General features: G+C 46.9%; 43 protein-coding genes. 27 read left to right on the plus strand and 16 right to left on the minus strand.

What is annotated here, in order from left to right; all coding sequences use genetic code 11:
* The first annotated feature begins 426 nt into the window (after nucleotides 1-426).
* On the plus strand, nucleotides 427-1,662 hold the full coding sequence (locus tag HMPREF3034_RS09280) for a site-specific integrase (RefSeq protein ID WP_023058482.1): 1,236 nt from the start codon (nucleotides 427-429) through the stop codon (nucleotides 1,660-1,662).
* Nucleotides 1,663-1,680: 18 nt separating this feature from the next.
* On the plus strand, nucleotides 1,681-2,043 hold the full coding sequence (locus HMPREF3034_RS09285) for a hypothetical protein (protein ID WP_036873657.1): 363 nt from the start codon (nucleotides 1,681-1,683) through the stop codon (nucleotides 2,041-2,043).
* Nucleotides 2,044-2,300: 257 nt separating this feature from the next.
* Here the strand turns inward: HMPREF3034_RS09285 and HMPREF3034_RS09290 are convergent, their stop codons facing one another.
* Nucleotides 2,301-2,600: a helix-turn-helix domain-containing protein gene (locus HMPREF3034_RS09290; RefSeq protein ID WP_023058498.1), complete on the minus strand. Its 300-nt coding sequence runs from the start codon at nucleotides 2,598-2,600 to the stop codon at nucleotides 2,301-2,303.
* 38 nt (nucleotides 2,601-2,638) lie between these two features.
* Nucleotides 2,639-2,917 carry a helix-turn-helix domain-containing protein gene (locus tag HMPREF3034_RS09295; RefSeq protein ID WP_036873535.1) on the minus strand — a complete coding sequence of 93 codons (279 nt, stop codon included), beginning with the start codon at nucleotides 2,915-2,917 and terminating at the stop codon, nucleotides 2,639-2,641.
* A 222-nt stretch (nucleotides 2,918-3,139) separates the two neighbouring features.
* Between HMPREF3034_RS09295 and HMPREF3034_RS09300 the strand changes: the two genes are divergently transcribed.
* Both HMPREF3034_RS09300 and HMPREF3034_RS09305 read left to right on the plus strand, forming a co-directional pair.
* Nucleotides 3,140-3,478 (plus strand): helix-turn-helix domain-containing protein, encoded by a 339-nt coding sequence (locus HMPREF3034_RS09300; RefSeq protein WP_023058439.1) that lies wholly within the window; start codon nucleotides 3,140-3,142, stop codon nucleotides 3,476-3,478.
* 3 nt (nucleotides 3,479-3,481) lie between these two features.
* Nucleotides 3,482-3,799 carry a helix-turn-helix domain-containing protein gene (locus HMPREF3034_RS09305; RefSeq protein ID WP_036873533.1) on the plus strand — a complete coding sequence of 106 codons (318 nt, stop codon included), beginning with the start codon at nucleotides 3,482-3,484 and terminating at the stop codon, nucleotides 3,797-3,799.
* 86 nt (nucleotides 3,800-3,885) lie between these two features.
* Here HMPREF3034_RS09305 and HMPREF3034_RS09310 read toward each other — a convergent pair whose 3' ends face one another.
* From HMPREF3034_RS09310 to HMPREF3034_RS09340, 6 genes are all read right to left on the minus strand, one after another.
* On the minus strand, nucleotides 3,886-9,351 hold the full coding sequence (locus HMPREF3034_RS09310) for a helicase-related protein (protein WP_023058389.1): 5,466 nt from the start codon (nucleotides 9,349-9,351) through the stop codon (nucleotides 3,886-3,888).
* Nucleotides 9,338-9,769: a DUF1896 family protein gene (locus HMPREF3034_RS09315; protein WP_023058468.1), complete on the minus strand. Its 432-nt coding sequence runs from the start codon at nucleotides 9,767-9,769 to the stop codon at nucleotides 9,338-9,340. Before HMPREF3034_RS09315 ends, HMPREF3034_RS09310 begins: the two co-directional genes overlap by 14 nt.
* 319 nt (nucleotides 9,770-10,088) lie before the next feature.
* Complete coding sequence (locus HMPREF3034_RS09325) at nucleotides 10,089-12,218, minus strand: type IA DNA topoisomerase (protein ID WP_023058387.1); 2,130 nt, start codon at nucleotides 12,216-12,218, stop codon at nucleotides 10,089-10,091.
* A gap of 33 nt (nucleotides 12,219-12,251) precedes the next feature.
* Complete coding sequence (locus HMPREF3034_RS09330) at nucleotides 12,252-13,652, minus strand: DUF3945 domain-containing protein (RefSeq protein WP_023058451.1); 1,401 nt, start codon at nucleotides 13,650-13,652, stop codon at nucleotides 12,252-12,254.
* A 172-nt stretch (nucleotides 13,653-13,824) separates the two neighbouring features.
* A complete protein-coding gene (locus HMPREF3034_RS09335; protein ID WP_023058494.1) occupies nucleotides 13,825-15,522 on the minus strand; it encodes an ABC transporter ATP-binding protein in 1,698 nt (565 codons plus the stop codon).
* A gap of 2 nt (nucleotides 15,523-15,524) precedes the next feature.
* The gene (locus tag HMPREF3034_RS09340) at nucleotides 15,525-17,270 is read right to left on the minus strand and encodes an ABC transporter ATP-binding protein (protein WP_062435090.1); all 1,746 of its coding nucleotides are present in this window, start codon (nucleotides 17,268-17,270) and stop codon (nucleotides 15,525-15,527) included.
* Nucleotides 17,271-17,468: 198 nt separating this feature from the next.
* Between HMPREF3034_RS09340 and HMPREF3034_RS09345 the strand changes: the two genes are divergently transcribed.
* From HMPREF3034_RS09345 to HMPREF3034_RS09360, 4 genes are all read left to right on the plus strand, one after another.
* Entirely contained in the window at nucleotides 17,469-19,844 is a 2,376-nt protein-coding gene (locus tag HMPREF3034_RS09345) for a TonB-dependent receptor (protein WP_036873531.1), read from the plus strand.
* A gap of 17 nt (nucleotides 19,845-19,861) precedes the next feature.
* Nucleotides 19,862-21,070, plus strand: a complete 1,209-nt coding sequence (locus HMPREF3034_RS09350) for an NHL repeat-containing protein (protein WP_023058479.1) — start codon at nucleotides 19,862-19,864, stop codon at nucleotides 21,068-21,070.
* Between the two features lie 124 nt (nucleotides 21,071-21,194).
* Nucleotides 21,195-22,175, plus strand: coding sequence for a helix-turn-helix domain-containing protein (locus tag HMPREF3034_RS09355; protein ID WP_023058437.1), 981 nt, complete (start codon nucleotides 21,195-21,197; stop codon nucleotides 22,173-22,175).
* A 472-nt stretch (nucleotides 22,176-22,647) separates the two neighbouring features.
* Complete coding sequence (locus HMPREF3034_RS09360; RefSeq protein ID WP_023058485.1) at nucleotides 22,648-22,971, plus strand: RteC domain-containing protein; 324 nt, start codon at nucleotides 22,648-22,650, stop codon at nucleotides 22,969-22,971.
* Nucleotides 22,972-23,013: 42 nt separating this feature from the next.
* On the opposite strand, the gene HMPREF3034_RS09365 is transcribed toward HMPREF3034_RS09360, so the two are convergent.
* From HMPREF3034_RS09365 to mobA, 5 genes are all read right to left on the minus strand, one after another.
* Nucleotides 23,014-24,051 (minus strand): PDDEXK nuclease domain-containing protein, encoded by a 1,038-nt coding sequence (locus tag HMPREF3034_RS09365; RefSeq protein WP_023058422.1) that lies wholly within the window; start codon nucleotides 24,049-24,051, stop codon nucleotides 23,014-23,016.
* Nucleotides 24,052-24,083: 32 nt separating this feature from the next.
* Nucleotides 24,084-24,287, minus strand: coding sequence for a permease of the drug/metabolite transporter (locus HMPREF3034_RS13170; RefSeq protein WP_196491339.1), 204 nt, complete (start codon nucleotides 24,285-24,287; stop codon nucleotides 24,084-24,086).
* Nucleotides 24,288-24,598: 311 nt separating this feature from the next.
* Nucleotides 24,599-26,614 (minus strand): conjugal transfer protein MobC, encoded by a 2,016-nt coding sequence (gene mobC, locus HMPREF3034_RS09375; protein ID WP_023058402.1) that lies wholly within the window; start codon nucleotides 26,612-26,614, stop codon nucleotides 24,599-24,601.
* 12 nt (nucleotides 26,615-26,626) lie between these two features.
* Nucleotides 26,627-27,856 (minus strand): conjugal transfer protein MobB, encoded by a 1,230-nt coding sequence (gene mobB, locus HMPREF3034_RS09380; RefSeq protein WP_023058425.1) that lies wholly within the window; start codon nucleotides 27,854-27,856, stop codon nucleotides 26,627-26,629.
* The gene (gene mobA / locus HMPREF3034_RS09385; protein WP_036873522.1) at nucleotides 27,841-28,254 is read right to left on the minus strand and encodes a conjugal transfer protein MobA; all 414 of its coding nucleotides are present in this window, start codon (nucleotides 28,252-28,254) and stop codon (nucleotides 27,841-27,843) included. The genes mobB and mobA overlap by 16 nt, the downstream gene beginning before the upstream one ends.
* A 788-nt stretch (nucleotides 28,255-29,042) precedes the next feature.
* On the opposite strand from mobA, the gene HMPREF3034_RS09395 reads away from it, so the two are divergent.
* From HMPREF3034_RS09395 to HMPREF3034_RS09485, 19 genes are all read left to right on the plus strand, one after another.
* Entirely contained in the window at nucleotides 29,043-29,825 is a 783-nt protein-coding gene (locus tag HMPREF3034_RS09395) for a ParA family protein (protein WP_023058466.1), read from the plus strand.
* Entirely contained in the window at nucleotides 29,809-30,237 is a 429-nt protein-coding gene (locus tag HMPREF3034_RS09400; protein WP_004365107.1) for a DUF3408 domain-containing protein, read from the plus strand. The genes HMPREF3034_RS09395 and HMPREF3034_RS09400 overlap by 17 nt, the downstream gene beginning before the upstream one ends.
* A gap of 1 nt (nucleotide 30,238) precedes the next feature.
* Nucleotides 30,239-30,826 carry a hypothetical protein gene (locus HMPREF3034_RS09405; protein ID WP_023058486.1) on the plus strand — a complete coding sequence of 196 codons (588 nt, stop codon included), beginning with the start codon at nucleotides 30,239-30,241 and terminating at the stop codon, nucleotides 30,824-30,826.
* 24 nt (nucleotides 30,827-30,850) lie between these two features.
* Entirely contained in the window at nucleotides 30,851-31,609 is a 759-nt protein-coding gene (locus tag HMPREF3034_RS09410; RefSeq protein ID WP_023058465.1) for a ParA family protein, read from the plus strand.
* Nucleotides 31,597-32,208, plus strand: a complete 612-nt coding sequence (locus HMPREF3034_RS09415) for a hypothetical protein (RefSeq protein WP_036878918.1) — start codon at nucleotides 31,597-31,599, stop codon at nucleotides 32,206-32,208. The genes HMPREF3034_RS09410 and HMPREF3034_RS09415 overlap by 13 nt, the downstream gene beginning before the upstream one ends.
* 147 nt (nucleotides 32,209-32,355) lie before the next feature.
* On the plus strand, nucleotides 32,356-32,655 hold the full coding sequence (locus HMPREF3034_RS09420; RefSeq protein WP_062435084.1) for a DUF4134 domain-containing protein: 300 nt from the start codon (nucleotides 32,356-32,358) through the stop codon (nucleotides 32,653-32,655).
* A gap of 4 nt (nucleotides 32,656-32,659) precedes the next feature.
* Nucleotides 32,660-33,037: a DUF4133 domain-containing protein gene (locus HMPREF3034_RS09425; RefSeq protein ID WP_023058419.1), complete on the plus strand. Its 378-nt coding sequence runs from the start codon at nucleotides 32,660-32,662 to the stop codon at nucleotides 33,035-33,037.
* Entirely contained in the window at nucleotides 33,034-35,520 is a 2,487-nt protein-coding gene (locus tag HMPREF3034_RS09430; protein WP_023058394.1) for a TraG family conjugative transposon ATPase, read from the plus strand. The genes HMPREF3034_RS09425 and HMPREF3034_RS09430 overlap by 4 nt, the downstream gene beginning before the upstream one ends.
* Nucleotides 35,521-35,553: 33 nt before the next feature.
* Nucleotides 35,554-36,183, plus strand: a complete 630-nt coding sequence (locus HMPREF3034_RS09435) for a DUF4141 domain-containing protein (RefSeq protein ID WP_023058438.1) — start codon at nucleotides 35,554-35,556, stop codon at nucleotides 36,181-36,183.
* A 2-nt stretch (nucleotides 36,184-36,185) separates the two neighbouring features.
* The gene (gene traJ / locus HMPREF3034_RS09440; protein ID WP_036883445.1) at nucleotides 36,186-37,277 is read left to right on the plus strand and encodes a conjugative transposon protein TraJ; all 1,092 of its coding nucleotides are present in this window, start codon (nucleotides 36,186-36,188) and stop codon (nucleotides 37,275-37,277) included.
* A gap of 6 nt (nucleotides 37,278-37,283) precedes the next feature.
* Nucleotides 37,284-37,907, plus strand: a complete 624-nt coding sequence (traK, locus tag HMPREF3034_RS09445; protein ID WP_023058480.1) for a conjugative transposon protein TraK — start codon at nucleotides 37,284-37,286, stop codon at nucleotides 37,905-37,907.
* Entirely contained in the window at nucleotides 37,904-38,236 is a 333-nt protein-coding gene (locus tag HMPREF3034_RS09450; protein WP_023058404.1) for a TraL conjugative transposon family protein, read from the plus strand. The genes traK and HMPREF3034_RS09450 overlap by 4 nt, the downstream gene beginning before the upstream one ends.
* The gene (traM, locus tag HMPREF3034_RS09455; RefSeq protein ID WP_023058449.1) at nucleotides 38,187-39,548 is read left to right on the plus strand and encodes a conjugative transposon protein TraM; all 1,362 of its coding nucleotides are present in this window, start codon (nucleotides 38,187-38,189) and stop codon (nucleotides 39,546-39,548) included. The genes HMPREF3034_RS09450 and traM overlap by 50 nt, the downstream gene beginning before the upstream one ends.
* A 37-nt stretch (nucleotides 39,549-39,585) precedes the next feature.
* Nucleotides 39,586-40,506 carry a conjugative transposon protein TraN gene (traN, locus tag HMPREF3034_RS09460; protein ID WP_023058477.1) on the plus strand — a complete coding sequence of 307 codons (921 nt, stop codon included), beginning with the start codon at nucleotides 39,586-39,588 and terminating at the stop codon, nucleotides 40,504-40,506.
* Nucleotide 40,507: 1 nt separating this feature from the next.
* Complete coding sequence (locus HMPREF3034_RS09465; protein ID WP_023058442.1) at nucleotides 40,508-41,092, plus strand: conjugal transfer protein TraO; 585 nt, start codon at nucleotides 40,508-40,510, stop codon at nucleotides 41,090-41,092.
* Nucleotides 41,092-41,937, plus strand: coding sequence for a toprim domain-containing protein (locus HMPREF3034_RS09470; RefSeq protein WP_023058448.1), 846 nt, complete (start codon nucleotides 41,092-41,094; stop codon nucleotides 41,935-41,937). Before HMPREF3034_RS09465 ends, HMPREF3034_RS09470 begins: the two co-directional genes overlap by 1 nt.
* A 26-nt stretch (nucleotides 41,938-41,963) precedes the next feature.
* A complete protein-coding gene (locus HMPREF3034_RS09475; RefSeq protein ID WP_023058421.1) occupies nucleotides 41,964-42,425 on the plus strand; it encodes a DUF3872 domain-containing protein in 462 nt (153 codons plus the stop codon).
* Nucleotides 42,409-42,918: a lysozyme gene (locus HMPREF3034_RS09480; protein ID WP_036873509.1), complete on the plus strand. Its 510-nt coding sequence runs from the start codon at nucleotides 42,409-42,411 to the stop codon at nucleotides 42,916-42,918. Before HMPREF3034_RS09475 ends, HMPREF3034_RS09480 begins: the two co-directional genes overlap by 17 nt.
* A gap of 122 nt (nucleotides 42,919-43,040) precedes the next feature.
* Entirely contained in the window at nucleotides 43,041-45,788 is a 2,748-nt protein-coding gene (locus HMPREF3034_RS09485) for a TrlF family AAA-like ATPase (protein WP_023058433.1), read from the plus strand.
* Nucleotides 45,789-45,940: 152 nt separating this feature from the next.
* On the opposite strand, the gene HMPREF3034_RS09490 is transcribed toward HMPREF3034_RS09485, so the two are convergent.
* From HMPREF3034_RS09490 to HMPREF3034_RS09500, 3 genes are all read right to left on the minus strand, one after another.
* Nucleotides 45,941-46,171 carry a hypothetical protein gene (locus tag HMPREF3034_RS09490; protein WP_023058463.1) on the minus strand — a complete coding sequence of 77 codons (231 nt, stop codon included), beginning with the start codon at nucleotides 46,169-46,171 and terminating at the stop codon, nucleotides 45,941-45,943.
* 4 nt (nucleotides 46,172-46,175) lie between these two features.
* Complete coding sequence (locus HMPREF3034_RS09495; RefSeq protein ID WP_023058484.1) at nucleotides 46,176-46,430, minus strand: hypothetical protein; 255 nt, start codon at nucleotides 46,428-46,430, stop codon at nucleotides 46,176-46,178.
* A gap of 26 nt (nucleotides 46,431-46,456) precedes the next feature.
* Nucleotides 46,457-47,594 (minus strand): PcfJ domain-containing protein (locus HMPREF3034_RS09500; RefSeq protein ID WP_062435093.1); only part of this gene is annotated, 1,138 nt, incomplete at its 5' end.

Genomic DNA, 47,594 nt, shown 5'->3' on the forward strand with positions numbered 1-47,594 from the left:
CCAGCATCAATTCTTTGTCCTAAATGCGTGCTTCAAGTCACAATATGTATTATCTTTTGAGCAAAAATCTATCCTTAATGGTCAAAAAATGAGCGGACATAGCAAATGATTTGTGAGTCAGTCAGTTCTGATTATTTGACCATTCGGGGGAAAAACCGCCAAAAGACGGACTTTTGCCAACTTTGGACAGAGCAGCGTTACTAAAACATTACCCTATATCCAAGTAGAAAGGAATGGCAAAAACGGTAACGAACGGGCTAATCCCCAACTGAAATCTTCCGCAAAGATAGCCCAATAAAGGGAGAATGGGAAGAAAAAAGGCAAAAAAATGAATGCTTGGAATCTTTCCCATCAAAGTACAATGAATTGCGTATCAGCGGATAACCTGACAATAAATAGTTTTGTAACTTATAAAAGGTCAGAGTTATGCGAAGTACGTTTAAGGTTCTGTTCTACCTCAAAAAGAACGCCCCGAAGAAAGACGGTTCCGTTCCCGTGATGTGCCGTATCACTATCGACGGAACCATTGCACAGTTCAGTTGCAAATGCGACATTCTCCCCAATCTATGGGATGTCAAGAGCAACCGGGCTTCGGGAAAAAGTTCCGTCGCATTGGAAACCAACCGCTTCTTGGACAAGATTCGGGTGGGTATCAATGCCAAATACAAGGAGATTGCCGAAAGGGACAACTATGTCACGGCGGAGAAAGTAAAGAACGCTTTCTTGGGTTTGGAGATGCGGTACGAGACACTGCTGACGGTCTATGCCCAGCACAATGAGGATTTTGCCAAGCAGGTATCTGCCGGTCTGCGTCGCGATTCCACATACCATAAGTATTGTACCGTTTACAAGCACTTGGAAGAATTTATCAAGACACGCTATCGTCTGAGCGACATTGCCCTGCGAGAGCTTACACCTGCATTCATCACGGACTTTGAGATTTTCCTCCGCACGGAAAAGCAGTGCTGCAATAATACCGTATGGATCTACATGATGCCTTTGCGCCGAATGATTACCATTGCCCAGAATCACGGCTGGATTGTTCGAGACCCTTTCGTGGATTACAGCATCTCCGCCGAGAGTACGGAAAGGGATTATTTGACCAAGGACGAGATACGTCAAATGATGGATTTGAAGTTTCGCCGCAAGTCCATGGAGTTGGTGCGTGACCTGTATGTTTTCTGCTGCTTTACCGGCTTGTCGTTTACCGATATGAAGAACCTGACCAAAGACAATGTGCAAACTTCATTCGACGGCAAATTGTGGATTATGACCAAGCGACAGAAGACGGGCGTGGAATCCAACATCATGCTGATGGACATTCCATTGAGGATTATCGAAAAGTATGATGGCATGGCAAAGGAAAATTATCTCCTGCCCGTTCCTCAGTACATTACCGCCTGCAAGAACCTTAAAACAATCATCGGACTTTGCGGTATAGAAAAGAACATAACGTGGCATACCAGTCGCCATACCATGGCAACGGAAATTTGTCTGACCAACGGAGTTCCCATCGAAACGCTCTCCAAGATGCTCGGACACACGAATATCCGCACGACACAAATCTACGCCAAAATTACCCACGAGAAGGAAAGCCGGGATATGAATTCCCTTTCCGACAAGTTAAGCCGGATAGAACAGTTTAGCGGTATTACCATATAATAATAAGGAAGAATGTCTATGAAAAGAGAAATCATAACCATTGGCGGTAACGGAGAAATACATATCCCAGCTACTCGCGTTTGGATGTCTGCTTGTGAGATTGCCGACCTGCTCGGGGCATTCTCCGGCAAGGTGAGCGCACAAATCAAAGCGATATTCAAAGAAGTTCTCCTGATGGAGACGGAAGCGATGAGAACAATCCACTCCGAACAAGGATTTATTGATTTATACAGTATCGAAATGATAACGATGCTGTCGTTTCGTATTGCCACACCACAGGCAAAGACTTTGCGAAGGTGGATAATCGGCAGGCTTTCGGAGAAGAAAGTTTCCTCTCCACCCATGATTGTCTGTTACACCGTTGGCAGACAACATAATTAAAGAAAAGCAGGCAGTAAGAAGATAATTCCTACTGTCTGCTTTTTGCTTACTGCACATTCCGTTGTAACTTGATTTGGGCGTATGATGAGCCAATGAAGAGAAGTGGTCGAAGAAGCCATCAAATCTTACGTAAGAATCTCGGAAAACTTACGTAAGTTTTCTGAAATCTTACGTCACTTTTTTGAGAGCTTGTTTTATCGTGGTCAAAACAAATCGACAATACGACAAAAATCAAGGCAACAGCGACAAACATTTCATCATTCCTCAAATCGTGGGTGGTAGTTCTCTTGCAGCAACTTTTCTACCTCCTCCTCTTTATAGAGGACTTTCCCTCCTAATTTGACAAATGGAATACGCCCCATATCACGATAGTCTTGCAGGGTGCGTCGATTGACATGCAGCCGTCGGGAAAGTTCCTCGTCCGTCAAGTACCGCTGCCCTTGAAGCGTTGGTCTGTTTCTTTTCCTCAGGGCATCTATCCCTTTTATCATACGGTCGGAGGCATTGAGGAAGTGCATGATTTCTTCGTCATTCTTGGTCTTTACATTATTACTCATAGTTCTACTTTGGATTTAGTGGTGATTAAGATACTGTGTTATGGAGAGACCGACTTGTCTACCAGTTTCTGAACATCCTCCGGTTTATAGTACATCTTGTAGCCTATCTTCGTATAGGGTAAAGTCCGGTTACTCCGATAGGTTTGCAGTGTACGCAAGCTGACGTTCAGGATTTGGCAGACATCTTGGTTGTCCAGCCATTTGCCCATTCTTTTCTCGTCCGATTCCCGACAGAGGGCATCGACCTTGGCGGTCAGGATGCGGAAACGCTCCATCATGGCTTCATACGTTTTCTTTTCGATTGCTATTACTTCCATATATCAATTTTTAGTTTGGATATTACGATATGCAAATGTAATGACAGCGTATGCGAGAAAGAGATACTTTCATCAAATTGCGTGCTTGTGGCTTTGATATGACAGCCTGTGTCTTCGGGCTTGAATACTTGACAATAAAAATCTCTATTCAGTACATATTTAGCATACAATCCAAACGATTTCAAAGCCCGAACTTTGCACCATAATCAAATTAAAAGAGCGATGGATGTCATTACAATTGAGAGCAAAGCCTACCACGATTTGGTGGGCAAGATAGAGAAAATTCTCCGATATGTGGAGAAAGAGGAACAGGCGAAGGAAGAATACGAAAACCGCCTGATAACCAACAAGGATTTAGCCGAAATACTCGGCATCAGCCAACGCACCCTCCAACGGTTGCGAAGTTCGGAACGTATCGGTTACAAGATTATCCTTGGACGATGCTATTACGACTTAAACGACATAGAGGAGGCGATACGCAAGAAGAGCCTGTACTGCAATCCTCAAAACATCAAAGAGCTGAGACAGAATTTCCTGCTTAAAGCCAAGAGAACGAAATAGCATATGGAACTATTGGACAGAGACACTTTTCTTGAATGGATGGAGCGGATTATGACCCGTTTCGACCATCTGAAGCAGACCATTCCCGATATTCCCCAACGTCCGATGCTCAACGGCGAGCCGCTCTTGGACAATCAAGAGGTCTGTATGATGCTGCAAGTCAGCAAGCGAACCTTGCAACGTTACCGAGATTCGGGGACGCTGCCGTTCCACATCATCTATCACAAAACGTGGTATCTGGAATCAGAGATAACTGCCTTTATGGAACATCATTTCACCGAGAATAAGAAACGGAGAAGAAAGAGGAAAAAAGAAGAATGAGTTCTTTGCTTTTTTATTTTAGTTGTGCAAATCCCGTCCCGTCGTGATGACGAGGCGGGATTTATACTTGGAGTCCGTTTCATAAATCATATTTTCGGTCTGACGACAAAGACCTTGTTTGCCAATGACGGCACACCGTCCGTAAGGGGCTGTGTATCCCTAATACTCTGCCTCGCGTCTTCGGGCAGTCTGTCGGTTTGAGCCGAAAGCGTGCAGACGGAGGATGCGTTAGCGGTAGGCTCAATCGGACGGGACTGCCCTGAGATGTTCCCTTCCATTTCCTTCTGCTCTTCTATGTTCTCTTCTTCCTGCTGTGCGTCTCCCTGCTCAATGGGCTTCAAGGAAAGCTGTATCTGACGGTCGAGTGCGGCAAGTTCCGTCTTGAGGTCTTTCAGTTGCTCTTCCTTTTTCCACGAGCCATTGACCACCTCCTGCAATACGGGAATATCTTTGGCTATCTTCACCGTATCCGCCTCATATTTCTGTATCAGGCTCGGGATCTTTTCCAACGCATTGAGAAAGTTCATGGAGGCAAGTACCGGATCTGTGGCAATGTTACCGTTGTTGTAGCTGTACTTCATGCCACTCTCTCCCATGATGAAAAACCTGTTCTGCGATAAGTCGAAAAGACTCTGTGAGGAGGATTCGGTCTTGACCACTATCTTGAAACCGTAAAGAGTGCCGATGTCGAAATACTCCCCTTTGGTACGGGCATGCTCCTTGACTTCCGCAAGTTTGGCTGCGATCCGTTTCGGGTCGCTGCCTTCCACGCCTTTCAGCTGTATCGGGTTGAGTTTGTTACCGTCCTTGTCCTTTTGCACCCTGCTCTCAAACAGATCCCGGTCGCTTTTGAAGCGTGCTATCAGTTCCTTGTTCCCATCCACGACACGCAACACCTCGTCCAATCGACTTCGGGAAGTCTGCCTGCTGCGCATAAAGGAACGTCGCTCACTCTCCAAGCCAGCAATCTTCTTCTCTAACTTCGCCTTTTCCAACAAGTCCGTATTTCCCGAAAGAATGGCTACATACTCGGAAAAATTCATCCCCGACTTCTCGTCCATGCTTCCCTCGTCGATGGTACGGCTGCCAAGACGATTGTTCTTCAGCTGCTCTATAAATAATTGCTTATTATATAATAGGTTGAACTTATAACTGTCAAGTGATTTTTCCACTGCATAAATGATTACATCCACCTTGTTGTCCGCATGAAACTTGGCTACTTCGTTTCCTTTACGCACCGCCCGTCCGTCCCGCTGTTCAAGGTCGGAAGGACGCCAGGGACAGTCAAGATGATGGATAGCCACGGCACGTTTCTGGGCGTTCACGCCCGTACCGAGCATAGAGGTGGAACCGAACAGTACCCGAATGGTTCCCTCGTTCATGCCCGCAATGAGCGTCTTTCGAGCCTTGTCGCTCTTCGCCTCCTGTATGAAGCGTATCTCCTGAGCGGGTATGCCGTGGTCCTCCACCAACTTCCGTTTGATTTCGCTGTAAGGATTCCACTCTCCGGGCTTGTAGGTTCCGAGGTCGGAGAATACGAACTGCGTACCTTTCTGTGCGTCATACTTCCGATAATACTCTGCAATCTTGGCGGCACAGTGGGAAGCCTTGTTGTCCACATGATCCGAGTACTTCTCGGGATCTATGAGCCTCAAATCTAAGCTCATCTTCCTCGCCATGTCAGTTGCTATCAGCATCTTGGCTTTTTCTTCCCGTTCCGTAAGCGGAGCTCTTCCCAACAGCTCGGCATTGCCCGTCTTGGCAAACTCCACCAATTTGGCGATGAACTCCTCCTGTTCGGGCGTTGGCGGGATATTGTGCATGATTTCGTTTTTCTCGGGTCGGTCTATGCCGATGTCCTTTGCCGTCCGGTAGTCCGTTATCTGGGCGTAGAACGCTGCCAGCTCTGGTACTTTGATGAAATAGCGGAAACGCTCCTTCTGCACAATCTCGTTGGTGACGGAGAACTCGTAGTCGATACTCTTCTTGGCGAAGATAGCCGCCCAAGCATCGAAGGTCTTGATATTCTGCTGTTCCAATGCCTGCGGGCGGAGGTACTTAAAGAGCAGATACAGCTCCGTGAGGCTGTTGGAGATGGTCGTTCCCGAAAGGAAGGTCGCTCCCAAGTCCCTACCCGTCCGCTCCTGAATGGTGCGGATGGCAAAGAGCATGTTGAGTGCACGCTGACTGCCCTCGCTGTTGCCCAATCCTGCCACACGGTCGTGGCGGGTGTTGAACATCAGATTCTTGAAAGTGTGCGACTCATCCACAAAAAGATGGTCTATGCCCATTGTCTTGAAATCCACCGCGTCGTCCTTTCGATTGTCAATGCGGAATTTGATGTCGGAAAGTTTTGCCTCCAAATTCATTTGACGCTTGACCAATCCCTTTTCCATGGAACGGGAAATCGTATGCCCCTGCTGACGCAACACTTCCAAGTTCTCCTCTACACTGTCCAACTCATCCTGCAAGATGCTTTGCTGTATCTCGTCCGACTGGGGTATCATACCGAACTGATCGTGCGTAAGGACAATGCAATCCCAGTTGTTGTTCTTGATGTCATGGAAGATACGCTGCCTTTTATCGGGTGTAAAATCGTTCTTGCCCGGGTAAAGCAGTTTTGCGTTCGGATATGCCGTGTGGAATGTTTGCGCAATCTCCTGCACGTTGGCTTTCAGGGCAAGAATCATCGGCTTGTTTGCTAAGCCCAATCGCTTCATCTCGTAGGCTGCCACGCACATGATGAGCGTTTTTCCTGCTCCCACCTGATGGTCGCAGATACCCCCTCCGTTGAGTTTGAGCATCCATACGGCATCCTTCTGACTGCCATACAGGCTTTCAATACCCAATCCTTTCAGATTGAGGTCGGGAAACGTCTGATGCGAGCCGTCATATTGCGGTCGCACAAAGCAGTTGAACTTGTCGTTATACAGTTTTTCCAGCTGCTTCTTGAAATCGTCCGGCTGCTCGGCAAGCCAGTCTGTAAAGCCGTTTCGTATCTCATCAATCTTTGAATTTGCCATCTGTATGGCTTCCGTATCCCTTACCTTGACCTCCTTGTCTCCGACCATAATCTTCTTGGTGATGTCGGGAGAAGTATTCAATAGGGCGTGTTTCATTAGCGTAACACCATCATAGCGGCGGTGCTGTCCCCGAACACAGAACTTGTCCCAGATGTTGGCATTGTGCAGGCGTGCATCGACAGAGTACTCGTCCGCACTTGAATTGTAGTGTATCGCCACCTCCGTGTCGAAGAGGAAGGAGGCATAGTCCGAGTATATCTGTACGGGAATCCATCTTTCCCCGAAGTTAAAGTCAAGGTCGGCGAAAGGAATGGGGACAGGCACGGCATCCCTAAGCGCCTGCATGGAGGCAGCGGCTCTTGTATCTTCGGGATGCTCCAACAGATAATGTCCGATGTCGTCCGCCTTGGCGACCACATTCCCGGATATGAACTTCTCGCTTGTCTCATATCCACCCTCCAACGGATTGTAATAGACTTTGCCGTTTAATTCGTTCAGGATGTCCTCTTCCGTTCCGTCGGACAACAGGGAAGCCATGTATTCGAGATCCACGCTTCCGAACTTATTCAGGGATGCGGAAAGGGCTTCGGTGGCAGTCTCCACCTGAGTTACATCGTGCAGACTGAAAGAGACGGGCTGAGTGAAGATGTCCGCCTTGACCGTCTTGCCATCCACCTTGCGTTCCAAGAAAAGTATCTCACGTCCTCCAGCGTCCATCAGAATCATTTCGTGGTTCTTGCGATCGTTGAGATGCCCGTAAAGACGTACAAAACGGTCATACAGGTCATTGAGATGCTGCCGAAGAGAAACATTCTCCGCCTTGTGCTCCGCTTCATAATCATAGAGAGCGTGATAGGCGTCTCTCAGGTCTATGTAGCCCAGCATCTTCTGCCGTTCTTGGGAAGAGAAGTCTATGGGCTGAAACAGGCGGTTGTCCTCCATATCACGGACAAGCGTACCTACCTGAAAGTCCGAGGCGAGCAAAGAACCCTCTTTGAGGTGTTCGTGCCATAAGCCCTCATAGGGACGTGCCAGCATCCCTTTCTCCTTATCCTGCTGCCACCACAGCTCGCCCGTATCTTTTAATCCATTTGCCGTCTCGCTGCTTTGTGAAGTCTCGGGAAACAGAGAGGGGGAAGAAACCGGCTTCGGTTTTGCGGCTGCTTTACGCTTGGGCTTCTTTTCTTGAATGACATTTCCGAAGAGGTCGAACAGTTCCGTCTGTGGCGATACATTCGTTTGAATGGGTTCCGTAGTCGCGGGCTTTTCTTCTGTGTGTGCACCATCAGAAGACAGAGGCTTTTGCACGGTCTGTTTTTCCTCAGAATGAGCAGGGAGAATAACTTCGCTCTGTTGCTGTGTGGGGATATGTTGTTGGTATAATGACAGGTCTAACCGCTTTTCCAGATCTGCCCGCAGGATTTTACCCATATCATTGGCAATGCCTTCCGCCCCTCCGCTGTGGTGGAACAGGATGGCGGGTTTCCCGTATGGATCGGTGTCCTGCTTCCACTCGGTATGCACGATTTGTGACATGCTCCGCAGGTAGGTGTTGAACATCACACCGCTGGGACGCTTCTCGCTTTTGATGAAACGCTGCTCCTCCTCGGTAAGGCATGCCTTGTTACTATTCTTTTGCAGGACAATCAGGTCGCTGCCCACTTCCGTTCCGGCATTCTCCGAAAAGAGATTGTTCGGCAGACGGACTGCCGACACAAGGCGGGTATGGCTCATCAGCCATTCCCGAACAGGTTCGTTCGAGGGAGCGTTCATAACGCCTTGGGAGGTGATGAATGCCAGCACGCCGCCTTCACGAAGCATATCCACACCCTTGACGAAAAAGTAATTGTGCAGGGACATGCGTGCCACCTTGCGTGCCGGCTCGTCCGTCTTGCTGAAGACCGGGTCGAAGACGGCGATGTCCCCAAAAGGAATGTTGCTGCTCACCACGTCAAAATAACCGTTGAACTTGGATTCGATTTCCTCAAATCCACGGATGCGTATCTTGTCGTCGGGATGCAGGGCGGAAAGCAGTTGTCCCGTCAGGATGTCTTTCTCAAAGCCGAATGTGGTGTGTCCTTCGGCTGTGATAGTATTGAACGAGCGGATAAACTCGCCCATTCCTGCCGACGGGTCGAGTATCTTGCCGGGGGTAATGCCTGCCTCTTGCAAGGACGCGGCAATCTCCTGTACTATGGGTTCAGGTGTATAGAAAGCGGTCATCACCGAGTTTTTCAGACTCTGCATATAGCTTTTGTACTGAGTCTCCGAAGCGGTGTTGTCCCGAATAACCCGATGCAGTTCCATAACCAAGGGGAAGAGTTCCACTTCCGACTTGTTCCAGCGTGCGATGTCCTCCATCGAGTTTGCCGGTGAAAGAATACACTTTAAGGCACCGAAACCCGTATAAGCCCGCAACACCTTCATTTCCTCCTCCGTAGCCGTGCGATGCTCCCGATGGAGGGTAAAAACCGTTTGGATGGCATCTATATTCGCCCGAAGATGCTCTTTCTTGTTATAGCTTGCCATCTTCTTCGAGTTTTAATTGGATAAAGCCCGTCAGTTCCGTGTATAGGGCATTGTATTCGGGGGTATAGGCGAAGTCGTCCGAAATAGGATATTTGGAGAAGATCTCCTCCGCAAACGGACGTAATCGTATTGCTGTCTCCCGTACCGCTTCGAGCGGCACATCTGCTGAGAACTCGTTCCACAGAACGGACGTGAGCGTGTCGTGTCGGGAGAAATGCAGTCCCGCATAAAGGGTTTTGTTGGCGATGCCGATACATTCGGCTACGGAAAAGCCGTTGTCAAAGGCTTCGGTATAGGCTTGCGAGGCGGCTTCGGCACGCTCCTTCACGAAAGGAATGTCGTCCGCCAGCTCGGGGTGGCTCTCCCTGAGAAATGAGAGCAGGGAAAGTTCGTAGTATGAAAAATGAATGACTGTCATATGAATGATTTTAGTGAATGTTATGGATTGCCCGAAAAGCTAATTAGTAATCAAGAGAAAGCTAATGAGCTTTCAGCCGGTTGCTCGGTATCTTTTCTGTTATTACTCGGTATCTTTTCGGAGATTACTCGACATCTTTTGAACGACCGTTTATCGGCTCTGAAAAAAAACTTCTCTAAAGAATACTTTTTTGAGGCATAACCCTATAATGCAAAGGCACTCGACGTCCCCGCCGAGTGCCACCACTAAAATCCGCAGTAAAACAATAAGATTGTTATGACCGCATCATTCAGTGGCAAAATTAGCAATTTACGGGGATTTATCTTCGGGATTTGCCCGTTTTCTTGCGTTCGGGGAAGACAAAAACCGTTTTGAAGTCCCCGTCTAACGAGAGCGAAGCCTCGAACCGCTTGCCTGCCTTGGAGGTAAAGCCCTTGATGATGCCGGTTTCCCCATTTACAGCTAACTGGGTCAGCTGTTCGTCCGTAAGGCTTTTGCCCGCAACGGTGCGGAAAAGCGTCCATCCGCAATCGGCATCCGAACATTTGGCACATTTGGAATGAAATACCATCGTACCCTTACCGCACTTGGGGCAATGGATGTCGCTTCGCCTTTGAGGGAAGAGGATTTTGGACGAGAGCAGTTCGTCGGTAATCTGCGTGGCATAAGACTCGATGTCCTTGCGGAAATCTTTTTCCTTCATCTCTCCACGTTCTATCTTCGCCAAGTCTGCCTCCCACTGCCCGGTCATCTCGGCATTGCCGATTTTCATTTCCTTGACGATGGAATAGAGGACAAGTCCTTTTTCGGTAGGCACGAGCGACTTCTCCTTACGTACCATATACTCGCGGGTAAAGAGCGTTTCGATGATGGCGGCACGGGTGGCAGGAGTGCCGATGCCGCAATCTTTCAGACAGACACGCAGTTCCTCGTCTTCCAACTCCTTGCCTGCCGTCTCCATTGCAGAAAGTAAGGAACTTTCCGTGTGTAGCGGTTTGGGCTTGGTTGTCCCTTGTGCCAACGAACAGGCGGAAATGGCAAGTTGCATGCCTTCGTTCCATTCCGGAATGAGGACTCCTTCGCCATTCTCACGGCTTTCTCGCTCTTCGGCTTCGAGCTGTTCCTTGTCTTTGCCTTTCTCGTTTTTAAGGATGCTACGCCAGCCTTCCTGCCTGATGATTTCTCCTTTGAGCGTGAACTTTACACCTTCGCACAAGGCGGTTACGGTGGTAACGTCTTTTTCACACCGAGGGGAGAAGGCTTCCAGCATACGCCCCGCAATCATATTGTAGATGACCGCTTCCTCTCCGAATACATCTATCGGCTTTTTGCCCGTGATGAGCAGGGCGTGGTGGTCGGTCACTTTCTTCCCGTTTACCGACCGGGCATTGAGGACGAAAAGGTTACGGGTATGGATACCCCATACGGGATGGTCGTGCAGGAAGGCAATCAATGCGGGGATTTCCTCGAAGACATCCTCCGAGATATAACGACTTCCGGTGCGCGGATAGGTAATGTATCCTCTTTCATAAAGTTTCTGTGCCAGCGTGAGGGTCTGTTCTGCCGAATAACGGTGTCGGCTGTTGGCTTCCTTCTGCAAGGTGGTCAGGTCGTACAAAAGAGGCGGTTCCTGCTTCGCCTCCTTGCGGACTATCGTTTCTATTGTGATGTGAGAGGCGGCTTTGATCTTCTCATACAAGGCGGTGGCTTCTTCCTTGTTGAAGCAACGTTCGGGATTAGAGAAACGGAAGTTTTCATCGCCGTCCTTTACGGAAAGGCTTAGCTGCCAAAACGGTTGTGGCGTAAACTTTTTATTTTCCCAGAAGCGGGAGCAGACCATGCAGAGCGTCGGAGTCTGTACCCTGCCTAACGAGTAGGTGCCATAACCTGCCGCTATGGAAACGGCTTGGGTGGCATTGATGCCCACGAGCCAGTCGGCTTCGCTGCGTGCTCGGGCGGCATAGTAAAGATTGTCGTACTCGGCTCCGCTTTTGAGATGGGCAAGTCCTTCCCGAATGGCTTTGTCCGTGAGCGAACTGATCCAGAGTCGCTCAAAAGGCTTGGCGATGCCAAGATACTCGTAGATGAATCTGAATATTAACTCACCCTCACGTCCTGCGTCGGTGGCTACGATGATGCTCTCTGCCGCTTTGAAGAGTTTTTCAATGACTTTGAGCTGGGCAACGACACTCGGGTCTGCCTTGTAGCCTTTACCGCTCTTGACTTGGCGGGGAATAAGGGTAAAGACGGGAGGAAGAATCGGAAGGTTCTCCTTGTGAAAACCTTTGAAGCCGTAGGCTTCGGGCATGGCCGCCGTTATCAGGTGTCCCAATGCCCATGTGACGGTGTAGTTACTGCCTTCTATATAGCCCTCTTTTCTGTTTGTTGCCCGAACGACGCGGGCTATCTCACGGGCTACGCTCGGTTTTTCTGCTATGATGACTTTCATACGATTTTACTTTTGGATGTTAGTGGTGGCGGATTACATTTTCATTCCCTTGGAACGCTTCTGTTCCTGCTTCTCTTCTTTCTGCTCGGCGGTGGGCTGTGTCTGTCCTTCTTTCAGAGGCTCTTTCACATGCTTCGTCGCTTCGTTGGTCTTGCCTTCGGAATTGACGGCTACCTGTGTCTTGGAGGCGTTGTCGGGAACAACTTCTTTGGCTTGGGGCTTGTCGGGATTCCATTTGAAGAAATCGAACTTGTCCTTCTCAAAGTTGGCACGGACGTATGCGTTGAACGGCTGTCCCTGCTTGTCTTTCAAGCCTTCCATATAGACCGTTCCGCCTTCCTTGAGCTTGGCTTGCTCTTCCGGCGAGACCTCCCTTCCCAACAACTTCTTGGGTATGCGGACTCCTTGCCGCTTCTCCTGATTTTCTGCTTTACGGCTGTCTTGCTGCTGTCCTTGGCTTTGCTTGGGTGAGCCGAAACGAAATTCAATTGCCCGCTTGTCGGCGTTGAACTGGAGGTTGGCGTTGAAACTCTTTCCCGTCTTGGCTGTCATTCCCTCCACATAGATGCTCTTGCCTTCCGACAAATCCTTCTTCTGCTCTTCGCTCAGTTTTACGCCCTTGATTTCATCAGGGATACGAACTTTATCGGCACTCAAAGCGATGATGTCGTTGGTCAGTCGGTCGATACTCACGAAACTGCGGGTGGGTTTATCGCTATTGGGAAAGGTCAGTTCCACGGTACGTCCGAGGTTGCCCGTTTCTCTCAGGGCATTCTTGTCCTCGTCGGTGAAGGTGTGCCCGAAGAACTCCCGCTCCAACTGAGGCTCCTTGCGGATGGCGTGGACAACGGGGATAAATCTGCCGTCCTCTGTCTCACGTAATGAAAGGCGTGCGTCCGTATGGAGAGCTACGTCTCCGATTTTTACGCTGATGGGGACAAGGTGGGGTGATTTTCGGTATTTTAGCATGGCTTCAAGCTCCTTGCCCTTTTCAAGGCTCTCACGGCTCACGCCCATCTTGGAGAACTGCTCCCAGTCAATCTTCTCGGGGTCTATCTCCTGAAAGGTCCGCTTCTGCTCTCCTGCATAGTCCGAAGGAATCACACGGGCAGAGTCCAGCATCTCCTTGTTGGAGGGGACATCCGGAGCTTTGAGCATCTCGGCGAGAACCCGTGCGCTGGCAACAACACCCTCGAAGGGGACTTTGAAGAAGTGAAATTGTGTGGGGTTCTTGAACTGCCGCATGAAGTTGGAGAGGAAATTCTCCAAGGCGTTGCTGTGCTTGTCGAACTTCAAGAAACTCTGCTCATGTTCGGCGGTAGGCGGTACAGTTTTCAGTCCGCCTTTCTCGTCCGTCCCTGAGACGGCTTTGAGATTCTCGTCCTTGGGGTCTTTCACCAAAAGGACTTCTTGGTCTTTGATTTTTTCGTCCATATTACAATGTATTTAATGACACCAACAGCGGTGTATGAACAAAGGTAAATCAAAGAAACTGTGCATATTAGCAGTTGGAAATAACTGCGTACTTGTGGCATTGATATGGATGAAAGTGGCAAAAAAAGAGGTATGACTCAACACCATACCTCCATATTTTTTATTGATTAAATTATTGCATCGACAATAGTTTGCAGTACATTCCGTCTTTTGCTGCAAGTTCTGAATGCGTCCCGTTCTCTACAATGCGTCCCTTGTCCATCACGATAATCTGATTAGCATTGCGAATGGTTTGCAGGTGATGGGCTATGACCAAAACTGTACGATTTCGGATAAGGGCGGACATCGCCTGTTGTATCTTATATTCATTGACAGGATCGACATTGCTCGTTATCTCGTCCAAAAGAATGATGGGAGCATCTTTTAGGAACGCACGGGCGATTGAAAGCCTTTGTTTCTGCCCTCCAGATAGTCCCAAACCGTTTTCTCCGATTTTTGTTTCATAACCTTCCGGCAGACTGACGATAAAATCGTGTATCATCGCCCGTCGTGCAGCTTCCTCGATTTCTTCCTGCGTAGCATTGCGGTTGCCCACTTTGATATTATTGGCAATGGTATCTGAAAAGAGAATAACATTCTGCATCACTACACTGATTTTACCGAGTAGATAATCATAGTCCATTTCTCGAATGTCTATACCACCGATACGAATACTGCCGGTCTGCGGTTCCCAGAAACGGAGTAACAGGTTGGTAATGGTTGTTTTACCAGAACCTGACGAGCCAACAAGTGCCGTTACCGTTCCTTCGGGAACATGGAACGTGAGATCTTTCATCTCAAAACCTTCCTTCTCATAATGGAAACCAACTTTGTCAAAGGAAAGATTGAAATGGGTTGCTGTTTTCGGCTGTTCAGGATTGGTGATAACAGGGGCATTCAACAAATGGGAAATGCGTCCGTAGCTGTCCTTTACCTTGATGTAATTCAGCCAATGACTTTCCATATTGACAAAAGGCTTGTAGAATTCTTTTGAGACGATGACGAACATCAGATAAGCGAAAAGAGAAAGTTCACCTTGCTGTGTCCACCAAAGACCGATTGTAGCCATCAGAGCGAAAGCCAATTCTATCAAAAAAGTGTATCTACCCACACTTACAGCAGCCAAACGGGAAATATTCTTACTGCTTTCTCCAAATTCACTGACAGAGTGGTCGAGTCTGTCACGGAACATTCCTTTTCCACCAAACACTTTCAGCACGGGTATGCCCTTGACATATTCCACGAAGAGACTGACCATATCCGCCAGATTATCCTGTGCCTCCTCCTGTGCTTTCATTCCCGAACGAATGCCCCGATACAGAGAAAATAGGGCAATGGGAAGAATGGCAACCATCGTCAATCCCATGCGCCAGTCCACACAGAACAGCCCGACGCCGAGTATCAGAGCTACAATGAAGTCGGCGGACATTCGCGTCCAAAGATGACCCACAACCATCTCCATATTATCGACGTCTTTGTGAATGACTGTACTTATCTCTCCCAGACGCTCATTGGTATAGAAACCGAGTGAAAACATTTTCAGTTTCAATATGATTTTCTCGCGGATACGTTCCACAAGATCAAATCCGGCAAAATGCTTACTCATATCGGCAATGGCATTGGATATGGTTTTCAAGACCAGCAGACTGCCGAGTACCCATGCTGCCAAAATGAAAGAGATGCTTTCTCCCTGTATATGACGGTTGATGAGAAACAAGACTGTGAGCATTATCGCCGTGCCGCAAAGGGCATAAACCACGAAAAACAGTGCGGAGATAATCAGATGCCGCACTCCGCGAGCGGTCAATTCATTCAGTATATTGCGTACCATTCTTATTCCTCCTCTTCTTTTAATTGCCATTTACTTACTTGTTCCTGTGTTTCCGTCATATTGCGGTACAGAGAACAGTCTTTCATCAGTTCTTGGTGTGTTCCTTTCGACACAACCTGCCCTTTGTCCATCACAACAATACGCTCCATATCCTGAATGGTATTGAGACGGTGAGCAATCGCAATGACGGTCTTGTTGCGCTGCAATTCATCAAGAGCTTCTTGAATTAGTTTCTCATTCTCTCCGTCCAATGCGGCAGTAGCTTCATCGAGAATAACTATTGGAGAGTCTTTGAGCAATATTCGGGCAATGGAAATACGCTGTTTTTCTCCGCCGGAGAATTTTACGCCGGCTTCGCCTGCCAGCGTATCATAACCATTCGGCAAGCCCATGATAAAATCATGAATACGAGCACGCTGTGCTGCCATTTCCACTTCCTTTTGTGTGGCGGTTGGTCTTCCTATACGGATATTATCCCGAATGGTTGTGTTAAAGAGAAAAACCTCCTGCTGTACCATCGAAAAATAATCAGCGATATTACGTTCGGAGAGTTCCGTAATATTCTCTCCTCCCAGTCGTATAGTACCTGTTTGGGGTTGCCAGAACCCCATCATCAAACTTGCCAGCGTGGTTTTTCCCGACCCGGATTCGCCCACGATTGCAGTATGGCTTCCTCTCGGAAATTGAAGACATACATCTTTCAGCGCATTGTCTTCCTTGTTTGGATAGGAGAACGTAACATGCTCGAAACAAACATCCGTCTGTGTCGTATCTGTTTTCTTGTCCGCAGTTTCCTTTGTCTGTACCTCTGTAATGGACTGTACTTTTGCCAACGACTGACCATAGACGATTCGGAAATGTTGGAATGTTGCCAACTTAGCAAAGGAGGACGAGAATAGTCCGCCCAATATCAGGGCAAGGATAAAACGTGCCACCGTCAGTTCGCCCGAAGTCATCAGCCATAGCCCGACAAGGGTCATTACCACGATACCACCTTCCAAGAACATCGTTATGAGCGCCATCGGAACAGTAACGCTGAACATGCTCCGCTTCACCCCATGAATATAATCGCGCATACCGCCAAGTACCCGTACCGTTCTGTTTTCCTCGTTACTGAAAGCCTTGATTACCGATATGGTAGCCACATATTCCAAAAGGTCTTCCGACATTTTTTGCGTACTTTCCATAAAGTGTTGAAAGTTCTTTCCCCAAAGTGTTTTGACAGCCATTTGCAGAAGAAATGCTACAGGCAAAAGAGAAATGAGCGACAGCCCCAAACGCCAGTCCAACACCATAATGATTATCCAGAGTAAGGCAGGAAAAAGCGTAGCCGAAAGGATTTCAGGTAATCCGTGCGCTAAATAAATTTCAATTTGTTCCACATCGTGGTTGATAATATTCACCAATTCGCCAACTTTCCGTTCTTGAAAGAAACCGAGTGGCAAGCGTTGCAGATGACTTATGATACGCAACCTCAATCGTGTAAGGGCATTGTAAGCCGACCGGTGTGCCCGCCAAATCGATGTTCCATAGAATACTCTCCGAAGCAGTGCGAATAGTACCATTATTCCTCCAATACCCGAAACTATTATGGGAGAGAGCGTGCCATTCATCAACTTATCCACTGCCCATACTACCAGCAGTATAGGGAGTGTACCAAAAATAAGGTGCAATATGACCACTGCATTGGAGAGCAGACTGCGGCTCTCCCGTTCCTCATCAAGAGGTCTGACTTTTTGTTTATCCATATATGTGTCGTTTTGATTTTTCTGCTGCAAAGGTACGGCAACGAACATGGGTAAAATAACCCCGATAAGCATTACACTACCCCCAAACAACAATTTGCACGCATATAAACACAACAGGGGCATAAGCGTGAACAGCGGGGGTATTTATTTACTCGGCAGGTAAGTACCTTTGCACAGAATTTCATAAACAAATAAGATATGTCAATCAGCTCAATAGTCCATTTATATAAAAGAATGCTCATTGTCGGATTTCTATTGTTGTGGTCTTATCCTATGTTTGCACAACTGCAACCAACTGAAATAAAAGTTATTGATGCAGAGACTGGAGACAACATAGAATTTGCCACCATACAATGGAAAGGTTTGAATGCTCCAACGTACACGAATGGTACGACTACAAATAGGAAAGGCATTGCAAAACTAAATGCATCAAGTAATCAAAAACTTATGCTTATGGTAAGTTATGTCGGCTATCAGTCTATTACCGATACGATTACTGCAAATGGGAAGCGTTATACCATAAAACTACTCCCGGAATCAACAGAGCTGGCAGATGTAGTCGTAGTTGGGAAAACAAGAACACAAGTTCTCAGAGAGTCGCCTGAAGCAGTTTCTGTAATAAATGCGAAAGAACTTCAAGGCAGATCTATTTCGTTAGAAACCGTTTTGAATAAAACCATAGGTTTGAAAGTCGGGCATACCGGTGGTTTGGGGAGCAGTTCGAGAATTATTGTTCATGGATTGGAAGGAAACCGCATTCAAATCTTATGGGACGGAATACCAATGAGTACTTCTGATGGGGCTTTTTCTCTTGATGAAATTCCGATAGACATTATAGAAAGAATAGAAGTCTATAAGAGTATCATTCCTGCCCGTTTCGGTTGCGATGGATTGGGAGGCGCTGTCAATATCGTTACGAAAGAGTTTAGTACGGATTATTTAGATGCCTCGTATGAATTAGGTTCTTATCAAACACACAAAGGAAGCGTCTTCTCTCGCAAGAATTTTCCAAAGAGTGGCATTCTGCTCGGTGCGGGAGGTTATTATACATCTGCAAAGAATGACTACTCTTTCAGAGTTCCCGAGAGAGAGAATCTGTTGGTAAGGCGTGACCATGACCGTTTTCGTTCGTATATGTTGAAAGGAAAAATTGCTTTCACGAAACTTTGGTTCAATGAGATTAGTACCGAGTTCGGGTACTATAATCGTTTCAATGAAATCCAAGGCATCTTAAAAAACATACAACACGCCGAAGACCAATCAGGAATGTTTATGTTGGAAAACAAACTGATAAAAAGCGGAATGCTGAACGACCGCCTTCACTTTGAGTCCCATTTCTCCCTCTCGCATACAACAAACAATTTTGTGGATACGGCACGAGTTAATCACGATTTCGAGGGAAACATATATCCGAGTCCGAACGGAATGGGAGAAACGGGGGACGTCCCTCATAACTCAAACGACAAAGGATTGGAAATCAACGAACGTATCAATCTTGATTACAGATTGTCTGCCAATCACAGTTTGAATCTGAACACACTCATTAACTATGCACGAAGACAACCGAGCGATAACATTGCAAGTCAGCATGCAGGTTTTGTCATCGGGGGATTTCCCAGTAAAAAGACCAGTGTCGTATCGGGGTTGACTTGGGAGGCAAAACTCTTTGACAAGAAACTGACGAATATGCTCTCCGCAAAGTATTTCCACCTCCATTCCGAGATAGAAGATTTGACTTCATACGAGATGATTGAGGCTCCGAAGAAAAAGAACAATACGACCTCACAAATCGGCTGGATAGAGGCAATAAAATACGAGCCTTTCAGAGGTTTTCATCTGAAAGCATCTTACCAGCGGGCAATACGCCTCCCCAATTCGCAAGAGTTGTTCGGCGATGGTATCATCACCTTTCCTGCTGCTGGATTGAAACCGGAGAAAAGCCACAACTTCAATCTGGGCTTCTTGATAGATAAAAACGACATACTCGGCTTATCGCGATTGCAGTTTGAAGTGAACGGCTTTTATATGCAGGTAAGTGATATGATAAAACTGATGAAACAGCACATGGCAGCCGGATATGTGAACGCAGAAAAGGTACATATTAAAGGTATAGAAACCGAATTAAAACTGGACATCTCACCAACGGTCTATGCCTACGGAAATCTGACTTATCAAGATGTGCGCGATGTCTTGAACTATTTACCCGGTACCCAAGCCCCCAATCCGACAAAAGGATTGCGACTGCCGAACATTCCCTATTTATTCGCCAACTTCGGGGCGGAGTATCACAGCGACCGGTTATTCAAGAATTGGTATGTCAAGGCTTTCTGGGACGGCAAATTTACTGAGGAGTTCTTCTATTTCTGGGAACTAACCGAATTGCAGAAACGACGTATTCCCCGCAGTTTCGTCAATGACATAGGTCTGCTACTGACCTACAAAAACAAATATTCCGTAGCCTTGGAATGCCATAATATAATGAACAAAGAGGTCTGGGACCAGTTCCGCCAACCATTGGCAGGACGGACATTCCACCTCAAATTCAGGTACGTCTTCTCGAAAGGAATTTTCTAATTTAACAAATATAAAAGATGAATACAACAATTTTCAATCGCATAGCCTTTTCCGCTATGCTGGTCGGCGTCATAGGGCTGACATCTTGTAACAAAAATGATGAACCTACGCCTACCCCTCAAGAGGTGCAGCAGCATTTTGTCTTTATCAATCAGATTGACCAAAAGACCGACTATTTGGGGACATTCTCGGATCTCTTGCAGAAAGAGGTCAACAATAAAAATACATACGAGTTCGGCTTCGGTACTTATCCCTTTGTCCATGGCAATATAGTATTGATTGCCGAAGGAGTGTGGGGCGATAAAATTCATCAATTCACTAGAGATACCAAAGGACATTTGGTGAAAGGTCAGACAATGACTTTTGGGCAGGACTCTCGTCCGGGAGAAATTGCTTTCTTCAATAATGAAACAGCCTATGTATCGCTCAGTAAACGAGGGAAGATTGGCATATTCAATCCTCAAACAATGCAGCAAAAAGATGAGATTGATCTTGCAAAATATGCAACGAATGACAATAATCCCGACCCGGGATGCAATGTAATCCGTGATGGAAAACTTTACGTCTCTCTTAATCAGAAAAATTCACCTCACACCTCATGGCCCGGAACGGGAGCAGAGGTTGCCATCATTGACTTGAAGACAAACACGGTAGAAAAGGTAATTAAAGACAATCGAACTGCATCTGTAGGACTTTTTCGTCATTCCTCGGCTATCAAGGACGAACATGGAGACATCTACTTCTACAGTATAGGCATGGATGGGATGAATCCTTTGAAAGACGGCTTCTTACGTATAAAAAAAGGAACTGATGAATGGGATAAGGATTATTACTTCCAATTATCCAAAACAAAAGTAACAGGTCTAGACACTGATGCTGCCTATATCCTTCCGTTCTATTATGCAGGAGGTGGAATAGCATATGCTTGTATTAACATCCCTGCTTACACTCAACACAATGACCTTATGCAATCATCAATTCTTGATTTCAACTATCAACCGGTTAAAATCAATCTTTGGAATAAAACCATCGAAAAACTCGATCTTCCATTGACCACAAGCATGGGAGCTTTTGCTTGTACACGATATAAGGATTTTATAGTCTTTGGTATGACGTGCAAAGAAGGCACAGGATACTATACTTACAATACCAAAACGGGGGAATGCTCGCAAAGACCAGTTGTTACCACCATAGGAGTACCTTCAAGTTTAATCGCATTTGAATAAGCTCCCATTAAAAACATTTCTCATGGAGCTATTGGTCCTTTTCTAAGAGTAATACGGATAAAAACTTGTGATAATTCGAGTTTTTATCCGTATTTGTTTGTAACTTTGCAAAAAGACATAAAATATGACTATAGAATTTTGTGCCATCAACAAACCCGAAGATTGGATGGAGATGGTTGCCGAGCAATTTGGTACATCAGTAATAAACGATGGATTTACTATTCCTTCTTCTATGGGTAGTGGATTTTTCAAACAGTATTATCCCCTGCCATGGCTCACATTGACTTACATCAATTTCATAGCATACGAGCCGATAACTATGGTACGTCGCTCGGTGGAAAAGTCGAAATGGATTCCTGTGATGTTCTATATCAATGAGCATAAGCACGAGCAGATAATTGGAACAAGTACTAAAACGGTCGGAGTGGACACGCTCGATGGCATCTTTATGCCTTCAAGCAGCATTCCGACTGAGTGGAGTTTTCCACCAAAGAAACGATACGAAAATATTACACTGACTTTCAATAAAGATTGGATTGAAAAGATTGATGCAGCATATGAAACCTATATCGGTCGGCTTCTCCAATCGGACAAGGCTTTTTATTTGTTTGAGACAATTACACCTGCAATGCAACAGGTCTTGGATAACATTAAATCAATAACTGAAATCGACAATCCTTTTTCAACGCTTCATTTGCATGGAAAAACTATGGAATTACTGACGATGTACTTTGAAAAGATCGAAAAACGTTCGGAAGTAAAATCTCTTGCCAACCTAAACTTGAATGATGTTGAATCAGTATTCCGTGTTCGTCGCCAGATTCTTCAAAGTCTCAGTGATGTACCGAGTATTCCCGAATTGGCGCGTGAAGCTAATATGAGCAGTTCCAAATTACAAAAGTGCTTCAAGCAGGTTATTGGAAAAGCTATCGCCGAATATGCCCTATCCGAAAAGATGGAATGGGCAAAACGACTGCTTTCCACTCGCCTCTACTCGGTGTCAGAAGTAGGCTATAAAATTGGATATGCCAATCTCAGTCATTTCACGGAGGCTTTCTGCAAATATCACAGGATAAAACCCAAGCAATATCTTGATTCGTTGTAATTCAACTTAACAGGGGTATCACTATACTTTTTACGGATATTTTGTCTCAATAAAACATATGAACTTTGCCCGTAAATTAAAAGGGCAACGAAGATAACACCTGATGAGAATCTTCTTTTCATATCTCTTGCTCTATCATCTGTTTTGACTATTCAATGTTATTCAGATGTATTTACTCTTTCAGAAGAATAGTAAAACCATTCATAGATTAGGAATATGAAAAGACTCGTAAAAAAGAACTCTTTTAAAATGCTACTCTCTGAAAATACAACGAAAGCTACTGCTTGCTTAATAAGAGAAATCTTAAAGCTCGTAGCCACAGAGAGAAAAGTATGTTCATTATTTAGAACCTTGCATTACACTCGATTTCAATTGCAGATTATCCACGCGAGAACTGGATTAACAGTCGAAATGGGGGAAAAATGTATCGGAGTTACTCTTTGTCATTGACACAGAACTGAAACTGCTAGATATGCGGTTGCATGGATTGTTCCCTGCTCCGCAGAAGTCTGTCAGCAATCTCCGTTGGACAGGCAAAGCGACAGATTTAGTGGAACTCCTTTATGCTCTCGACACCTGCGACTGTATCAACAACGGAGAAATAGGCGTGGAAGAATTGGCAGACGCCCTTTCCGAACTCTTCGGGATAGAGATAAAGAACTGCTACAACGTATATATGAATATGAAGCGTCGCAAAGATGACAGCCGCACTTATTTCCTTGACGAACTCCGTGAGAAACTCAATAAGCGTATGGTGGAGAGCGACCTGAAAGGCGGCAAGTTCAAGAAGCGGTAAATCAAAAGGGAGATATTCCAGATTCGGAATATCTCCCTTCATTCATTCTTTGATAAGCACTTCCAACTTTTGGGCTATAGCCTCTGAGGTTGGAAGCAGTTCCTTGTATGCCTCCGGCAATTCGGGTGATAGGCTGTATGTTGCCACCCCGATAGGCATTGTAGAAGTTTTGAGGGCATATTCTACAATCGTTCGGCTCTTGGATTTACAGATGATAATGCCGATGGCAGGATTTTCATGCGGGAGCCTCACGGTATCATTCAGTACATTGAGATAAAACTCCATCTTTCCTTTATATTCAGGCTTGAACTCTCCGATTTTCAGTTCCACTGCAATCATTGCCTGCAAGCGTCGGTTGTAAAGCAGCAGGTCGATGAAGTACTCCCTGCCATCCACTTCCAATCGGTATTGGTTTCCCATAAAAGAAAAGTCCGTTCCGAACTCCATCAGAAAAGAGCGGATATTCTTGATGATAGCCTGTTCCAACTCATATTCCGAATGTTCCTCTCCCAGTCCGATAAAATCCAGCATATACTCGTCTTTTACGGCAAGCACCGCTTGGTTGCGGATGTTTTCGGGCAGCGTGGTATCAAAGTTGCTTTGTCCGAGCAAAAAGTTCTCATATGTTTTCAGTTCTATCTTGTGTATCAGCACATCCTTAGTCCAACCGTATTTCTTAGTCGCCAGAATATAGAACTGTCTCTGCTGCGTCTCCTTGCACTTAGTCAGAATAACGATATGCTTCGACCAGCTAATTTCTCCAACTAATGGTTGGAGAATTTCGTTCGATTGATATTCTGCGTAAAATCGTGCCATGTCCCACATATTGGAAACTCCGAAGCCCTTGATTCCCGGGAACTCTTTTTGTATGTCCTGTGAGAGGTTTTCCACAACGGATTTTCCCCAACCGAGAGCCTTCTGCTGTTCGGTAATTCGTCTGCCTATCTCCCAATAGAGAGTTATCATTTCCTTATTGACGGCTTTCAATGCCTCATACTGTGCAGAGCGGATTCGCTTTGTTATCTCTTCCTTAAAACTCAGGTATTCCGCCGATGTGAGCGGTATATTGTGCGTACTCATATTCTTTCTTCTTTATAGTATGCTTGTACCTCTTACCGAAAAGCCTTTATGACCCTGAACACTGCCCACAAGCAGGTAAAAGGAGCGGTAAAGACTCCGATGACAACAAAGAGGAGGAGTTTGAGGATGTAGTAAACTATCCACTGCCCGTTTGTCCCTGCTACCATTTTATAAGGAATGTACTTTTCCACAAAGAGATAGCCCGACCATATCGCCATTAGCGTATATCCGGACATCCATCGCATATCCTCAAAACCTTTGGTCGCCAAAAAGTTCCACTTGAAACCTATGGCAAACAGAGCTGCCAAGAGTAACAAACTACATACGCTCCTCCACTTCTCGCCTTGTCTTCTCTTTTGAAAACAAGGCGTGCAAAGTATCGGCACATACCTTTCTGCACATTCAGGGCAAAGTCCCTTTCCGCAATCGGAACATCGGGCTATCGCCGGCTGTTCTATGTGATTAAAGCAATTCATCTGATTCAAATTCTTACGACTTCAAAAATACAAAAATCCACTTGTTGAGCCAAGAAAATTACCACTTATTTTTATGATTTCTTGGTAGTTAAGAGCTTGGATAGTTCGGGATCATTAGCTATCCGTAGCAACTCTCGCTCCACGATTTCCCGCACCTCCGTCTTGACACGGTCATAGTTCGCCTTTATCTCCTGTTCCATCATATCCTCTCCATCTTCATTTGTAAAGTCAGTAAGAACAGGTATCGGACGATAGGCTGCCGTTTCCCTTGCCACCCTCGCATTGTCCACCACAATCTCACAGTGGAAAATCTTCTGTTCGATGCGTTCGGAGAAATTATCGGCAACCGCTCCTACAAACATACCTTGCGTGAGTGTGGAAATTTTGCTCTGAGGTATCAGGCTGTCCATCTGTGTGGAGATGGAAGTGGTCTTGTCGCTACGGGTGATGCTCATACTCTGCCGTTTCTGAAGCACCTTGCCAAACCTCTCCGAGAGCGTCTTTGCCGTCTCACCGACCACCTGTCCCGAAAAAATGTTCCCGACCGTGTTCATTACCACGGCAGCTTCCTTGTCTCCATAATCCCGCTTCAACTGGGAGAAGTCCTGAAAACCTAAACAAACCGCCACTTTGTTGCTTCGTGCGGTGGCAATCAGGTTGTCCAATCCCTTGAAATAGATGGTAGGCAACTCGTCTATCAGCACCGAACTTTTCAGCATTCCTTTCTTATTGATGAGTTTGACAATGCGCGAATTGTACAATCCCAATGCCGCCCCATAGATGTTCTGCCTGTCGGGATTGTTTCCCACACATAGGATTTTGGGAGCTTGGGGATTGTTGATGTCCAATGTAAAATCATCTCCCGTCATAATCCAATAGAGTTGCGGACTGATCATCCTTGACAGCGGTATCTTGGCAGAGGCTATCTGTCCTTGCAACTGGTCTGCCGCCCCTCCGAGCCAAGCGTCCATGAAAGGAGAAAGATAGTTCTCCAATTCAGGATAAGAGGTGAGTATCGGGAAAATATCCTCGTACTTGCGGCAGAGAAACTCAATGGCGTGCGGAAAGGTGCAGTACTTGCCACCTTCAAAGATGCGGAGATACCAGATGATGGCGGCAAAGAGGACGATGGGCGACTCCACGAAGAAATCCCCCTGCTTCTGCACCCACGTTTTGTTCAGGTTGAGCATAATCGTATAAGCCGATTCATAGGCATCCGATATGTCGCTCATGAAATCGGGGTGTATCGGATTGCAGCGGTGCGACCGTCTCGGGTCATCGAAGTTGATCACATAAAACTTCGGCTTGACCTTATAGCCATTTGAATGATGCAGCAGATGATTATACACAATCGTGGAGAGGTCGGGATACTTGAAATCATAACAGTATAACGCAAAGCCTTTCTCAATCTGCTGCTTGATGAAATTGTTGATGATGGCATAGGACTTGCCGCTGCCCGGTGTTCCCAAGACGGATACCGCACGGAAAGGATTGACCACGTTTATCCAACCCTTGTTCCACTTCTTACGATAATAGAAACGGGTCGGCAGATTGACCGAGTACTCGTTTTCCAATAGCCTTGTCTCCTGCATAAAGGATTCGTTTTCCTGATTGAAGACATCCTCCATCAGGTTGTTCTTCAAGAGCCGGCTCATATAGAGTCCCGCCATCAGCAGACAAACATACCCTACGGTTATCGTAAAAGTATAGAGAGCCGCATTCGCCTCTATGGGTAGTGGCAAGGCGAGTATCCACCAATTAAGGAAGAAAAAGACAAAGCCGATGCCCATGAATGCTCCTATTTTCGCCCAAGTGATGTGCTCCTCTTTCACGCCTTTCGTGCCCAGACAGGAAAGACCCATCAGTACCAGCGCAAAGAGTTTGGTATAAAGCATGTTGCCGAACAGCCCCGCCGTGCGATGGAAATTCATCAGTATCCTGTCCACCACACCGATGTTCAGTCCCCATAGTTTGATGGTTTCGTAACAATACCAATAGAGGTGGGCAACTACCAAAATAATACTTACGGCACGCAGAAAATCCATAATTTTCGCCAGTGCCCTCAAATCATCTTCTTGTTGTGACATAGTCTGTTGTTTTTAGAGTTTACGATGTTTTCTTTTCTTACGCTGCATTCTTCTTCTGAACTGCTCTTCCTCCCAATCCGTACCGTGAGCCTCCAACGGCAGGTCAAGCAGACCTCCCAATACGGAGTCTTCATCCGAGTTCGAGGTTTGGGAAAGACTACTTTTTTCACTCTGCTGTATAGAATCGGACAGTTCGGGGTGCGGACGGTCGAACCATTCTGCTACGGCATTCGCCGAAAGTTCCTTGCCCAATCGTGAGCCATTGACCACACATCCGTTATTGTGGTCTATGAAGGTGATGCCATAGAGCCTACCTTCTTCGTTTTCACGGAAGAGTACATCAATACCCTTGCGATGGAGATTATCCCTAAAATCCTCTCTTGTGGCTGAACGATTCATAGCCTGTTCCACGCCCCACTTGGTTTTAGGTGCAAGCTGTTTCTCTTTCAACTTTTCTTTGGCAGTCTTGAATCGGTTTTGCAGGGCTTCATATCCGACAGATTTCCCAAAGACCGAGGACTTGAATGGATTTCCAAACTTTTTGCCATTTTCATCCGTGACAAAATAGACCAGCCCGTTGTAAGGCTTTCCGTGTACTTCTCCCTTAACTTCCTCCACACATATATTATAGGTGGAAAGCAAGGTTCGGTATTCTTTGAAACTCGGACAATGGTAGAATTTGGCTGCCGGTTTGATGACCGAAACCAGTTGCTTTTTAAGGCTTCCCTCTTCGGGACGGACTTTCCGCAAGCGAAACGCTTCCTTGAATTGTTTCCTGTCGGCAGGGTGTAATCCATACTTTTGCTCCATCTCCCGTGTGATACGCTTGCTGGCGTAGAAGTTATTCCCATCGTTAATCTTCCGTCCCGTCTCATCCACTGCCAAGGTCACGATGTGTAGATGATGCCGGTCTATGTCCTCATGCTTATAGACCACGAAAGGCTGATTGCCATAACCCATCTTCTCAATATACTCCAATGCAATGACGGAGAACTGTTCATCGGAGAGCTTGTCATCGGGATGCGGGTTCAGGGAGATATGAATAATGGGCTTTTTCGTGCGAATTTGGCTTGGCATATATGCCATAAAGTCTTGCATGCAAGCAGTAATATCATGCCCACCATCGGCAGGACAGAACACCTTATTCGTCTCCAAGATCTTTGCTACACCTTCGTTTACCTTCTCTCCATTGTACGCCAATGCCCCATATAGTGAGCTTCCGTAACTTATTTTTGCGACCATTTCTCTTGAAATTCTCGGGTTAATTGCACAATTTCCCCTCCGATGACCGCCAATTCGAGTGTCATTTTCTCCAACTTGGCGAGCATCGCAAAGGCTTTCTTCTCCGTAAAATTGCTTTTCAAAGCGACTACAGTTTGATTATAATTCACTCCGACACTGCGAAATTGTCCGTACAAAGTCGTCAGTTTCTGATAATAATCGAGCAACGAGCGATCCACTTTTATCACCCGAAAGGTCTCGTTGAAAACTCTTGCCTTGATGAATGCCGATAAACTCTGAACACCTGCCACTTCCTTCATAGATAGGAATTGTGCAAATTCGGTAGGCGTGAAATTAACGGAAACACGCTTCTCCGTCTTCTCTTTGGAGCTTATACTCCTCATTTCCTTTTGTCTCATTTGTTTACTATGGATTTTAGTGTTTCACGACATCACCGGCATTTGAGGCATCGCATTCTTCTTATCAAGAAAAAACGACTTCGGAGTTTTTTCAGCTCTCTGCAAGAGCAAGGGTTTTATGCTGCAAAAACGAAGTCGTGCAGCATAAGACATACCTTGCTATTTGCACGGACGCAAATAAATCCGTCCCGAAGGACGGTGCGTTACCTTCTCGAAAAGAATATCTCCTAATGCCTTCAATGCACCGGCTCATCGCTTGGGTGCAAAGTTACTACCTATTGTGTATAAGTTAGTTACAAGCAACGAAGCCATAAACAACCAAATCGAAGCCACAAGTACGCACTTAGTAAAAAGGGGGCGAAAACAGCTTGAAAGACATCTATATTTGCCCCGTCAGACAGGTGTTCACCGGTAGGAGGGCATACCAACTTCCACAAGTCTAAACACCTGTTTGTAGCTACTTGAACAGGCAACCAAGGGTATGGCAATAGGAATGAGAATGGGCATAGGGCAGCAGCTCCGTATATACTTGCACAAGTGTACAATGGGAGACGTGCGGGAGGATGTATGCAAGTGTATCCCCCGTCATGTTTTCCGATACTTAGGCAAGGAGGGAAATCCCCCTCCAAGTAAGGCTCTATTCCCTTATCAAAGCCTCCGGCGGTATGCCCACATGGAAATCCATTTCCTTATGGCGGCAATTCCCCATCTGCCTTTTCAGAGGAGTAAAACAAGGTGTGCATACACCTTCCCATCCATATATGTAAAACCATTAAACAGAAAATGAAATGAAAAAGAAACCTGTTTTTATCGCCTTCTCCACTCAGAAGGGTGGTGTCGGCAAAACGACCTTCACGGTCTTGGCAGCAAGTTACCTGCACTATGTTTGCGGGTATAATCTGATTGTCGTGGATTGCGATTATCCGCAATTCAGCATCAATGCCATGCGTCAGCGTGATGCACAAGGCTTGGAACGCAACCCATCGCTGCAGGAATTGGCTGTCGCCCAGTTCTCCGGTGGGTCTAAGTCCACATACACCATTCTATGTTCAACGGCAGATACAGCCGTGGAAACAGTCAGGGAATATCTGGAAACGAATGAAGCGGATACGGATTTCGTCTTCTTTGACCTGCCCGGCACCATCAACAACGATGGTGTGGTGAACACGCTCTCCGGAATGGATTACATCTTTACGCCGATCTCCGCAGACCGTATCTCGTTGGAGAGTACCCTGAGTTTTGCCTCCGTCATCAAGACAGGCATCACCGACAATCCACAGACGGAGAATAAAGGGATATACCTTTTCTGGAACATGGTGGACGGCAGGGAGAAGACACCGCTCTATGCGCTGTACGAAACAGTGATTGCCGAATTGGGACTTCCTCTTTTGCCGACTGCTGTCCCCAATACGACACGCTATAAGAAAGAGGCGACAGATAATGGGGCGACACTGTTTCGTTCCACCATCTTTCCTCCTTCCCGCACCCTTTTGCGAGGCAGCAAATTGAAAGAACTTGTAGAAGATATTCTTAACATCATTAGAACAGAAGATTATGGCAGAGAAGAATAAAGGAAAGGTCGATCCCGTAGCCATTCGGGAATTGATTTCACAGGGTATCCCGATGAAAAAGAAAGAGAGTGAGATGGCTGCATCAGCCACAGTCGAGGAAAAGAAAAACGATATGACTGAAGTACCCCAAGAAACGGCGGAAGAATTCCATTCTCCCATTCGTACCCGTCGCAGGAATGTCGCCAAGGGAGACTATGTATCACTCTTCATGCACCGCAATGATTTGTTTGACCGAAAGGCTATCTACATCTCCAAAGAATTGCAGGATAAGCTGGCGGAGATTGTCCTCTTCATCAGGAAGCGGGAAATGACGCTGGGAATGTATGTCGAAAATATCCTCCTCAAACATTTAGAGGACTACAAGGAAGAAATCAACCGGTTAAGCGAACAGAATTTCAAGAAATTATTGTGACATGAAACAGACATTTTTCATTCTGCTGCTGGTCGGCTTAGCCTATCTCGGCAGCGTGCAGGTCGTGCGTTTCCTGTACGACCTCTATCGAAAAGCCAAGCGACTCTATCAAGACTTAAGACTCTTCTTTAAGGAACGGGGAAAAGACAAAGTCGTTGTTACTATACGTATTCCCAAGCGGGAGTTCGTACAAGAGGAGAATGTCCTGTTGGCCGAACTTCCCATAACACCCGAAGAGGAGGACGAGGAGAATAGCAAGCCTGTTCTATCTTCGGAACTTCTGGATATGGAGAGTGAAGAGGAGTACGTTCAGGTGGAGTTTGAGGGAGAAAGCCATTCTCTCTCAGAAAGTATCACTGCGAAAGAACTGCACCACATGGGAAGTGTCCTGTCCCGTAAGGAGGTTCCCATAGAGGAAGAGGTCAAAGCGGCAGAAACCATCTGTAAGTTGCACGATTCACCGATGCTCCAAGAGATAGAGAAAGTTGCCGGCGGACGTATCCATGAACTGCTGGAACGTGTCATGAATCAAGCTCACAAGGCGGTTCAGTCCGGGAACTTCGATTACAGCAAATTTATCAAGATATAGTATTCACCCATCAAAAGAAAAATCATGAGCAATCCGATTCACATCGCCATTGCATCCCCTTTGGGAGGTGTCGGCAAAACCACGCTTACCGTACTTGCGGCAAGTACCCTTCATTATCATTTAGGATACAGCGTTGCGGTAATAGACTGCAATTATCCGCTCTATACGACGGCTTACCTAAGGGGAAAAGAAACTGAGGGACAAAATAAGCAAGGATTTTCCGATAAGTGCCTCAAAAATATGATGCGGCAACCATTATGGCTTCAACCCTATCCAATTGTTTGTGTCCCCATAGCAAAAACATGGAAGGAAGCAGAGCGACTCAATACGGGAATTCGCCCCAAGTGTATCTTTTTCGACCTGCCGCCATTGATGCGAACCGAAGGTACGGTGGAGTTATTGACCCGTATGGATGCGGTCATCTTTCCCGTTACGGGTAATCCGATGGATGCCGATGCCGTCCGCCGCTTCATTGAGATTGTAGGCGAACAGGTATTAACCATGGGCAAGGGAAGCATCAAGGAACTCTGCCTGCTTCGTAACATGGTCGGCTCTTGGGAAAAAGAAGAAGTCCAAGAACGCTGTCGAACGCTTGCCGATGAGACGGGAGCTGTACTTATGCAGACCTCCTTGCCATATTCCAAACATTTCCGTCCATGCTTCGCTGACGGCAAGGCGGGTATCTGCACGCTCCGTTCTCCAAGAGGCGGAACATCAGGTCGGCTTGCCGATAGTTTGGGAAAAGAACTACTCGAAATCATCTCCCGCCTATGTTCCGAATAGTTTTTATAGCATTCCTGCTCTATCTCCTATATTTGCTTCTATTCTTTGGATACGAACGGAGAAAGAGAATGGCAAGACGAAAAGCCAAAAGGGAAGATCTCACAGAAGAGGTTTCCGAGGCTGAAATCATCGGTAAAAGTCGCTTTCAAATATGCCACTCGAAGCCACAAGTACGCAGTTATCCGGAAGTCGATTCTACGGGGAAAAAGAGTTCTACATTTGCCATGGAAAACGGAAACGAGCACTCCGGAGATACGGGAGGACTTCCTGAAATCGACGATGTTCCCCTCTGGTATGAAACGGATGGGGCAACGGCAGGAGAAGAGGAAGAGGTCGAAGTGGCAGTGCCGAACGCTGAAAAGGAGACATACGACGGAGGAATTGACTTTGCACGGGTGCAGGAAGCCTTGTCGGTCATACACCGAAACGCCTCTTCCATAGCGGAGCGACAAAGAGCCGGTGAGACATTGACCGAATTGGAAGGCACTCGTCTGATGGAAACACTCCGAAGCGACAAAGTTCGTTCTTCCACGATAGACGATATTGTCCGCAACCGTTTTGAAGAGCTTTATGTTCCCTCTGAGGGCAAGGGCAAATAGTAACAAACCCATTAAACAGTCAAAGACGATGAAAGAAAAAGAGTACGGCTGACATACGAGAGAAGCCACCACTGAAATCCGAAAGTAACAACAGTATTCACCCGTCGAGAGAACATATCCAATCCTCTCGGCACAAAACAAAGATTTATGACCAAAAGACATTTTCTTATCGCAGCCGTTCTGCTGCTTTCCGCCTATTCCGCCTTTGCCCAAGGCAACGGCTTGTCGGGCATCAACCAAGCCACCAACATGGTAACGTCCTATTTTGACCCTGCCACGAAACTCATCTACGCCATCGGTGCGGTCGTGGGACTTATCGGCGGGGTAAAGGGCTATTCAAAGTTCTCGTCAGGCGACCCGGACACTTCGAAAACCGCTGCAAGCTGGTTTGGAGCCTGTATCTTCCTTATTGTCGCAGCCACCATTTTAAGAAGTTTCTTCCTCTAAGCCTATGGAGACCTATCCCATCAACAAGGGGATCGGTCGTTCGGTAGAGTTTCAGGGACTCAAAAGCCAATACCTGTTCATCTTCGCAGGAGGGCTGCTCGCCCTCTTCGTGCTGTTTGTCATCCTCTACATGGCGGGTGTCAATCAATGGATTTGTATCGGATTCGGAGGTACTGCCGCAGCCATCTTGGTGTGGCAGACCTTCTCCCTGAACAGGAAGTATGGGGAACACGGCCTGATGAAGCGTTCCGCGCTGCACAGCCATCCCCGTTACCTCATCAACCGACGACGCATTCCCCGTCTGCTACGGTACAAGGAGCTGCCAAGACGAAAGAGAAGAGAACGTAAAAGAACAAACAAAGGAAAGGAGGACAAAGAATGAGAAACGTACTGAAAGCCACCACGCTGGAAAACCGCTTCCCGCTGCTTGCCGTCGAAGAGGGCTGCATCATCTCGAAGGACGCCGACATCACGGTCGCTTTCCGTGTGGACTTGCCCGAACTCTATACGGTGACGAGTGCGGAGTATGCCTCTATCCATTCTTCTTGGGTAAAGGCAATCAAGGTGTTGCCGACCTACAGCGTCGTACACAAGCAGGATTGGTTTGTCAAGGAGGGCTACCGTCCGGACTTGCAAAAGGAGGAGATGAGTTTCCTCTCCCGCAGTTTCGAGCGACACTTCAATGAGCGACCGTTCTTGAATCACGCCTGCTATCTGTTCCTGACCAAGACGACCAAGAACCGCAACCGGCAGCAAAGCAACTTCTCCACCCTCTGCCGAGGACATATCATCCCCAAGGAGGTACGGGACAAGGATACTGCCCGCAAGTTCCTCGAAGCGACCGAGCAATTCGAGCGGATTATGAACGAAAGCGGTTTTATTCGCCTCTCTCGCCTAACGGACGAGGAGATTATCGGGACGGCGGAGACACCGGGACTGATTGAGAAGTATTTCTCGCTGTCCCTCTCCGACACGACGGTTTTGGAGGACATCGACCTCAAAGCCGACCAAATGCGTATCGGTGATAAGCGACTCTGCCTGCATACCCTTTCCGATACGGAAGACCTGCCCGGGCTGGTAGGCACGGATATGCGCTATGAGCGTTTATCCACTGACCGCAGCGACTGCCGCCTTTCCTTTGCCGCACCCGTGGGACTGTTGCTGCCGTGCAGCCATATCTACAACCAGTATGTGCTCATTGACGACAGTGCGGAGAACCTGCAACGCTTTGAGAAGAATGCACGGAACATGTACTCGCTCTCCCGCTACAGCCGAAGCAACCAGATCAATAAGCAGTGGATAGACGAGTATCTGAATGAGGCGCACAGCTTTGGGCTTACCTCCGTCCGCTGCCACTGCAACGTGCTGGCATGGAGCGAGGACGGCGAGGAACTCCGATGTATCCGCAACGACGTGGGCAGCCAGCTTGCCTTGATGGAGTGCAAGCCACGGCACAACACCGTGGACGTGCCTACGCTCTTTTGGGCAGGCATCCCGGGCAATGAAGCCGACTTCCCCGCCGAAGAGAGTTTCTACACCTTCATCGAACAGGCGGTCTGCTTCTTCAACGAGGAGACCAACTACCAAGATTCGCTCTCACCGTTCGGCATCAAGATGGCAGACCGCAGCGGCAAGCCGATTCACCTTGACATCTCCGACCTGCCGATGAAGAAAGGCATCATCACGAACCGTAACAAGTTCATCTTGGGACCCTCGGGCAGCGGTAAGTCGTTTTTCACCAACCATCTCTTGAGGCAGTACTGGGAACAGAATACCCATATCGTCTTAGTGGACACGGGAAACAGCTATCAGGGGCTGTGCGAGATGATACGCCACAAGACGCAGGGTGAGGACGGGGTCTATTTCACCTACACGGACGAAAGCCCCATCAGCTTCAACCCGTTCTATACACCGGACAAGGTGTTCGACGTGGAGAAGCGCGAGAGCATCAAGACATTGCTGCTGACCCTTTGGAAGAAGGATAACGAACCTGCCACACGCTCGGAGGAGGTCGCCCTCTCCAATGCCGTGTCGCTCTTTATCGAACGTATCAAGACGGACGACGGCATCGTACCCTCATTCAACAGCTTTTATGAGTTTCTCACTACCGATTATGCGACTTTGCTCCATGATAAGAAGGTCAGGGAAAAGGATTTTGACTTGGCTAATTTTCTCAACGTGCTGGAGCCGTACTATAAGGGTGGAGAATACGACTATCTATTGAACTCGGACAAGCAGCTCGATCTCTTGAACGCCCGCTTTATCGTCTTCGAAATCGACGCGATAAAGGATCATCCCATCCTTTTCCCCATCACGACCATCATCATTATGGAACTCTTCATCAACAAGATGCGACGGCTGAAGGGAATACGGAAAGTCATCCTTATCGAGGAGGCTTGGAAGGCGATTGCGTCCGCAAATATGGCGGGATATATAAAATACCTCTACAAAACGGTAAGAAAATTCTTCGGCGAGGCGGTCGTGGTTACACAGGAGGTGGACGACATCATCCAGTCGCCCATTGTCAAGGAAAGTATCATCAACAATTCCGACTGCAAGATACTGCTTGACCAGCGCAAGTACATGAACAAGTTCGATCAGATACAGGAACTCTTGGGACTGACGGACAAGGAACGGGGGCAGATACTCTCCATCAACCAGAGCAACGATGCCACAAGGTTATACAAGGAGGTGTGGATTGGGCTGGGTGGCGTACAGTCCGCCGTCTATGCCACGGAAGTGTCGAAAGCCGAATACCTCACCTACACGACGGAAGAGACGGAGAAGATGCGTGTGCTTGCCAGAGCCGAGCAACTTGGCGGCAACATGGAGCTTGCCGTCAGGCAACTTGCCGAAGAGAATTAGACAACAATAACATTCACTAAAATCCAAAGTAAAATGAGAAAGAAAATTTTAATGCTTATGGCGTGCGGTTGTCTCATGGCAGGTAGCGCACACGCCCAGTGGGTGGTCACAGACCCCACCAACCTTGCACAGAGCATCATCAACACCACCAAGGAAATCGTGCAGACCTCCAAGACGGTCAAGAACACGCTCGACAACTTCAAGGAGGTGGAGAAGCTCTACAATGAGAGCAAGAAGTACTACGATGCCCTGAAAAAGGTGAACGACCTCGTTCGTGATGCCCAAAGGGTAAAGGAGACCATTCTGATGGTCGGGGAAATCTCCGACATCTATGTGAACAACTACAAGAAGATGCTCTCCGACCCGAACTTCCGACCGGAGGAACTGATAGCCATTGCCAACGGCTATACCAAACTGCTCGGAGAGAGCAACAACCTGCTCAAGGAACTGAAACAGGTGGTGAACATCACCACACTGAAGATGACCGACAAGGAGCGTATGGACGTGGTGGACCACTGCTACAAGGAGGTGAGGGACTACCGCAACCTCGTGCGCTACTACACCAACAAGAACATCTCCGTGAGTTACCTCAGAGCCAAGGCGAAGAAGGATGCGGACAGGGTACTTGACCTGTACGGGACGGACAACGAAAGATACTGGTAGCCATGGGAGCGGAATTTGACAATCTGCATCAGGTGCTCCGTTCGCTTTATACGGAGATGATGCCCATGTGCGGCGACATGATTGCCGTTGCAAAGGGAATTGCGGGCTTGGGTGCTCTCTTCTATGTGGCACTCAGGATATGGCAGACGCTTGCCCGTGCCGAGCCTATCGACGTCTATCCACTGCTCCGTCCGTTCGCTCTCGGTCTCTGCATTCTCTTTTTCCCGATGGTCTTGGACACCATCAACGGTGTGCTCAGTCCCGTCGTGCAGGGAACGCACAAGATGATGGAGACGCAAACCTTCAAGATGGACGAGTACCGCAAGATGCGGGACAAGATAGAGTATGAGTCAATGGTGCGTGACCCGGAGACCGCCTACTTGGTGAGCAACGAGGAGTTCGATAAAAAAATAGATGAACTCGGTCTTTCGCCTTCGGATATGGCAACGATGGCAGGGATGTATGTGGAACGCAGTATGTACAACTTCAAAAAATGGTTCCGTAATATGGTGCGGGAGTTTTTGGAACTGCTCTTCGCCGCTTCCGCCCTGCTCATCGACACGCTCAGGACTTTCTTCCTGATTGTCCTCTCCATCTTGGGACCGATAGCCTTCGCCATCTCCGTATGGGACGGTTTTCAGAGTACCCTCACGCAATGGATTACGAGGTATGTCTCCATCTATTTCTGGCTGCCCGTGGCGGACTTGTTCAGTTCGATGCTGGCAAAAATCCAGGAACTGATGCTCAAGCACGACATCACACAGTTACAGAACGACCCGACCTATTCCATAGATGCCTCGAACGGTGTGTATTTGGTCTTTATGATCATCGGTATCATCGGCTACTTTACCGTTCCCACCGTTGCCGGTTGGATTATCCAAGCGGGAGGTGCAGGGAACTATGGCAAGAACGTGGGACTTGCTGCTTCAAAGGGTGCAGGTATCGCAGGTGCCGTGGGTGGAGCCGTCGGCGGTTTCGCCGGAGGACACGCACGAAATGCGATGAACTATGCGGGTAGCAAGGGCAAGGAGATTGCCGGGAAGTTATTTCATCGGGGAGGAAACAAATCCTCCGAACCATCGGAACAAAATTAAAAAGCTATGGAATTTAAGTCATTAAAGAATATCGAAACGAGTTTCAGGCAGATACGCCTCTTTACCTTGGTCGTCATCTGCCTGTGTGCTACCCTTGCGGGCTATTCGGTATGGAGTGCCTACTCCTTTGCCGAAGCCCAGAGGCAGAAAATATATGTATTGGATGGCGGTAAGTCGCTGATGCTCGCCCTGTCGCAGGATCTGTCGCAGAATAGACCCGCGGAAGCCAAGGAGCATATCCGCCGCTTCCACGAACTGTTCTTCACGCTTTCACCAGACAAGAATGCGATTGAAAGCAATATCTCCCGTGCATTGCTCTTGGCGGACAAGAGTGCCTACAACTATTATCGGGATTTCTCAGAGAAGGGATATTACAACCGTATCATTGCGGGCAACATCAACCAAGTCGTGCAGGTGGACAGCGTGGTATGCAACTTCAACCGCTATCCGTATTCCGCAAGGACGTATGCCCGACAGTTGATTATCCGTGCCAGCAACGTCACGGAACGCAGCCTCGTTACGGAGTGCCGCCTGCTGAACACGAACCGAAGCGACGACAACCCGAACGGTTTTAACATCGAGGGATTTGAGATTTTGGAGAACAAGGACATCAGTACCCGTAAGCGATGAAAAAGAAAAGTCTGTTCCGAATGATGCAGGAGGGAGCGGAGGCAAGGCTCCGCCGCCTGTGCGGACGCATCCCCGCTCATTTGAGGCTGTATGTCGTCCTGACGATGCTTCTCTTTTTCGCCATACTTGCCAACTATGTTTTCTTCAACGGTTTGTACCGTATCTTCTCAGACGGAGACTCCGAGGAGGAAACGTTACCGGCAATCGAGCATATCGAAACCCCTGAAGTAAGGCGGCTCTATCCCAACGACAGTATCAACCTATTAAAGTATTACGATTATGTACCCATTCAAAAGAAAGACAGCCTCCAATACGAGCACCTCGCCTGAACTGACGGAGGAAGAAAAACAAAGGCGAAAGAAGTTTGTCATTTACCCGCTGATGTTCCTGCTTTTTGCAGGCTGTATGTGGCTCATCTTTGCCCCATCGAAGAAAGAGGAGGAGCAGGACAGCCAAGGTTTCAATACGGAAATGCCGGATCCGCAAGCCTCGGAACTCATCGGCGATAAGAAGAAAGCCTACGAAAAGGAGATGATGGAACAGAAGGAACAGGAACGAAGCCGTGCCATGCAAAGCCTCAGTTCCATGTTCGGGGAGATGACAGGAGGACAACCGGTGCAGAGTTCCGAAGAGTTGGCATTGAAGACGGATTTGTCGGAAAGAGATAACGGTTTCGGCTCTCGTACCACTGCTCCACAAGAGGGATTCCATGCTTCGGCTTCCGCTTACCAAGACATCAACCGCACGCTCGGCAGTTTCTATGAAGCACCAAGAGAAGACCCGGAAAAAGAGGAAATGCGTACCCGTTTGAAGGAGTTGGAAAGTCGTATGAGTGCCGAGCAGCAGTCGCCCGCTATAACCGTGAACGACCAGATGGCACTGCTCGAAAAATCCTATCAACTGGCAGCCAAGTATATGCCCGCAGGAGGTAATGGACAATCTGCTTCGGTGACACATACCTCGGGGAATGAGACGGCTTCCGAAAGGAAAGCGGTCTCTTCCGGTCGCAATGGAAAGGCAATGGCGTTTCCTGTCAGGCAGGTGAGCGGTCAAGTGGTGTCGGCTCTGGCACAGCCGATGAGCGACTCGACTTTCCGCTCCGAATATGTCAAGGAGAGGAACTATATGTTTCAAACGGCTATCGGGACAATCTCGCAGACGGAGAGAAACACCATATCAGCCTGTGTGTATAACAATCAGACGGTTATGGATGGGCAGACGGTGCGTTTCCGTCTCTTGGAGCCGATGTTGGTATCGGGCAGGGAGATTCCACGCAATGCCCTTGTCGTGGGAACGGCAAAGTTGCAGGGCGAACGACTCTCCATTGTCATTTCCTCATTGGAGTATCGGGGAAGCATCATTCCCGTGGAGCTGTCGGTCTATGACACGGACGGACAGGCAGGGATATTCATTCCCGGCTCGATGGAACGCAGTGCCGCCAAGGAAATCGTTGCGGGTATGGGGACATCCGTAGGCAGCAGCGTGAACATCTCCACTGATGCAAAAGCACAGCTTGCCTCCGACCTCGGCAAGGGGCTGATACAGGGAACAAGCCAATACTTTGCAAAGAAGATGCGTACCGTCAAGGTGCATCTGAAGGCAGGTTATAAGGTGCTACTCTATCAGCCAGAGAACAAGTAAATCACAATTATTATTCACCACTTTAATCCAAAGTAAAATGAAAAGAACAGTTTTAGCCATCGCCCTGATGCTGGGCGTAGTCTGTGCGAACGCACAGGAAACAACTTCAAGCGGAGACCTCTATGAGGGACTGACACGTAAAATCGCCTTTGAGCGCATGATACCGCCTCACGGGTTGGAAATCACCTACGATAAGACGGTGCACATCATCTTCCCCTCCGCCGTTCGCTATGTGGATTTGGGTTCGCCCAACCTCATTGCGGGTAAGGCGGACGGAGCGGAGAACGTCATCCGTGTGAAAGCGACGGTCAAGAACTTCCGGGAGGAGACGAATATGAGCGTCATCACGGAGGACGGTGCGTTTTACACCTTTAATGTCAAGTATGCCGACGAGCCGCTGCTCTTGAACGTGGAGATGACGGACTTTATTCATGACGGTGCGAGCGTAAACCGCCCAAACAATGCGATGGAGGTCTATCTGAAGGAACTTGGCAGCGAGAGTCCGATGCTGGTAAGGCTCATCATGAAGTCCATCCATAAGGAGAATAGGCGTACCGTCAAGCACATCGGCAGCAAGGCGTTTGGCATTCAATATTTGCTTCGAGGTCTGTACTCGCACAACGGGTTACTGTACTTCCACACCGAACTGCGCAACAAATCCAACGTTCCGTTCGACATCGACTTCATCACGTTCAAAATCGTGGATAAGAAGGTTGCCAAGCAGACCGCCATGCAGGAGCAGGTACTGCTTCCGCTGCGTGCCTACAACTATGTTACCTGTGTGGCGGGACAGAAGAGCGGTCGCACGGTGTTCACGCTTCAGAAGTTCACCATCCCCGATGACAAGCAGCTCATTGTGGAGATGCACGAGAAAAACGGTGGGCGACATCAGTCCTTCATCGTGGAGAACGAAGACCTTGTGCGTGCAGGGGAGATTGACGAACTCAGAGTGAAGTAATATGAGAAAGTCTCTATTTTCCATATTTATCGTGATGCTTGCCCTCTTTGCAGGGCAGGCACACGCCCAACGCTGTCTGCCCAAAATGAAGGGCATACGCCTGACCGCAGGCATGGCGGACGGCTTTTATGCCAAGTCTGCCAGCAACAACACAGGCTATATGTTCGGGGCTTCGCTTGCCACCTACACTAAAGGCGGACATCAATGGGTGCTTGGGGCGGAGTATCTCTGCAGATACCACCCTTATCGGGATAGCCGTATCCCTACGGAGCAGTTCACGGGCGAGGGAGGTTTCTTCTGTAATATGCTGTCCGACGGGAGCAAGACCTTCTTCCTCTCCGCAGGCGTTTCTGCCTTGGCGGGATATGAGACGGTCAATGGTGGAAAGAAACTGCTCTTTGACGGCTCGACGCTACGAAATAAGGACGGCTTTCTTTATGGTGGTGCCGTTACCTTGCAGGCGGAGACTTATCTGACGGACAGATTGGTGTTATTGTTCTATGGCAGGGAGTGTTGTCTGTGGGGTGGCTCTACGGAGCGTTTCCATGCCCAGTACGGTGTCGGACTGAAAATCATGCTGGACTGATGGACGTGCGACAAATGAGAAAAATCCCCATTGCGGACTTCCTGAACGCAATGGGGATTCAGCCAAAAAAGCAGAAAGGTGGCATTCTCTGGTACAATGCTCCTTACCGCACGGAACGGACACCCTCGTTCAAGGTCGATACGAATAAAAATGTATGGTTCGACTTTGGAATCGGCAAAGGGGGCGACATTTTCGACTTAGCAGGAGAGTTTATCGGAAGCGGTGACTTCCTCCTGCGGGCGGCTTTCATTGCAAAGAGTGGAACGTGTCCGCCACTTGCTTTGGAACAACCGCAAAGAAGCGAAAGGAAAGGACTTGTCTTCGAGGATATTTGGGTGCGACCATTGCAGAATCCCAGACTGCTGGGTTATCTGGAAGAACGGGGAATCAATGCCCACGTTGCCATACCCAACTGCGAGGAGGTTCGATACCGGGTGCATGGCAAACGGTACTATGCCATCGGCTTTCGTAATGAGGCAGGAGGAATGGAATTGCGTAATCGCTTCTTCAAGGGCTGCATCCCTCCGAAGGATATTTCACTGAAGCGTAACGGTTCGGACGTGTGTGCCGTATTCGAGGGCTTTATGGATTACCTCTCCGCTATGCAAATGGGCATCATCGCTTCGGACTGGCTTGTGCTTAATTCCGTCTCCAACGTGGAAAAAGCGGAGAAAGCCTTGCAGGGCTATGAAAGGATAGAATGCTTCCTCGACAATGACGAGGCAGGGAGAAGGACTTTTCAGAGATTGCATGGCTGTTTCGGGGAGAAGGTCATCGACCGTTCTGCCCTATATGCCAAACATAAGGATTTGAATGACTACCTGCTGTCTCAAAGGCGGGTGTGAGTGTATAATATAAAATGTAACAAACAATGAAGAAGAAAATATTGAATACAATTTGGGTAATGGGGGTACTCTCCATTGCTGTGTTTTGTTTATCTGCTTGTAATCACGAGCTGGATATTCAGCAGGCGTATCCGTTCACGGTAGAGACAATGCCGGTGCAGAAGCATATCGCCAAGGGACAGACGGCGGAAATACGCTGCACGCTCAAACGGCAGGGGCGATTTGAAGATGCACGCTATACCATCCGTTATTTCCAACCCGATGGTAGGGGGAGATTGAAGATGGATAACGGTATGGTCTTCAAGCCCAAAGACCGTTATCCGCTCACGAAAGAAGAGTTCAGGCTATACTATACTTCCGCATCCACAGACCAACAGACAATAGATGTGTATGTGGAGGACAACTTCGGGCAGACGGCAAAGCTCTCGTTTGAGTTCAACAGTCAGAAGAACGAGGAAAAGGAGAAGAAGGATGAGGATAGGAAGTAAACTTGTCGTCTTGTGCCTTGTCTGCCTTTCCTGCTTACGGCTTTCGGCTCAGGACAGAAGAAATGTACTTCTCTCGTTGCCGCCCTTTGAGCGTGCCGTTGTCTGCATCAAGCATTTTGAGGGCTTACACGGGTTCAAAGATGCTCCCTATGTCGGATACGGGCATCAGCTCTTGCCGGGCGAACATTTCACGGCAGCGATGACGGAACGGCAGGCGGACTCGCTGCTCCGGTCAGACCTGATGAAGCGTCTGATGATGTTCAAGGACTACGGCAAGGATGCTTTGTTGCTTGCCGTTCTGTCCTACAATGTTGGAGCGGGTAGGTTGCTGGGATACGGGAAGTATCCCAAGAGCCGACTGCTACGAAAGATAGAGTCGGGCGACAGGGATTTCTACCGTGAATTTGTCTCTTTTTGCCAATACAAAGGCAAAGTTCTGCGAGGACTTGTCAAACGGCGAAAGGTGGAGTTTGCCCTGTTTTATATACCTTGATTATCAAATACGCCTCTTGCGACATTTTTATGTTCTGCAAGGGGCGTTTTTTCGCCGTTTTATTCGCCTTTCTCGTTATGAATGAGTACCTTTGCGAAAGGTAATATTAATATAGAAAAATCATGAACAGAGGATCGGAATGGAGAATTTGGGACTTGCATGTCCATACTCCTTTTTCTTTGGAGCATAATTATAAGTGCTCTCCTGATGAAGATATATGGGAGAAGTATATAGATGCTTTAGAGCATCTTCCCGATGATATAAAAGTTCTTGGTATCAATGACTATCTTTTTATTGATGGTTATCGTAAAATTCTTGATTATAAAGAACAAGGTAGGCTGCAAAATATAGAGTTGATACTACCTGTTGTCGAGTTTAGGTTATCAAAGTTCTGTGGAAATAAGAAGTTTAAAAGAATAAACTACCATGTCATTTTTTCTAATGAACTAACCCCTGATCAAATTCAGCAGCAATTCTTGAATGCTCTCACTGCGCATTATACATTAAGTCCAGACTGTACTCAACAGTGGGGTGGAGTTATTTCAATAGAAAGTATTCAAGATTTAGGAGAACGGATTATAGCCTCTGTACCAGAAAATGAACACCAACACTATGGAAGTCCATTAAGAGAAGGATTTAATAATCTCAATCTTGAGACGTCTGTCATTAAAAATGCTTTATCAAATGCCAATCAGATATTTGAGGGCAAATTCATGACAGCTATTGGTAAAACAGAATGGGAAGATTTCAAATGGAACGATAATTCTATAGCAGAAAAAAAGAGTATCATTAATGATGTTGATATAGTATTTACCGCAGCCGAGGATATCGAAGCATACAATAAATCAAAAGAAAAACTACATGAACAAGGTGTAAATGATTTGCTATTAGATTGTAGTGATGCCCATTCTTTTGCAGACCAGATTGAGCTAAAGGATAGATTGGGAAATTGTAAAACTTGGATTAAGGCTGATACTACATTCGAAGGACTAAAACAGATTCTGTTTGAACCAGAGGATAGAGTGAAGATTCAAATAACCAAACCTGACGAGAAGAATATTTATCAGGTAATTGATAGTATAACATTAAAAGAGGATGATTTTTGGGATGGGAAAATTTTTCTCAATCCTAACTTAAATACTATCATAGGAGGACGTTCTACAGGGAAATCATCATTACTTAAAGCAATAGCTGCTAAGCATGGAAATAAAGAAGTTGGAGAAGGTGATTTTATTAGACAACATCTTGATGGGGTTTCTATCAGATGGCAGGATGGAAATAATCAACTCGGTCGTGAAATAGAATATTTCCGACAAAGTTACATGCACGAGATTGCTTTTGACTCAGAAAAGACGAATAAAATAGTAGAAGACATAATAAAGAGCAAAGATGAAAATAGAATTTTAGAGAATTATTATACTCATCTTACAGATGTTTCTAAAAGTGTAACGGATGGAGTTTTCTATGTTTTTCAACTGCAAAAAGAGATTGATTCTCTAAAAAAGAGTTTATCAGAAAAAGGTAATAGGGATGGTGTTCAACAACAATTGCAACTATTGAAAACAAAAGCATCTACTCTGCAAAAAGATGGAGCATTAACACAAGAAGAAAGAGTTTCATTTGATGCTTATGTATATCAAATTCAAGAAAAGAAGAAACTTATTGCTGCGGCAGATAACGACCTTGAGTTGTTGAATAGATTAAAAAATCTCACTCCATTCGATTCTTCCTTTGAGAAAAAATGGGATTTTGATAAATTATCTTTTGGGTTGAATCAGTATGAAGTAGATCGTCTGTTTAATGGTTTGAAAGTAAGAACTGAAATGGAATGGACAGAGATCGTCCAAAAAATCATAGAAGATACCTCTAAAGCAAAAGACCAAATAGCCACGGAGATACAAACAATAATAGCTTCTGATATCTACAAAAAAGGATTACGGATATTTGAGGACAATAAGGAATTAAAAGATATTAATAGCAAAATACAAGAAGAAGAAAGAAAGCTTACTGCAATTGATGAGATACAGAAAAAGCTTGAGCAAGCAAGGCTACAACGAGAAGAATCAATCCGTAAAGTCATTGACAATCATTGCTCTTATAAAATAAGCGCAAATGATATTTGTAATAACTTAGCCATCACTTATGATAAACTTGATATTCGTGTAAAACTCACTTTTCACAAGCAAGAAATGCGAGTCTTTTTGGAGACCAGACTAAATCAAAGAGGTTATGAACGTCAAGAATATCTACAAGAATTGCTAAATAAATATGATGAAGATAACAAAGCAATTAGTTTGGACTTCTTTAAGAATCTTCTTTCAGAGAAAGTGCTTCTGAAGAATGGATATGAAGCATTAAATGTTGTAACAGAATTTCTTACCCACAGTTGGTATAGCCTTGATTATAGCTTGACTTATCAAGGGGATAATTTTGTTAATATGTCAGAGGGAAAACAAGCTTTTGTTATCCTGAAACTACTTTTGGATTTTAGTGATAAGAAATGCCCAATACTCATAGACCAACCAGAGGATAGTCTTGATAATCGCGCGATTTATCATGAATTAGTAGCATACATCAAACGGAAAAAGAAAGAGCGACAAATAATATTGGTGACGCACAATTCCAATGTTGTGGTAAGTGCAGACGCAGAAAATGTAATTGTAGCTAATCAAGAAGGTGCGGATACGCCCAACTTAGGAGGTTTGAAATTTCAATATATCAACGGATCTTTGGAAGACACCAAGCAAAGAGACGAAAATGCTGAGTATATATTATCTTCACAAGGTATCCGTGAACACATATGTGATATTTTGGAAGGAGGGCGTGTTGCTTTTGAGAAACGTGAACAAAAATACGGCTTTAGAAGATAGAACAATATTTGGATGGGCTTTTTGTTACTTTTGAGCCGTCTCAACTCACTGTCAAAAGTAACGAGGTGTTTTTTATTGGGGTTTCTTTGCTCCTTTCTTTATCTGCTTAGGCTCACGAAAGAAAGGAGCGATTGGCAAATCTGCCGACCGCATTACTTCATCTGTTCTTCTTGAATGGTTATCCGTCCCGTCCTGACTTCAGGGTGGGTGGAGAAAGCCCAATTCACCTCTTCATCGGGTAAGGTGCTGTGAATATTCCCACCCATTACCAATCCGCAATTCTGAATGACCTTTTGCTGTGCGTCCTCCCTGCTTTCGGCAACAACCTCAAACACTCCCTCGAAAATGTACTGCGTCCGTACTCTATAAACTTTCTTCTTCATATTCTCAAAACTCAACTTTTAATAATCTGTGTTCCATCGGCTCACCATTCGATAACCTGCGGTGGGTAAGCCAAAAATGATGTGTGCCATAACCATAGGCAAAGAACTTGTCAAGTTCCGTTTCTTCGGCTATCCGCTTGACGGCAGCTCTCAGTTCCTCTTCATTGACGGATAAAGTAATGGCATTGATTACCCTTATAAGGATATGGGGTATCTCGTCCGCCCAATTACATACGATGCTTTCAATTTCTGCTTTCATATCTGTGATATTTTGGTGATTGTTGCTTATGCTGTCGCTCTCATTCTCTGTCTTATCAATTTGCGGTTGGCATTCACGAGGCTTACGATTTGGTCGTGGTACTCTGTGTTTTGATTACAAACGCCACGACTTTGCACAACTTTGAGCGTGTCCAAATTAACCTCAATCGTTTCTATCCGTTTGCCCTCAATGGTTGCCGAAAGGATAAGCGAGTTTTCTTTGAGATAGTAGGCACTATCAAATACGCAATGGTGCATTGCCACCCCCTCCTCCAAATGTTCCTGCACACTCTCCAATACGTGGACTTGGATTGTGCCGTTTGTGAAGCAAAGACCGAAGAACTTGGATTTGAGTTCTTGAAAACGCTCCTCGTCCTCCATCGCCTTCCTGCGTTTCCTCTCTATTTCCTCCTTTTCTCTCTGTTTGCGAAGCTCGTTTTGCCTGCGGTCGTGTTCCCGATATAGGTCGGTGGGGCAAACATACTTCGGGCTGTGTGTGTCCTTGCCCAACCTGCGGAGCATATCCACATAGTCACACCATATAGAAATGTCCTCTATGTCATAGCCGTTTCGAGTGGCAACCTTATAGGACTGCCAACAAGTGTCAAATGTCCTTGAATTGTAGAGGAAGTATTTCAAATGCTCGGCTCTGCCTGCTTTCAGCAAGGTTTCCGCCCGACTGTCGGATAATATAGCGGGGATAAGGATTGTCGGGGCAATGCCGTGAAAATCGTCCTCAAATCCATTCCTGCGGAGTGTGTCCATAACCTTGAATTTGGGATATATCGGTGAGTACGATATATGACGGTAGGCTTCGTTATCGTTGCGTACTGCCATTGGCGAACAGAAAGAAAAGGTGTCAATGTATCTGCCTAATGTTCGTTGAACGGCTATCACTGATTGCCGTCCTTGTGCGTTCCACCAATATTGACCAATTTCAAGGGTATATGATGAAGCCTTGCAACCTTTCTCCATTTCCACAGAAAGAAGAAACATTCTTAGTACTTGGTACTCTCCGCAAGCGGTAAGTATCGTAAAGTATTGCTTCTGCCTAATCTTGCGTTCAAAGGTTTCCTTGACCTGCAACCTTGCCCCGCAATGGGGGCAGGTGCAAGTGTCCGTTGGCTTTTCCATTGTCCAACTATGCCCACAATCCATACACGTT

This window comes from Prevotella sp. DNF00663, from assembly GCF_001553265.1.
Lineage (GTDB): Bacteria > Bacteroidota > Bacteroidia > Bacteroidales > Bacteroidaceae > Prevotella.

Excerpts from the sequence above, each read along its gene's own strand:
- HMPREF3034_RS09420 (WP_062435084.1), top strand. The coding sequence starts at position 32,356 with ATGACCAAAAGACATTTTCTTATCGCAGCCGTTCTGCTGCTTTCCGCC.
- HMPREF3034_RS09405 (WP_023058486.1), top strand. The coding sequence starts at position 30,239 with ATGAAACAGACATTTTTCATTCTGCTGCTGGTCGGCTTAGCCTATCTC.
- HMPREF3034_RS09450 (WP_023058404.1), top strand. The coding sequence starts at position 37,904 with ATGAAAAAGAAAAGTCTGTTCCGAATGATGCAGGAGGGAGCGGAGGCA.
- HMPREF3034_RS09325 (WP_023058387.1), bottom strand. The coding sequence starts at position 12,218 with ATGAAAGTCATCATAGCAGAAAAACCGAGCGTAGCCCGTGAGATAGCC.
- HMPREF3034_RS09495 (WP_023058484.1), bottom strand. The coding sequence starts at position 46,430 with ATGAAAGCAGAAATTGAAAGCATCGTATGTAATTGGGCGGACGAGATA.
- HMPREF3034_RS09350 (WP_023058479.1), top strand. The coding sequence starts at position 19,862 with ATGAATACAACAATTTTCAATCGCATAGCCTTTTCCGCTATGCTGGTC.
- HMPREF3034_RS09305 (WP_036873533.1), top strand. The coding sequence starts at position 3,482 with ATGGAACTATTGGACAGAGACACTTTTCTTGAATGGATGGAGCGGATT.
- HMPREF3034_RS09300 (WP_023058439.1), top strand. The coding sequence starts at position 3,140 with ATGGATGTCATTACAATTGAGAGCAAAGCCTACCACGATTTGGTGGGC.
- traN (WP_023058477.1), top strand. The coding sequence starts at position 39,586 with ATGAAAAGAACAGTTTTAGCCATCGCCCTGATGCTGGGCGTAGTCTGT.
- HMPREF3034_RS09465 (WP_023058442.1), top strand. The coding sequence starts at position 40,508 with ATGAGAAAGTCTCTATTTTCCATATTTATCGTGATGCTTGCCCTCTTT.
- HMPREF3034_RS09340 (WP_062435090.1), bottom strand. The coding sequence starts at position 17,270 with ATGGATAAACAAAAAGTCAGACCTCTTGATGAGGAACGGGAGAGCCGC.
- HMPREF3034_RS09355 (WP_023058437.1), top strand. The coding sequence starts at position 21,195 with ATGACTATAGAATTTTGTGCCATCAACAAACCCGAAGATTGGATGGAG.
- traJ (WP_036883445.1), top strand. The coding sequence starts at position 36,186 with ATGGGAGCGGAATTTGACAATCTGCATCAGGTGCTCCGTTCGCTTTAT.
- mobB (WP_023058425.1), bottom strand. The coding sequence starts at position 27,856 with ATGGTCGCAAAAATAAGTTACGGAAGCTCACTATATGGGGCATTGGCG.
- HMPREF3034_RS09395 (WP_023058466.1), top strand. The coding sequence starts at position 29,043 with ATGAAAAAGAAACCTGTTTTTATCGCCTTCTCCACTCAGAAGGGTGGT.
- HMPREF3034_RS09335 (WP_023058494.1), bottom strand. The coding sequence starts at position 15,522 with ATGGTACGCAATATACTGAATGAATTGACCGCTCGCGGAGTGCGGCAT.
- HMPREF3034_RS09330 (WP_023058451.1), bottom strand. The coding sequence starts at position 13,652 with ATGGACGAAAAAATCAAAGACCAAGAAGTCCTTTTGGTGAAAGACCCC.
- mobA (WP_036873522.1), bottom strand. The coding sequence starts at position 28,254 with ATGAGACAAAAGGAAATGAGGAGTATAAGCTCCAAAGAGAAGACGGAG.
- HMPREF3034_RS09285 (WP_036873657.1), top strand. The coding sequence starts at position 1,681 with ATGAAAAGAGAAATCATAACCATTGGCGGTAACGGAGAAATACATATC.
- HMPREF3034_RS09315 (WP_023058468.1), bottom strand. The coding sequence starts at position 9,769 with ATGACAGTCATTCATTTTTCATACTACGAACTTTCCCTGCTCTCATTT.
- HMPREF3034_RS09280 (WP_023058482.1), top strand. The coding sequence starts at position 427 with ATGCGAAGTACGTTTAAGGTTCTGTTCTACCTCAAAAAGAACGCCCCG.
- HMPREF3034_RS09345 (WP_036873531.1), top strand. The coding sequence starts at position 17,469 with ATGTCAATCAGCTCAATAGTCCATTTATATAAAAGAATGCTCATTGTC.
- HMPREF3034_RS09475 (WP_023058421.1), top strand. The coding sequence starts at position 41,964 with ATGAAGAAGAAAATATTGAATACAATTTGGGTAATGGGGGTACTCTCC.
- HMPREF3034_RS09430 (WP_023058394.1), top strand. The coding sequence starts at position 33,034 with ATGAGAAACGTACTGAAAGCCACCACGCTGGAAAACCGCTTCCCGCTG.
- HMPREF3034_RS09310 (WP_023058389.1), bottom strand. The coding sequence starts at position 9,351 with ATGGCAAGCTATAACAAGAAAGAGCATCTTCGGGCGAATATAGATGCC.
- HMPREF3034_RS09290 (WP_023058498.1), bottom strand. The coding sequence starts at position 2,600 with ATGAGTAATAATGTAAAGACCAAGAATGACGAAGAAATCATGCACTTC.
- HMPREF3034_RS09470 (WP_023058448.1), top strand. The coding sequence starts at position 41,092 with ATGGACGTGCGACAAATGAGAAAAATCCCCATTGCGGACTTCCTGAAC.
- HMPREF3034_RS09365 (WP_023058422.1), bottom strand. The coding sequence starts at position 24,051 with ATGAGTACGCACAATATACCGCTCACATCGGCGGAATACCTGAGTTTT.
- mobC (WP_023058402.1), bottom strand. The coding sequence starts at position 26,614 with ATGTCACAACAAGAAGATGATTTGAGGGCACTGGCGAAAATTATGGAT.
- HMPREF3034_RS09415 (WP_036878918.1), top strand. The coding sequence starts at position 31,597 with ATGTTCCGAATAGTTTTTATAGCATTCCTGCTCTATCTCCTATATTTG.
- HMPREF3034_RS09435 (WP_023058438.1), top strand. The coding sequence starts at position 35,554 with ATGAGAAAGAAAATTTTAATGCTTATGGCGTGCGGTTGTCTCATGGCA.
- HMPREF3034_RS09295 (WP_036873535.1), bottom strand. The coding sequence starts at position 2,917 with ATGGAAGTAATAGCAATCGAAAAGAAAACGTATGAAGCCATGATGGAG.
- HMPREF3034_RS09485 (WP_023058433.1), top strand. The coding sequence starts at position 43,041 with ATGAACAGAGGATCGGAATGGAGAATTTGGGACTTGCATGTCCATACT.
- HMPREF3034_RS09480 (WP_036873509.1), top strand. The coding sequence starts at position 42,409 with ATGAGGATAGGAAGTAAACTTGTCGTCTTGTGCCTTGTCTGCCTTTCC.
- HMPREF3034_RS09360 (WP_023058485.1), top strand. The coding sequence starts at position 22,648 with ATGCGGTTGCATGGATTGTTCCCTGCTCCGCAGAAGTCTGTCAGCAAT.
- traK (WP_023058480.1), top strand. The coding sequence starts at position 37,284 with ATGGAATTTAAGTCATTAAAGAATATCGAAACGAGTTTCAGGCAGATA.
- traM (WP_023058449.1), top strand. The coding sequence starts at position 38,187 with ATGTACCCATTCAAAAGAAAGACAGCCTCCAATACGAGCACCTCGCCT.
- HMPREF3034_RS13170 (WP_196491339.1), bottom strand. The coding sequence starts at position 24,287 with ATGTCCGGATATACGCTAATGGCGATATGGTCGGGCTATCTCTTTGTG.
- HMPREF3034_RS09425 (WP_023058419.1), top strand. The coding sequence starts at position 32,660 with ATGGAGACCTATCCCATCAACAAGGGGATCGGTCGTTCGGTAGAGTTT.
- HMPREF3034_RS09410 (WP_023058465.1), top strand. The coding sequence starts at position 30,851 with ATGAGCAATCCGATTCACATCGCCATTGCATCCCCTTTGGGAGGTGTC.
- HMPREF3034_RS09400 (WP_004365107.1), top strand. The coding sequence starts at position 29,809 with ATGGCAGAGAAGAATAAAGGAAAGGTCGATCCCGTAGCCATTCGGGAA.
- HMPREF3034_RS09490 (WP_023058463.1), bottom strand. The coding sequence starts at position 46,171 with ATGAAGAAGAAAGTTTATAGAGTACGGACGCAGTACATTTTCGAGGGA.